The 56748-nt window shown below is 72.1% G+C and carries 49 protein-coding genes (2 of these 49 cut by a window edge); 22 read left to right on the top strand and 27 right to left on the bottom strand.

Annotated features, from left to right (window positions below; all coding sequences use genetic code 11):
- Window positions 1-320 carry the 3' portion of a GNAT family N-acetyltransferase gene (locus BMY97_RS10645; protein WP_091616089.1) on the top strand. Its footprint begins 235 nt before the window's first position, so 320 of the gene's 555 nt are visible here — the last part of the coding sequence; the start codon falls outside the window, past its left edge; its stop codon occupies window positions 318-320.
- Between the two features lie 6 nt (window positions 321-326).
- On the opposite strand, the gene BMY97_RS10640 is transcribed toward BMY97_RS10645, so the two are convergent.
- Genes BMY97_RS10640 through BMY97_RS10630 form a run of 3 tightly spaced genes read right to left on the bottom strand, consistent with a single transcriptional unit; the run spans window position 327 to window position 7499 of the window.
- Complete coding sequence (locus BMY97_RS10640) at window positions 327-1211, bottom strand: cyclase family protein (RefSeq protein ID WP_218156749.1); 885 nt, start codon at window positions 1209-1211, stop codon at window positions 327-329.
- 21 nt (window positions 1212-1232) lie between these two features.
- Window positions 1233-4616 carry a serine/threonine-protein kinase gene (locus BMY97_RS10635; protein WP_091616084.1) on the bottom strand — a complete coding sequence of 1128 codons (3384 nt, stop codon included), beginning with the start codon at window positions 4614-4616 and terminating at the stop codon, window positions 1233-1235.
- Between the two features lie 12 nt (window positions 4617-4628).
- A complete protein-coding gene (locus BMY97_RS10630; RefSeq protein WP_091616081.1) occupies window positions 4629-7499 on the bottom strand; it encodes a hypothetical protein in 2871 nt (956 codons plus the stop codon).
- Between the two features lie 254 nt (window positions 7500-7753).
- Here BMY97_RS10630 and BMY97_RS10625 point away from each other — a divergent pair, with 254 nt between their 5' ends.
- The 7 genes from BMY97_RS10625 to BMY97_RS10595 all read left to right on the top strand — a co-directional run bounded on the left by BMY97_RS10625 (window position 7754) and on the right by BMY97_RS10595 (window position 13854).
- Complete coding sequence (locus tag BMY97_RS10625; protein WP_091616078.1) at window positions 7754-8020, top strand: GlsB/YeaQ/YmgE family stress response membrane protein; 267 nt, start codon at window positions 7754-7756, stop codon at window positions 8018-8020.
- 243 nt (window positions 8021-8263) lie between these two features.
- A complete protein-coding gene (locus BMY97_RS10620; RefSeq protein ID WP_177231264.1) occupies window positions 8264-8866 on the top strand; it encodes a TetR/AcrR family transcriptional regulator in 603 nt (200 codons plus the stop codon).
- Window positions 8863-9525, top strand: coding sequence for a VC0807 family protein (locus BMY97_RS10615; protein ID WP_091616073.1), 663 nt, complete (start codon window positions 8863-8865; stop codon window positions 9523-9525). Before BMY97_RS10620 ends, BMY97_RS10615 begins: the two co-directional genes overlap by 4 nt.
- On the top strand, window positions 9518-10879 hold the full coding sequence (locus tag BMY97_RS10610) for an FAD-dependent oxidoreductase (RefSeq protein WP_091616070.1): 1362 nt from the start codon (window positions 9518-9520) through the stop codon (window positions 10877-10879). Before BMY97_RS10615 ends, BMY97_RS10610 begins: the two co-directional genes overlap by 8 nt.
- 269 nt (window positions 10880-11148) lie before the next feature.
- Window positions 11149-12015 (top strand): hypothetical protein, encoded by an 867-nt coding sequence (locus BMY97_RS10605; protein WP_091616068.1) that lies wholly within the window; start codon window positions 11149-11151, stop codon window positions 12013-12015.
- Complete coding sequence (locus tag BMY97_RS10600; protein WP_091616065.1) at window positions 11949-12824, top strand: molybdopterin-binding protein; 876 nt, start codon at window positions 11949-11951, stop codon at window positions 12822-12824. Before BMY97_RS10605 ends, BMY97_RS10600 begins: the two co-directional genes overlap by 67 nt.
- A 133-nt stretch (window positions 12825-12957) precedes the next feature.
- Window positions 12958-13854, top strand: a complete 897-nt coding sequence (locus BMY97_RS10595; protein WP_091616062.1) for a S8/S53 family peptidase — start codon at window positions 12958-12960, stop codon at window positions 13852-13854.
- Here BMY97_RS10595 and BMY97_RS10590 read toward each other — a convergent pair.
- Window positions 13818-14303 carry a carboxymuconolactone decarboxylase family protein gene (locus BMY97_RS10590; RefSeq protein WP_091616060.1) on the bottom strand — a complete coding sequence of 162 codons (486 nt, stop codon included), beginning with the start codon at window positions 14301-14303 and terminating at the stop codon, window positions 13818-13820. The genes BMY97_RS10595 and BMY97_RS10590 overlap by 37 nt on opposite strands.
- 172 nt (window positions 14304-14475) lie before the next feature.
- On the opposite strand from BMY97_RS10590, the gene BMY97_RS10585 reads away from it, so the two are divergent.
- The 7 genes from BMY97_RS10585 (at window position 14476) to BMY97_RS10555 (ending at window position 21728) form a co-directional block, all read left to right on the top strand.
- On the top strand, window positions 14476-15363 hold the full coding sequence (locus BMY97_RS10585; RefSeq protein ID WP_091616057.1) for an RNA polymerase sigma-70 factor: 888 nt from the start codon (window positions 14476-14478) through the stop codon (window positions 15361-15363).
- A gap of 230 nt (window positions 15364-15593) precedes the next feature.
- Window positions 15594-17009, top strand: a complete 1416-nt coding sequence (locus BMY97_RS10580; RefSeq protein WP_091616055.1) for a lamin tail domain-containing protein — start codon at window positions 15594-15596, stop codon at window positions 17007-17009.
- A 41-nt stretch (window positions 17010-17050) separates the two neighbouring features.
- On the top strand, window positions 17051-17572 hold the full coding sequence (locus BMY97_RS10575; RefSeq protein ID WP_143086174.1) for an AAA family ATPase: 522 nt from the start codon (window positions 17051-17053) through the stop codon (window positions 17570-17572).
- Window positions 17573-17871: 299 nt separating this feature from the next.
- Complete coding sequence (locus tag BMY97_RS10570) at window positions 17872-20313, top strand: sensor histidine kinase (protein ID WP_091616333.1); 2442 nt, start codon at window positions 17872-17874, stop codon at window positions 20311-20313.
- Window positions 20314-20363: 50 nt separating this feature from the next.
- Window positions 20364-20789, top strand: coding sequence for a roadblock/LC7 domain-containing protein (locus BMY97_RS10565; protein WP_091616049.1), 426 nt, complete (start codon window positions 20364-20366; stop codon window positions 20787-20789).
- On the top strand, window positions 20786-21157 hold the full coding sequence (locus tag BMY97_RS10560) for a DUF742 domain-containing protein (RefSeq protein ID WP_091616047.1): 372 nt from the start codon (window positions 20786-20788) through the stop codon (window positions 21155-21157). Before BMY97_RS10565 ends, BMY97_RS10560 begins: the two co-directional genes overlap by 4 nt.
- Complete coding sequence (locus tag BMY97_RS10555) at window positions 21138-21728, top strand: GTP-binding protein (protein WP_177231263.1); 591 nt, start codon at window positions 21138-21140, stop codon at window positions 21726-21728. Before BMY97_RS10560 ends, BMY97_RS10555 begins: the two co-directional genes overlap by 20 nt.
- Before the next feature lie 46 nt (window positions 21729-21774).
- Here the strand turns inward: BMY97_RS10555 and BMY97_RS10550 are convergent, their stop codons facing one another.
- The 13 genes from BMY97_RS10550 to BMY97_RS10490 all read right to left on the bottom strand — a co-directional run bounded on the left by BMY97_RS10550 (window position 21775) and on the right by BMY97_RS10490 (window position 38763).
- Entirely contained in the window at window positions 21775-23148 is a 1374-nt protein-coding gene (locus BMY97_RS10550) for a tryptophanase (RefSeq protein ID WP_091616044.1), read from the bottom strand.
- A 44-nt stretch (window positions 23149-23192) separates the two neighbouring features.
- The gene (locus tag BMY97_RS10545) at window positions 23193-24290 is read right to left on the bottom strand and encodes a tryptophan dimethylallyltransferase family protein (protein ID WP_245787249.1); all 1098 of its coding nucleotides are present in this window, start codon (window positions 24288-24290) and stop codon (window positions 23193-23195) included.
- A 289-nt stretch (window positions 24291-24579) separates the two neighbouring features.
- Window positions 24580-27699, bottom strand: coding sequence for a TIM-barrel domain-containing protein (locus BMY97_RS10540; protein ID WP_091616041.1), 3120 nt, complete (start codon window positions 27697-27699; stop codon window positions 24580-24582).
- A gap of 186 nt (window positions 27700-27885) precedes the next feature.
- A complete protein-coding gene (locus tag BMY97_RS10535; protein ID WP_091616038.1) occupies window positions 27886-28671 on the bottom strand; it encodes a DeoR/GlpR family DNA-binding transcription regulator in 786 nt (261 codons plus the stop codon).
- 133 nt (window positions 28672-28804) lie between these two features.
- Window positions 28805-30673, bottom strand: coding sequence for a DUF5107 domain-containing protein (locus BMY97_RS10530; protein WP_091616035.1), 1869 nt, complete (start codon window positions 30671-30673; stop codon window positions 28805-28807).
- The gene (locus BMY97_RS10525; RefSeq protein WP_091616032.1) at window positions 30670-31740 is read right to left on the bottom strand and encodes an ABC transporter ATP-binding protein; all 1071 of its coding nucleotides are present in this window, start codon (window positions 31738-31740) and stop codon (window positions 30670-30672) included. The genes BMY97_RS10530 and BMY97_RS10525 overlap by 4 nt, the downstream gene beginning before the upstream one ends.
- A gap of 7 nt (window positions 31741-31747) precedes the next feature.
- Window positions 31748-32677: a carbohydrate ABC transporter permease gene (locus BMY97_RS10520; RefSeq protein WP_091616030.1), complete on the bottom strand. Its 930-nt coding sequence runs from the start codon at window positions 32675-32677 to the stop codon at window positions 31748-31750.
- Window positions 32678-32687: 10 nt separating this feature from the next.
- Complete coding sequence (locus BMY97_RS10515; RefSeq protein ID WP_091616027.1) at window positions 32688-33638, bottom strand: carbohydrate ABC transporter permease; 951 nt, start codon at window positions 33636-33638, stop codon at window positions 32688-32690.
- Window positions 33638-35020 (bottom strand): ABC transporter substrate-binding protein, encoded by a 1383-nt coding sequence (locus BMY97_RS10510; protein ID WP_425425254.1) that lies wholly within the window; start codon window positions 35018-35020, stop codon window positions 33638-33640. Before BMY97_RS10510 ends, BMY97_RS10515 begins: the two co-directional genes overlap by 1 nt.
- 186 nt (window positions 35021-35206) lie before the next feature.
- Window positions 35207-36061 carry a class II fructose-bisphosphate aldolase gene (locus BMY97_RS10505; protein WP_091616022.1) on the bottom strand — a complete coding sequence of 285 codons (855 nt, stop codon included), beginning with the start codon at window positions 36059-36061 and terminating at the stop codon, window positions 35207-35209.
- A 10-nt stretch (window positions 36062-36071) separates the two neighbouring features.
- Window positions 36072-36974, bottom strand: a complete 903-nt coding sequence (locus BMY97_RS10500) for a 1-phosphofructokinase family hexose kinase (protein ID WP_091616020.1) — start codon at window positions 36972-36974, stop codon at window positions 36072-36074.
- Window positions 36971-37870, bottom strand: coding sequence for an ROK family protein (locus BMY97_RS10495; protein WP_091616017.1), 900 nt, complete (start codon window positions 37868-37870; stop codon window positions 36971-36973). Before BMY97_RS10495 ends, BMY97_RS10500 begins: the two co-directional genes overlap by 4 nt.
- Before the next feature lie 2 nt (window positions 37871-37872).
- The gene (locus tag BMY97_RS10490) at window positions 37873-38763 is read right to left on the bottom strand and encodes an SIS domain-containing protein (RefSeq protein ID WP_091616014.1); all 891 of its coding nucleotides are present in this window, start codon (window positions 38761-38763) and stop codon (window positions 37873-37875) included.
- Between the two features lie 307 nt (window positions 38764-39070).
- Between BMY97_RS10490 and BMY97_RS10485 the strand changes: the two genes are divergently transcribed.
- Window positions 39071-40855, top strand: a complete 1785-nt coding sequence (locus BMY97_RS10485) for an RICIN domain-containing protein (RefSeq protein WP_218156748.1) — start codon at window positions 39071-39073, stop codon at window positions 40853-40855.
- Here the strand turns inward: BMY97_RS10485 and BMY97_RS10480 are convergent.
- Window positions 40839-41774, bottom strand: coding sequence for a VC0807 family protein (locus BMY97_RS10480; protein ID WP_143086173.1), 936 nt, complete (start codon window positions 41772-41774; stop codon window positions 40839-40841). The two genes, BMY97_RS10485 and BMY97_RS10480, sit on opposite strands and share 17 nt — an antisense overlap.
- 74 nt (window positions 41775-41848) lie before the next feature.
- Between BMY97_RS10480 and BMY97_RS10475 the strand changes: the two genes are divergently transcribed.
- A complete protein-coding gene (locus tag BMY97_RS10475; RefSeq protein WP_091616009.1) occupies window positions 41849-42325 on the top strand; it encodes a MarR family winged helix-turn-helix transcriptional regulator in 477 nt (158 codons plus the stop codon).
- A gap of 179 nt (window positions 42326-42504) precedes the next feature.
- On the top strand, window positions 42505-42822 hold the full coding sequence (locus BMY97_RS10470; RefSeq protein ID WP_091616006.1) for a hypothetical protein: 318 nt from the start codon (window positions 42505-42507) through the stop codon (window positions 42820-42822).
- A 7-nt stretch (window positions 42823-42829) separates the two neighbouring features.
- On the opposite strand, the gene BMY97_RS10465 is transcribed toward BMY97_RS10470, so the two are convergent.
- Genes BMY97_RS10465 through BMY97_RS10440 form a run of 6 tightly spaced genes read right to left on the bottom strand, consistent with a single transcriptional unit; the run spans window position 42830 to window position 47947 of the window.
- The gene (locus BMY97_RS10465; protein ID WP_091616003.1) at window positions 42830-43588 is read right to left on the bottom strand and encodes an SDR family NAD(P)-dependent oxidoreductase; all 759 of its coding nucleotides are present in this window, start codon (window positions 43586-43588) and stop codon (window positions 42830-42832) included.
- Complete coding sequence (gene kce, locus BMY97_RS10460) at window positions 43585-44520, bottom strand: 3,5-dioxohexanoate:acetyl-CoA acetone transferase (RefSeq protein ID WP_091616001.1); 936 nt, start codon at window positions 44518-44520, stop codon at window positions 43585-43587. Before kce ends, BMY97_RS10465 begins: the two co-directional genes overlap by 4 nt.
- On the bottom strand, window positions 44520-45383 hold the full coding sequence (locus BMY97_RS45905) for an LLM class flavin-dependent oxidoreductase (protein WP_177231262.1): 864 nt from the start codon (window positions 45381-45383) through the stop codon (window positions 44520-44522). The genes kce and BMY97_RS45905 overlap by 1 nt, the downstream gene beginning before the upstream one ends.
- Complete coding sequence (locus tag BMY97_RS10450) at window positions 45380-46168, bottom strand: HpcH/HpaI aldolase family protein (protein ID WP_091615998.1); 789 nt, start codon at window positions 46166-46168, stop codon at window positions 45380-45382. The genes BMY97_RS45905 and BMY97_RS10450 overlap by 4 nt, the downstream gene beginning before the upstream one ends.
- A complete protein-coding gene (locus BMY97_RS10445; protein WP_091615995.1) occupies window positions 46165-47037 on the bottom strand; it encodes a cupin domain-containing protein in 873 nt (290 codons plus the stop codon). Before BMY97_RS10445 ends, BMY97_RS10450 begins: the two co-directional genes overlap by 4 nt.
- A gap of 19 nt (window positions 47038-47056) precedes the next feature.
- Complete coding sequence (locus tag BMY97_RS10440) at window positions 47057-47947, bottom strand: DUF6282 family protein (protein ID WP_091615993.1); 891 nt, start codon at window positions 47945-47947, stop codon at window positions 47057-47059.
- Between the two features lie 196 nt (window positions 47948-48143).
- Between BMY97_RS10440 and BMY97_RS10435 the strand changes: the two genes are divergently transcribed.
- Window positions 48144-49535, top strand: a complete 1392-nt coding sequence (locus BMY97_RS10435) for an MFS transporter (protein WP_091615990.1) — start codon at window positions 48144-48146, stop codon at window positions 49533-49535.
- Window positions 49536-50561, top strand: coding sequence for a hypothetical protein (locus tag BMY97_RS10430; RefSeq protein WP_091615987.1), 1026 nt, complete (start codon window positions 49536-49538; stop codon window positions 50559-50561).
- On the opposite strand, the gene BMY97_RS10425 is transcribed toward BMY97_RS10430, so the two are convergent.
- A complete protein-coding gene (locus BMY97_RS10425; RefSeq protein ID WP_091615984.1) occupies window positions 50534-51331 on the bottom strand; it encodes an IclR family transcriptional regulator in 798 nt (265 codons plus the stop codon). The two genes, BMY97_RS10430 and BMY97_RS10425, sit on opposite strands and share 28 nt — an antisense overlap.
- 69 nt (window positions 51332-51400) lie before the next feature.
- Window positions 51401-52168, bottom strand: a complete 768-nt coding sequence (locus BMY97_RS10420; protein ID WP_218156759.1) for a class I SAM-dependent methyltransferase — start codon at window positions 52166-52168, stop codon at window positions 51401-51403.
- A 109-nt stretch (window positions 52169-52277) separates the two neighbouring features.
- On the opposite strand from BMY97_RS10420, the gene BMY97_RS10415 reads away from it, so the two are divergent.
- Window positions 52278-52883, top strand: coding sequence for a TetR/AcrR family transcriptional regulator (locus tag BMY97_RS10415; protein WP_091615979.1), 606 nt, complete (start codon window positions 52278-52280; stop codon window positions 52881-52883).
- 116 nt (window positions 52884-52999) lie between these two features.
- On the opposite strand, the gene BMY97_RS10410 is transcribed toward BMY97_RS10415, so the two are convergent.
- Complete coding sequence (locus BMY97_RS10410) at window positions 53000-56230, bottom strand: TIM-barrel domain-containing protein (protein ID WP_091615976.1); 3231 nt, start codon at window positions 56228-56230, stop codon at window positions 53000-53002.
- 207 nt (window positions 56231-56437) lie between these two features.
- Here BMY97_RS10410 and BMY97_RS10405 point away from each other — a divergent pair, with 207 nt between their 5' ends.
- A protein-coding gene (locus tag BMY97_RS10405; protein ID WP_091615974.1) for a VOC family protein crosses the window boundary here: on the top strand, window positions 56438-56748 show its 5' portion. 40 nt of this gene lie beyond the right edge of the window; 311 of the gene's 351 nt are visible here — the first part of the coding sequence; its start codon is at window positions 56438-56440; its stop codon lies beyond the right edge, outside the window.

Raw genomic sequence — 56748 nt, 5'->3', positions numbered from 1 at the left:
CCGACGAGGCGCTCGGGACGGCGGGCCTGCACCTCGCGCCGATCGCCGCGGGGCGCGCGACCGCGGGGTACGCCGTCGCGCCCCGCAGTCGCGCGCGAGGGGTGGCGGGGCAGGCGCTCACGGCGTTGACCGGTTTCGCCTGGTCGCTCCCGGAGCTGCACCGGATCGAGCTGTACATCGAGCCCTGGAACGTCGCGTCCCAGCGCGCCGCGGGGCGCGCGGGGTACGAGCGCGAAGGCTTGCTGCGCAGCCATCAGGAGATCAACGGCCGGCGGGTCGACATGATCCTGTACGCCGCGATCAGGCCCGCGCCGGGCTGAACCAGGTCAGAAGATCGCGATCGGGTTGACCGGGACGCCGGTCAGGCCGTGGATGCGCGGCGGGGCGGCGCTGAGCAGGAAGCTGTAGCGGCCGAGTTCGGCGCAGACCGCGGCGAGTTCCTCCACCTGCGCCGCGTCCAGCAGCGGCATGCCCATGCGCGCCAAGGCAACCGTGTGCAGGGGCGACGGCGCGCCCGGCACCTGCGGCGGGTGGGCGTCGCCGATATCGCCGACGTACAGCGAAACCCCGCGGCGGTGCATCCACCGGACGCTGTCCACCGACAAGCCCGGGATGGGCTGGTTGAGCCGCAGCAGCTGACCGCCGCGGATGACCATGGCGTCGCCGGACTCCAGGCGGACGCCCTCGCGCTCCTCCGCCGCTTCGAGGTCTTCCGGTGACACCACGTGGTCGGTGGGCAGCGGGCCGTCGGCGGCGAGGTCCAGCAGCACGCCCCGTGTGACGATGCCGGACGCGAAGCCGGCCGTGGACCCGAACCGGACGCCGATCGGCGTCACGCACTCCGCCAGCGGGCGGCCCGGGTAGGCCTTGCCCTCGAAAGTCTGGTGCGCCAACGCGTCCAGGTGCGTGGAGCGCGGGTGGTGGTTGGTCACCAGCATCAAGTCAGCGCTCGCCTGCACGGTGCCGGTGTGGGAGATCATCTGGAAGACCGGCGACCCCTCGGTCGTCTCCGGCGCGAACGGGCCGCCGAGCAGCGTCACCGGTTCGATCGGCTGCGCCAGTGACACGGACTGTCCGGTTCGGACCTCCGCGGCGGCCCGCGCGCGGACTTCGCCGGTGATCAGGTTGAGTGTGCCGCGTTCGTCATCGTCGCCCCAGCGGCCCCAGTTGCTGGGCAGATCGGTGGGCATGGAGGCATCTTCTTGTCCCATGATCCCAACCTACTCCCGGCGTCAGAACTCGTAGTCCCAGTCGACTTCCCAGAGCAGCACGGAACCGTCCGACATGCCGGAGACCACGTGGTGCCCGCTCGGGGTCATCGCCGCCGAAGCGACGTACGTGGTCTTCACCTGGTGCAGGCAGCGGCCCTCGGCCAGGTCCCACCAGCGCAACGTCGTGTCCTCGCCGCCGGACAGCGCGTGGCGGCCGTCCGCGGTGATCGCGACCGAGTTGAGCTGAGCCGTGTGCCGCCCCGGCAGCTCCCGGCCCTCGCCGGTGGCCAGGTCCCAGGCGAAGACCGCGCCGGTGGTGCTGCCGGACACGGCGTGCCGGCCGTCCGGGGTCACCGCGACCGCGTTCACCCCGCCACTGTCCGGAGTGGACGTACGCAGGCACTGCCCGGTGGTCAGGTCCCAGTACCGCAGGGTGTGGTCCGCGCCGCCGGACAACGCGTGCCGGCCGTCGGCGGTGACGGCCACGGCGTTGAGGTGGGCTTCGTGGCCGGCCAGAGTGCGCACGCAGCGGCCGCCGGCCAGGTCCCACCAGCGCAGGAGACGGTCCGTGCCCGCGGACACGGCCCGGCGGCCGTCGGGGGTGATGGCCACCGCGAAGGTCATCCCCTCCTCGGTGCCGAGCGGCAGCGCGGCCCGGCGTTTCCCGCTGTTCAGGTCCCACCAGTGCACCTTCCGGTCGCTGACGGAGACCGCGTGCCTGCCGTCGGGGGTCACCGCGGCGGTGAACGCGAAGCCGTCGCCGGCGTCGAGGGTGTGCAGGCAGTCGCCGGTGGTCAGGTCCCACCAGCGCAGGCGGGTGTCCGCGGTCGAGCTCAAGGCGCGCCGTCCGTTGGCGGTGATGCCCACCGCCTTCGCGAGGTGGGCGGGCGTTTCGAGCCGGCGGGTCTGGCGGCTGCCGATGACGGCCGTGCGCCGTCCACTGTGGCCGGCCCGGCGCCACAGCTCGCCCAGCTCCGCGTCGTTCTCGAACCCGGCGACCGCCCGCGCCTCACGAAGTTCCCGCGCCGCGGCCCGCGCGTCACCCCGGTCGAGCAACGTCCGCGCGGCGTCGATCCGGCCGTGGAAGCGCCCGGCCAGCGCGCCGAGGTCCACTGTGGACCGTGGACGGCTGTAGCTCCACGGTGCCGCGGGGCCGGGCGCCAGGTCCCACCACCGCACGGTCTGGTCGAAACCGCCCGACAGCGCGGTCTTGCCGTCGGCGGCGACCATCAGCGAGTTGAGCGTGCCGCCGACGTCGACGGTCCACACGCAACGGCCGGTGCTCAGCTCCCACCAGGTCAGCTCGCCGTACTTGTTGCCGACGATCGCGGTGCGCCCGTCCGGGCCGGCGGCGACCGCGAAGACCGTCGTGGCGAGCACATCGAGCACCCGGTGGGGGTAGCTGAGCACCCGCAGGCAACGGCCGGTGGCCAGCTCCCAGTACCGCACCGCGCCGTCGCGCCCGGCCGAGAGGAACCGCGTGCCGCCGGGCAGCGGGGTGAGCACGTAGACCGCGTCGCGATGCCCGGTGAACGTGCGCACCTGCTCGCCGGTGGTGAGGTCCCAGTACCGCACGGTGCCGTCTTCGCCCGCCGAAAGGGCACGGCCGTCGGGCAGCACGACAACGCTGTCGACCCCGCCCTCGTGCCCGCTCAGCTTCCGCAGGCACTGCCCGGTGGTGAGGTCCCACCACCACACGCTGCCCTCCGCGTCACCGGCGAGGGCATTCCGGCCGTCGCCGGAGAGAGCGACGCAGAAGAACGGCACGTCACCGCTGAGCGCGTGCAGGCCGGTCCCCTCGACCAGGTCCCACCAGCGCACCGTGCCGTCCATGGCGCCGGAAAGGGCGAACCGGCCGTCTTCGGACAACGCCACTCCGCAGACCAGGTCGGTGTGGCCGGGCAGGATCCGCAGGCACCGGCCGGTCACCAGGTCCCACCAGCGGACGGTCCGGTCCTCGCCGCCGGAGACGGCGTACCGGCCGTTGGGCCCGATCGCCAGCGGGCAGGTCTTGCCCTCCTGCGCGGGCAGCTCCAGTGTCCGCAGCTTGACGGGCTCGGCGCGGTCGACTGCCTCGAGGGCAGCGGCGACATCGGGGTCGCCGGGCGCGGCTTCGCCGAGTTGCGCCTTGGCCGCCGCGAGGTCACGGCGCTCCAGGTGCACCACGCCGAGCGCGTACGCCAGGCGGTCGCGGGCGGGGTCGGATTCGGGCAGGGAGAAGCGAAACCGCTCCAGCTGCTCGACCAGCTGGAGGTCGGTCAGCTCGCCTTCGCGCCATTGGCCGAGCTTGCTGTTGACCGTGGCGTCCAGGTGCCGCGGGTCGGCTTCCAGCGCTTGGCCCCAGAACCGCCTCGCCTGATCGGTCCGGCCGAGGTCCAGCATGGACAGTGCCTTGTTGTTGAACCCGTCGGCGCGCACGGCCATCGGGCTGGTGGCCGCCCGCGGGTACGGGCGTCCGACGTGCGTGGCGTACGCGGCGGCCAGGCGATTCGCCAGCGCGCCGAGGTCGGCCGGGCGCGCGGCCGGGTCGGGGGTGAAGCACTCCCGGAGCAGGACCGCGACCTCCGCCGGCATCACCGCGGCCCCGCGGGCGAGGTAGTCCTCCAGCGCGGCGCCGGCGAACGCGCCGAGCGTCCAGGTCACCTCGCCGGTGAACAGCTCCAGCACGGTGACCGCCCACGACCAGACATCACCAGGCCGTCCGGCCCGTTGCCCGCGGTACTGCTCAGGCGACGCGTACGCGGGGGTGAGGCCGCGGTGCGTCACCAGGATCGACTCCGGCTCCGCCGCGGCTTCGGCGCCCTCGGACCGCTGCTGGGCCCGGGCCAGCCCGAAGTCGGTGATCTTCACCAGCCCGTCGGCCGTCAGCAAAGCGTTGCCGGGCTTGACATCCTGGTGCACGACTCCGGCCTCGTGCGCGGCCCGCAGTCCCCACGCCAGCTGGATCGCGACGTCGAGGATGCCATCGAGGTCCCGCAGCCGTCCGGCCTCCAGCGCCTCCGCGACCGTGCCGCCGTCGACGAACTCGGCGAAGATCCTCGGCACCCCGCCGAGCACCCGCACGTAGTGGCAGGTGCACACGTGCGGGTGCGGCGGCAGGCCGACCCACACCTCGGCCTCGTCGACGAACGCCTGCACACCGGACAGCCACATCCGCGGCAGCGGGCTCTTCACCGCCAGGTCCAGCCCCCAGTCCAGGTGCCGGACCCGGTGCACCACGCCCATGCCGCCCGCGCCGAGCTTCTCCTCGATCCGGTACGTGCCGAGCACGGTTTCGCCGACGCCCCAGCGGACCCGGCCGGATTCGCCGGAGGGCCGCTCGTCGGGTCCGGTCAGGGTCGGTTCGGCCCGCACGCCGGGACGCGGCGATACCGGGTTGTTCTTTCGCTGCCAGGGCAGGCGCATCCTCGGGTCACCTCACTCGCGGGGTTCGTGGTTCCAGTCGAGCGCCCAGCCGAGCACCGTGCCGTCCCGGCTGCCGGTGACCGCGGACCAGCCGTCCGCGGCGAGGGCGACCACGCAGACCTCGTCTTCGTGCCCGGTCACCACGCGCAGGTTCCGGCCGGACCACAGCTCCCGCACGCGCAGTTCGCGGTCCGCGCCCACGGTGAGGACGTGCTCGCCGTCGGTGGTGACGGCGAGGCCGAGCATCGGTCCCTGGTGGCCCGTCAGTGATTCGATCCCACGGCCCTTCGGCAGCTCCCACCGGGAAAGGTTTCCGCAGTCCTCACCGGACACCACGAGGCCGCCGTCCGGCGTCACGCCGACCGCCCGTGAGCCGCATTTGTGGCTGTGCAAGGATTTGAGGCACTTGCCCGTGCCGAGGTCCCACCACCGCACGGTGGCGTCGGCGCCGCCCGAAACCGCGTGGCGGCCGTCCGGGGCGAGCGCGATCGAGCTGACCGCGCCGGTGTGTCCGGAAAGGACTCGCCGGCACTCCCCCGTGCGCGGGTCCCACCAGCGCAGCGTCTGGTCGGCGCCCGCCGACAGCACCTGGCCCGACGCGGCCACCGCGACCGCGGTCACCTCGTCGGCGTGCCCGGACAGCACCCGTACGCAGGCACCCGTGTTCAGGTCCCAGACGCGCAGGGTGTGCTCGGCACTCGCCGACACCGCCGTGCTCCCGTCCGGCGCGAAGGCGATCGAAGTGACCGTGTCCTGGTGACCGATCAGTTCCTGAAGGCACTCCCCCGTTTCGAAGTCCCACAGGCGAAGCGTGTAGTCCCAGCCCGCGGCCAGCGCCCGCCGGCCGTCCGGGGCGAGCGCGAGCGCGGTGAGCCCCGCCGGGTTCTCGATCGTGCGGACGCGGCGGATGTCCATGAACGCGGTGCGCCGCCGGGCCCGGCCCGTTTCGCGCCACAGCTCCAGCGCCTCGGGGTGCCGCGCGTACCCGGGGATGTCCCGGGCCCGCAGCAGCCGCTCGGTCGCGGCCGGGACCGCCGCGTTCGCCAGCAGGTAACGGATCTGGCTCACCTCGGACCGGAACTCCCGGGCCCGCGATTCGAGTTCGCGCGCGCTGCCGGTGGGGCTGTGGCTCCACGGCGCGGCCACGGCGGCGGCTTGGTCCCAGACCCGGAGCTTGCGGTCGGTGGCGGTGGAGACCACGCGCCGGCCGTCGGCGGACATGGCCGCGCCGAGGACGAGGTACCCGTGCTCGATCGTGCGCAAGCAACGGCCGGTGGCGAGATCCCAGCGACGCACCGTGCGGTCCATGCTCCCGCTGACGCCGAGGCGCCCGTCGGCCGAGATGGCCACCGAGGTGATCGTCGCGACGTGGCCGGTGATCGTGCGCAGGCACTCGCCGGTGCGCAGGTCCCACCAGCGCACCTCACGCCCGCCGTCCGACGAGAGGGCGTACCGGCCGTCGGGGGTGACGGCGACCGAGTAGACGTCGTCGGAGTGGCCGGCGAGCGTGTGCAGCAGACGGCCGGACCGGACCTCACGCCACTGCAGCGAGCCGTGGTTGCCGGCCACCGCGACGTACCGGCTGTCCGAGGTCATCGCGACCGAGATGAGGCCGGTCTTCCCCTCGGTGATCGTGCCCGTCTGCTTACCGCCGGCCAGGTCCCAGCGCAGCACCCGGCCGTCCTCCGCGCAGGAGACGCCGAACCGGCCGTCCGGGCTGATCGCGACGCCGCGCACCCGCTGCCGGTGTCCATTGAGGACTCGAAGGCAGCGCCTGGTGGTCAGGTCCCAGTAGCGCAGGGTGTTGTCGGCGGCGCCGGACAGGGCGAACCGGCCGTCCGGGGTCACCGCGACCGCCCAGATCCCCTCGGTGTGGCCGGTGAGCTTCACGACTTCGCCGCCGTCGAAGTTCCACCAGAGCACCGTGCCGTCCTCCGCGCCCCAGACGGCGTGCCGCCCGTCCGGGGTGAGTGCCACCGCGTACAGCCAGCCGGCCTTGCACCGGGCCGTCAAGGGCGGGTCGGCATCCGGCTCGGACCGCGGCCCGCCGCGCTCGGCGTCGACCAGCCCGGCCAGCCGCGCCACGCGGTCGTCCGGCTGGTGCGCACTGGCCTGGCCCGCCGCGTCCAGCCGGCGCATCAGTTCGTCGTCGGTGATGCGGGCCGTCCGCCACAGCAGGAGCCCGAGGTTGAACGTCGCGTCCGGATGCCGCGGATCGTCGCGCAGGGCCCGTTCCCAGTACTGCTCGGCCTCGGCGTGCTCGCCCGCCAGCGCCAGCGACGCGGCGCGGTTGTTCCACTCGTTCGCCAACGGCTCCGCGGGCCGCGGGGCCTCGCGGGGATACGGGCTGCCGGTCGCCTCGGGGCAGAGCGCGATGAGGCGGTCCGCGAACTCACGGGCGGTCGGCGGGCAGTCGCGGAGCAGGGCCGCGACCGTTTCGGGCATCACCAGGCCGTCGAACAGCTCGGTCACCACGGCGGTCAGCGCGCGCAGGTCCCCACTGTCCTTTGTGGAGGCAAGCGGGCCGGAGACGGTGAGCCGCACGACGCCGTCCTCGGCGCGCACGGCCGTGGCCGTCCGGACGTCGCCGTGGGACCGGCCGGCCTCGTGCACCGCCTGGAGCGCCCAGGCGAGCTGGACGGCCGCGTCGATAACCTCACCCGGGGTGCCGAGCCGCCCGGCCCGCGCCGCCGTCGCGAGGTCCTCGCCAGGGACGTCCTCGGCGACGACCTGCGGGTGACCGTCCACCAGGCGCAGGTAGTACGCGGCACGCAGGTGCGGGTGCGGCGGCAGGTCCAGCCAGGCCCGCGCCCGCGTCAGCAGGGCACGGGCCTCGGCTACGGCTTCCGCGGTGGTCTCGGCTTCGGCCGGCCAGGCGTTCACCGGAGCAGCGCCGGTTTCAGCGCTTTCATCCGGATTACGCGCCGGGCCCCGGCTCTTTCGCCCGAACAGCCGCCAGTCCCTGGACACCCCGGTCCTCCTCACGCTCACCGGCCGGCGCGGCCCGCTCCGCCGCGCGCCCGTCGCCAGACTGCCACTCCCGGGCCGGAGGGGTCCCGGCCCGGCTGGTAGAAGACGCAACCAGGCGTCACCGCGGCGCGTCTACCGATTGGCAGTATCCGGACGAGAGGAAGTACATGGGCGTCATCGCTTGGATCGTGCTGGGCCTGGTGGCCGGCGTGATCGCCAAGGCCCTGATGCCGGGCAAGGACCCCGGCGGCTGCATCATCACCATCCTGCTGGGCATCGGCGGCGCGTTCGTCGGCGGCTGGGTCGGCAAGACCCTGTTCCACGTGCAGCTCGGCACCTTCTTCGACCTGCGGACGTGGGGCCTGGCGGTGCTCGGGGCGCTGATCATCCTGATCGTCTACCGGCTGGCGTTCCACCGGGACCGCCGCCACTGAGCCGAACCTGATCGAGGGGTCCGCCGTCGCGAGGCGCGCCGGCGGACCCCCGGTTTCGACCTCCTCGACGGGCCGGTCCGGCGCGCCAACGGCTACACGCAGTACAGCGTCGCCCACCGGACCGCTCGCTCCTCGTTGCCCTGACCGGGCCGCCCTGCTCGGCGCGGCGCCCGATCTCGCCTGAACCACCTCTCCCAACACAAGTGACTTGCGGTTATTGCTCGACTGAGCTAACTTTTGCTCATGCGAGCAAAAACGTTCACCGAGTCGGGCCGCCGGGCCCAGATCGTGACGGCGGCGATCGAGGTGATCGCCGAGGCCGGGTACGCCAAGGCGTCGTTCAGCCGGATCGCGAAGCACGCCGGGCTGTCCAGCACCGGCATGATCAGCTACCACTTCGCCGGCAAGGACGACCTGCTCGCGGCCTGCGTCGCCGAGATCGAGCAGGTCGCCGGGGCGTTCATGAACCCGCGTGTCGACGCCGCGGTCGGGCACGTCGCGCAGCTGCGGGCCTTCGTCGAGGCGAACGTCGCGCTCGTCGGCGAGCACCCGGCCGCGGTGCGGGCGCTGATCGACCTGGTGAAGAACGCCGGCTCGCGAAGTGAGTCCGTCGACGGGCGGCTCGCCCTGTTCGAGGAGCACTTCCGCACGGGGCAGGCCGCGGGTGCCTTCGGCGCCTTCGACGCCCGCACCGCGGCGCTCGCCCTCACTTCCGGCCTCGACGCCGTCGTCGCCACCGCGACCGCCGACGTTCCCGAACCCGCCGAGCTCACGCGCATCGGCCGTGAGCTCGCCGACCTGTACGTGCGGGCGACCGCACCCGTTCCTGAGGGGGAAAAACCATGATGATCGACGAGAAACCCACGGCCGACGCCGGTCTGCGCCGGGTGGTCCGGGCCAACGTGATCGCCGTCGTGTTCGAAGTGGTCGTGCCGATGGTGCTGTTCTACGGGCTGCGCGCCGCGGGCGTGAGCCAGTGGTGGGCGCTGATGTCGGGGGTGCTGGTGGCCGGTCCCTACGTGGTCTGGACCATCTGGCGCAACCGCCGGGTCGACCTCGTCGCGCTGGTCACGCTGAGCGTCCTGGTGCTGTCGGTGGTGCTCGGCCTGCTGTCGGACGACCCGCGCACGCTGGTGATCCGGGAGGGCTGGACGGCGGCGCTCGGCGGCCTGTTCGGCGCGTGGATGCTGGTCACGGTCTTCCTCGGCCGGCCGGCCCAGCTGACCCTGGGCCGCACGATCGCCGAAGTCAAGCGCGGGGCCGAGGGCGCGGCCGCGTGGGCGGGCCGCTGGGACACCGACGCCCGGTTCCGGCGCGGCCTGCGCGTCAACACCGCCGCCTGGGGCGCGGTGCTGCTGGCCGGCGCCGTGGTGCACGTCGTGCTCGTCTACGCGCTGCCGATCGACCTCATCTCCGTGGTCACCACCGTGGTCTGGTTCGCCTCGCTGGCCGGGCTGATCGCCTGGCACGTCTGGTACCTCAAGAAGGAGAACCTCGATGCCTGACGTGCTGGTGGCGGGCGGCGGCCCGACCGGGCTGCTGGCGGCGTTCGAGCTGGAGCGCGCCGGGCTCGACGTGCTGGTGCTGGAGCGCGACGCCCGGCCCGCCACGCAGTCGAAGGCACTCGGCCTGCAGCCGCGATCGGTCGAGGTGCTGGCCGACCGCGGCCTGCTCGCCGCGATCGAGCCGCACGTCGAAGCGCGGCTGCCGGGCGGGCACTTCTCCGGCATCCCGATCGATTACTCCGACCTGCCGACGCCGTTTCCGTTTCAGCTCGGCGTCGAGCAGGCGTACGTGGCGGCGGCGATCGAAGCGCGGCTGCGCACTCCGGTGCGGCGCGACGCGGCCGTCACCGCGGTCGAGCAGGACGCCGACGGGGTCACCGTCACGGCAGGCGGGCACGACTACCGGGCGGGCTGGCTGGTCGCGGCCGACGGCGGGCACAGCACGGTCCGGACGTTGCTGGGCGCCGCGTTTCCCGGTACGCCGGCCCGGTTTTCGCTCCTCGTCGCCGACGTCACGCTCGCGCGCAAACCCGCCGGGCTGGGCGAGGACTGGCAGCTGCCGTCGGCCGGACCGGGGTTCCTGCTGCCGCTTTCGGGCGGGCGCCACCGCGTGGTCGTCGCCGGTGAGGAGCAGCAGCGGCTCGGCCGGGACGCACCCGTCACGGCCGGGGAGCTGCAACGGGCGCTGACCGCCGCGCACGGGCCGGGAATCGAGGTGGGCCAGGTGCTCTGGGCCTCGCGATTCGGTGACGCGGCACGGCAGGTGGAGCGCTACCGCCACGGCCGCGTGCTGTACGCCGGCGACGCCGCGCACGTCCACCTCCCGATCGGCGGCCAGGGGCTCAACCTGGGCCTGCAGGACGCGGTGAACCTCGGCTGGAAGCTGGCCGCGCAGGTCCGCGGGCACGCCCCCGGCGGGCTGCTCGACAGCTACCACGACGAGCGGCACCCGGTCGCCGCGCGGGTCCTGCTCAGCACGCGCGCGCAGGGCGTGCTCGGCATCCCCGACCCGGACGCCATGGCCGTCCGGGAAATCATCACCGGCCTGCTCGCCACCGCGGACGCCCGGCGCGCCACCGCGTTGGAGCTGTCCGGCCTCGGCATCGGCTACCCGGCCACTTTCGGCCGCGCCACCGACGTTCCGGCCTCGCCCGACGGCCGTGCCGTGCTGGTCGGCGCGCCGCTGCCCGAGGGCTGGGCCGACCGCGTCGAGACCCGCGACGGCCCGCGGCCACGGCTCGTCCGCCCGGACGGCTACGTCGCCTGGGCCGGCGGGCCGGGCTTGGACACGGCGCTGGAGCAGTGGTTCGGGCCGCCGGTCGAGTCCTTGGTGGACACTGCCGGGGCTGCCTGACGACAAAATCCCCGATGGACGGAAGACGCGTTTTCCATTGACGCGGTAAATGGTCCAGTCCAGCATCGGGCGCGCCGCTGGAATGGAGCATCGAGCATGCACAGCCGGGGATCCGGCCCACGGAAAGCGCGCCGTAACGTCACAGTTGTCTTGCTGGCCGCCGGTGTTTCCGGCGCGACCAGGTCACCGTTTCCCCTGGGCCGGACGGCGGTGACCGTTACGTCATTCCGGCCGATGCCGCGCCCTATCTCGGCCAGCTGGACCGGTCGTTGTTCGACGTCACGGCGCTCGCGAAGGCCGGTGCCGGAAAGACCGGGAGAATCCCGCTCGAACTGTCCTTCCCCGCCGGCGCTTTCGGGGCCGCGCTGCACCGGCGCATCGCCGAAGACGTCGCGGCCGGGCGCCCGGCGGGCAGCACCGCCCTGCCCGTCACGATCAAGCTGGCCGGAGCGGCCGCGGAACAGCCCGCCCAGCCGGACTATCCACTGCACTTCCTGGAGATCGGCCTCACCGATCTGGCCGGACGCCCGGTCAACGGCAGCGTGAGCCTGGTCGACACGGACTCGGCGGCGAAGCTGGACCGGAGCGTCGAGGTCGACGGCCGCACCCGGATCGCCGTGCCCGCCGGCCACTACGCGGCGTACTCGACGTTCGCCGACCGTGACGCCGGCGGGACCGTGACCGCCACGAGAACCGCTGCGGTGGAAGACTTCACCGTCCCCGGCTCCCCGGTGACCAGCATCCTCACCGTCGACGAGCGGACCGCCACCTCGCTGGTCGAGGTGACCTCGCCGAAGCCCGTCACCGAAGACCTGATCCGGGTGAACGTCTACCGCGAGGACCCGGCCGGCCGCGGGTTCGCCTTCACGATCGCGGGGTACCGCCTCGCCCAGTACGTGACGCCGGTCCCGAAGCCGTCGGCCGGGCGGCTGCGCTACGTCGTGCAATGGGGCGGCGCGGCGCCGAAGCCCGAGGACCGCTACCGCGTCGACCTCTCGTTCGCCGCCGAGGGCATCACCGCCGACCAGTCGTTCTCCACCAAGGAAACGAGCTCGCCACGGTCCGCGACGTGCTGCACGCCGACCCGGCCGACACGATGCCCGTCGCGATCGACAACGGCCCGCTGGACCCGGTGATCCTGGCGCACGGCCTGGGCGGGGTGGGCTTCTACGTCCCGGCGCCCGGCGTGCTCACCGACTGGTCGCGCGGACCGCTGTCGGCCGGGCTCGGGCAGTGGAACGGCAAGCAGCTCTGCGACGCCTGCTCCGCGGGCGGCACGGTCTCACTGGCGATCCCGGCGGTGCGGGACAGCGAGCCGGACCACACCGCGATCCCGCTGTTTTTCGTCCCCCGGACGCACTATTCGCTGTACCGGGACGGCAAGCAGGTGTTCGACCACGACGGCGCCTACGGGGCCGTGGTCGAGGTGCCCACGACCCCGGCGACTTTCCGGGGCGTGCTGGACGTCGACCGGACCGCGATCCCCGGCGTCGGGCAGGCGGGCAAGCTGCGGACCGAGCTGACCGTGAAGTACGACCCGGGCGCGAAACCCGCCCCGCTGCCCGGTCCGCACACCTGCACGGCCGCCGATCCCGCGCAGCAGTGCCGGATCCTCGGCGCGCTCACCGTGGACTACGACCTCACCACCACCTCGGCCGCGCCGGTCCAGGTACTCGGGCTGCACGTCGGCCACGTGGCCTACAGCGGGGCGGGCTCGCGCTCGCCGACGACGGCGGTGACCGTCTCGGTGTCGTTCGACGACGGCGTCACCTGGCAGCCGGCGCCGGTCGCCGGAGCGCTGGGCGAATACGCCGCGGTGTGGCGGAATCCGGCCACGGCGGCGGGGACCTCGCCGTCGCCGAAAGTGACCGCGCGGGACGAGGCCGGCAACGCGATCAGCCAGACGATCACCAACGCCTGCGCCGTCGCGAAGGCCGGAAAATGACTGCGGGGAGCCGAAAGCCGCGCCTGTTCGCCGTGCTGGCTGCCGCTTTCGTGATCACCGCGCTGGTCCCGGCCGGGCCCGCGGGCGCTGAGCCACGGGAAGCCTGCGGCCCCGCCGCCGCAGGCGCCGCAAGGTGTTTCGCCCGAGTGGACAACCGGCCGTCCGACGGGCGCGGCTGCCGGAAACCGGCGGGGCGGGCGAGACCATCGCCATCGTCGACGCCGGGGACTCCCCCACTGCCGAGGCGGATCTGGCCGTATACCGGCAAACCTACGGGCTGACGCCGTGCACCACGGCGAACGGCTGCTTCCGCAAGGTCAACCAGCACGGCGCCGCCGCCCCGCTGCCGCCGGTGAGCGGCACCTGGCCGGTGGAGATCGCGCTCGACCTCGACCTGGCGTCGGCCGCCTGCGGGCAGTGCCGGATCCTGCTGGTCCTGGGCGACGACGCGTCGTTCGACTCACTCGGCACCGCCGTGGACACCGCGGTGGCACTCGGCGCCACCGTGGTGTCCACCAGCTACGGCGCCCCGGAAAGCCGGGTGAGCGGCGATGAAGGGTTCACCGTGCCCAACGCGCCGGCGGTGTACGGGAACGTCGTCGCGGTCGGCGGCACGTCGCTGACCCGGTCCGCCAACGCGCGGGGCTGGACCGAATCGGCCTGGCGGAAGGCGGCCAGCGGCTGCTCGGCCCGGGTGGCGAAACCGGCCTGGCAGGCCGGCCCGAACTGCCCCGGCCGCACCGTCGCCGACGTGTCCGCGGTGGCCGACCCGGAAACCGGCCCGGCCGTCTACGAGACGACGGTCGAGCCGGGCTGGGCGGTGATCGGCGGGACGAGCGCGTCCTCGCGAATGCCGCGTCGCTCAACGACACCGTCGGCGGCAGCAACGCCCAGGGCGAGGAATGCGGCGGCGACTACCTCTGCGCCGCCGTCCCCGGTTACGACGGGCCTACCGGCAACGGCACCCCGGACGGCCTGGCCGCCTTCTGACGCTCACTGCACGAACTCGGCGAACATGCCCGGCTCGTAGGAGCCGGCCGGGGTACGCGTGATGACGTTCATCCGGTTGGCCGCGTTGATCATCGCGACCAGGGAGACCAGCGCGGCGAGCTGGTCGTCGTCGTAGTGCTTGCGGGCTTGGGCCCAGGTCTCGTCCGAAACGCCGTGGTGGGCGTCGGCGATCCTGGTCCCCTCCTCGGCCAGCGCCAGCGCGGCGCGTTCGGCCTCGGTGAACACGGTGGCCTCGCGCCACGCGGCGACCAGGTGGAGCCGCGTCGCGGTTTCGCCCGCGGCCGTGGCGTCCTTGGTGTGCATGTCGGTGCAGAAGCCGCAGCCGTTGATCTGGCTGGCCCGGATCTTGACCAGCTCCTGGGTGGGCTTCGGCAGCGCCGACTGGTCGAGCAGCAGCGCGGCCCCGGCGAACCGCTTGCCGAACTTCATCGCGAACTCGTTGGCGGACATGGGGAATCGGGCTTCCATGACGGTGTCCTCACTCGGGTTTCCATGGTGCGTTTGACGACCATGGGATGCCGGTGCCCCGGCGCTTGTGACAGCACCGGGCAGTGACGCACGCCACAGGCCGCGGGCTGTCACAAAACGGCGGGGCCCGGTGTCCGATGGGGGACCCAGTCGTGCGCAAGAAGGAGCCACCATGACCGCGCCCGCCGAGAGCCCGGACGCCGCCACCGAGGCGTTCCTCGCCCACCGCAACCTGCTGTTCACGGTGGCCTACGAGATGCTCGGCTCGGCCGCCGACGCCGAGGACGTCCTCCAGGAGACCTGGCTGCGGTGGGCGGCGGTGGATCTCGCCGCGGTCGAGCACCCGCGGGCGTACCTGGTCCGGATCACCACCCGCCAGGCGCTCGGCCGGCTGCGGACGCTGGGGCGGCGCAAGGAGTCCTACGTCGGCCCGTGGCTGCCGGAGCCGCTGCTGACCACGGCCGATGTGGCCGAGGACGTCGAACTGGCCGACAGCGTCTCGATGGCGATGCTGCTGGTCCTCGAGACCCTCACCCCGACCGAGCGGGCGGTGTTCGTGCTGCGCGAGGTGTTCGACCTGGGCTACGAGGAGATCGCGGACGCCGTCGGCAAGAACCCGGCCGCGGTCCGCCAGATCGCGCACCGGGCCCGCTCGCACGTCGCCGCGCGCCGGCCGCGTGGCCCAGTCTCCCGGGACGAGACCCGCGACGCGCTCGCCGCGTTCCAGCGCGCGGTCGAAACGGGTGATCTCCAAAGCCTGCTGGACATCCTCGCCCCGGACGTCGTCCTGCTCGGCGACGGCGGCGGGATCGTGCAAGCGGTGCTCAAGCCCCTCGTGGGCGCCGGCCGGGTGGCCCGGGCGCTGACCCGGATCCGGGCCGAGGCCTCGCTGGAGCCGGCCCAGGTCAACGGTCACCCGGCGCTGGTCCTCCGGCTCGGCGGCGAGCTCGACACCGTGCTGGCCGCGCGCATCGACGACGGGCTGATCACCGGGCTGTACGCGGTGCGCAATCCCGAGAAGCTGTCACGGATGGCGCAGGAGACCGCGCTGCGCCGCTGAAACCGTTGCCGCACCGGGGAAAGCCCAGCCGGGTAAGCACGTCGGCAGCGCGAAATCAAGGTCCGATCGGAGGTCGGCCTGACTGTTAGGGTGTCTTTCACCACTGCGCGCTCCAGTTCGTTCACCGTTCACGCCGCGCTCACCCCGGGGAAGGCGGCCGTTCGGTCCGGGCCGGGAATGTCGGGTGGCTGGCCCGATCCCCTGCCCGACCGACCCCAGGACGGAACCCCGTGCCCGAAACCCGCCGGTGGCCGAGCCGCCTCCGCCGCTGCATCGTCGTCGCCACCGGACCCGCGCTGGTCTTCGGAGCCCTGGTCGCGCCGTCGGCCCACGCCGCCCCGGCCGACGACGTCCGCATCAACGAGGTGGTGACGACCGGAGCCGTCAACGACTCCATCGAGCTGTCCAACCAGGGCACCGCCGCCGTCGACGTGTCGGGCTGGATCCTCAAGGACGACAAGGACAGCTCCGAGTACCGGATCGCCGCCGGGACCGAGCTGGCGCCGGGCGGGTTCAAGGCCTTCGACGTGCACGGCCAGTTCGGCCTCGGCTCCGCGGACCAGGCGCGCCTCTACCGCGCGGACGGCAGCACCCTGGTCGACAGCTACAGCTGGACGACGCACTCGAGCCCGTCCTGGTCGCGCTGCCCCGACGGGACCGGCAGCTTCGTCCAGGCCCCGCTGACCCTGGGCGCGGCCAACAGCTGTGGCGGGAGGACGGACCCGACCCCGGCGAAGTGGCCGGGCGGCGGCTCCGTCACGACCGCGGACGGCTCCAACGTCTTCGGCGAGGACCTGAGCGGCCTCTACCAGGAGGGCGGGGTGATGTGGGCGGCGCAGAACTCCGGGAAGATCTGGCGGCTGATCCCCGACGGCTCCGGCGGCTGGAAGCCCGACACCGCCGGCGGCTGGGGCTCCGGCAAGAAGGTCCACTACCCGGACGGCTCCGGCACTCCGGACGACGAGGGCATCACGCTGACCGGCGCCGGTTCTTCGGGCGGCGTCTACACCTCGAACGAGCGCGACGGCGACAACTCCGGCACCAGCCGCCTGTCCGTGCTGCGCTACGACGTGAGCGGCTCGGGCACCGGCCTGTCCGCGGCGAAGGAGTGGGACCTGACCGGCGACCTGCCGCCGGTCGGCGCCAACCTCGGCCTCGAGGGCGTCACCTGGATCCCCGACGCGAGCCTCACTTCCGCCGGGTTCAAGGACTCCTCGACCGGCGCGGCCTACGACCCCGGCCACTACGCCGCGCACACGGGCGGCGTGTTCTTCGTCGGCGTGGAGGGCACCGGCACGGTTTACGGTTACGTGCTGCAGGATTCGGGCGCCTTCACCCGCGTCGCGACGATCAGCAGCGGGATGTCCGGGGTGATGGAGCTGCAGTGGGAGCCGCAGGCCTCGCGCCTGTGGGTCGTCTGCGACGACACCTGCGCCGGCCAGCACCGGACCATGCGGGTCGACGCCTCGGGCGCGTTCGCCACCACCGCGGTCTACCAGCGCCCGAGCGGGATGCCCGACTACAACAACGAGGGCTTCTCCTTGGCGGCCGCCGCGGAGTGCTCCGGCGGCACCAAGCCCGTGTACTGGTCCGACGACAGCAACGACGGCGGTCACGCTCTGAGGAAGGGCAGCATCAGCTGCTGACCTCCGGCCGGGGCCGCCGGGTCCTGTGCGATGCTCGTCCGGTGCCAGTGGTGTGGGTGACCGGCAGCTCCGGGACCGGCAAGTCGACGGTGTGCGCGTTCCTCAAGAGCCGGGGCGAGCCGGCGTTCGACGCCGACTGGGACGGCTACAACCACTGGGTGGACCGGACCACCGGGCAGGCCGTGGCCGACCCTCCCGACCCGGTGCCGGCCGGCTGGCTCGACCGCTTCGGCTGGCAGATCAGCCGCGCGAAGGTCGAGGCGCTCGTGGCCGGGATGCGCGGCCGGACCGCGTTCCTCTGTGGATTGGCCGAGAACGAAGCCGAGGTGCGGGACCTGTTCGACCTCGTCGTCTGCCTGATGGTGGACAACCGGACGCTGCGGGACCGGCTGCTGGCCCGCACGACGAACTCCTTCGGCAAGCACCCGGAGGAACTGGCCGCGGCACTCGAGTACAACGACCGCGCGAAGTCCGCCTACCGGCGCCTCGGCGCGACGATCGTCGACGGCACCCGGCCCCCGGCCGAGGTGACCGACGCGGTCCTGGCCGCCACAGCCCGCTGAGCTGCGCCGGAGACAGTCCTTTTCGGACACACCCCGCCCGGCCCCGTTCGCCTCGGCCCGGCCACCGATGTCGGCGCCGTCACACCCGCCTCCCCTTGCCCTGCCTCTTCGTACCGGCACCGCTGCCCGTCCGTTTCCGCCATTCGGCCTAGTGATCCACCGCGTGATCCACAACCGGCTCCCGGCGCGCAGGCCCAGCCCCCCATGAGGCCCTGGTTCGTGGTAAAAAACTGACCCGATCGGTTCCGCGGCCACACCGACTTCGTTCGCCGTCTGTCACTCAGGAGCTTGTGAACCCCGTGTCGAAAAAAGACGACAAAGAAGAGCCCGACAGGCCGTACGACAAGTCGATCCGCAAGCGGCTGACCAGGACCGTCCTGATCCCCAGCGTCACCCTGCTGGTGCTCTGGATCGCGGTGTCGTCGTACTTCTTCGTCAACGGCCTGTACGTGCGCCTGGTCGCCGTGTCGGTTCGCGATGTGTCGATCCCCGCGGTCACCGCGCTGTCGGCGCTCCAGCAGGAGCGCCAGGCCGCGCTCCAGTTCCTCGACAGCCCGGGCACCGGGGCCGACCAGCTGCAACAGCAGCGCGCCAGCACCGACGACAAGCTCAAGGGCTTGCAGGACGCCTTCGCTTCGACGATCTCCAGCGCGCCCGACGCGATCGCGGCCAAGGTCACCGCGCTGAAGGGCCAGCTCGACCAGCTGCCGGTGCTGCGTTCGCAGGTCGGCTTCCGCAGCATCGACCGCGCGCAGGTCAACAGCTTCTACAACGGCGTGCTCGACTCGGCGGCGGACCTGTTCGACACCCAAGCGCGCGTCGTCCCCGACGCCACGGCCGTGCAGGGCGCGATCGGCGCGACCTCGCTGTTCCGCACGAGCGACCTGATGTCGAGGGAAACCTCGCTGGTGTCCACGGCGCTGGCGAGCGGCTCCTTCGGCCCGGACGAATTCGTGCAGTTCACGCGGCTGTCCGGCTTCTATCGCACGCAGCTCAGCCAGATCGCGCCGTTCCTCGAGCCGCAGGTGCGCGAGAACTACCAGGCGCTGATCTCGAGCCCCGGCTGGAAGCAGCTGACCGACGCGGAAGCCGCCATCGTCAAGCACGGCCCGTGGACCTCGGGCCAGCAGGACACCGTGCCGGTCTCCGAGGCCGACTGGCGCACGCTCACCGGCCAGGTCTCCGGCGGCCTCAACGCCTTGACGATCGCCCAGGCGGACAAGGTTTCCGCCGCCGCGATCGACTCGGGCGACGCCCAGCTGCGCAACGCGATCATCGGCAGCATCGTCGCGCTGCTCGCTTCGCTGGCGGCGATCATCGTCGCGGTGCGAGTGTCCCGCTCGCTCGTCGACCGCGCGCTGATGACCCGCCTCGCGCGGCTGCGTGACGACTCGCTCGACCTCGCGCGCCACCGCCTGCCGGGCATCGTGTCCCGGCTGAAGAACGGCGATCCGGTCAACGTGGCCGAGGAACTGCCCCGGCTGGACCACGGCCGGGACGAGATCGGGCAGGTGGCCGAGGCGTTCAACCTCGCCCAGCTGACCGCGGTCAACGCCGCGGCGAGCGAGGCCAAGGCCCGCAGCGGCGTGCACAACGTGTTCCTCGGCATCGCGCACCGCAACCAGGTGCTGGTCCACCAGCAGCTGCAGATCCTCGACGAGCTGGAGCGCCGCGAGGAGAACTCGACCCAGCTGGCGTCGCTGTTCCAGCTCGACCACCTCGCCGCCCGGGCGCGGCGCACCACCGAGAACCTGATCATCCTCGGCGGCAAGCAGCCCGGCCGCCGCTGGCGCAAGCCGGTGCCGCTGCTGGAAGTCCTGCGCGCCGCGGTCTCGGAGACCGAGCAGTACGCGCGGGTCCAGGTCGAGCAGGTCGCCGACGTCGCGATCACCGGCGCCGCCGTGGCCGACACCGTCCACCTCGTCGCCGAGCTGGTGGACAACGCGACTTCCTTCTCCCCGCCCGGCTCCCCGGTCGAGGTGACCAGCCGCACGGTCGCCCGCGGCGTGGTGGTCGACGTGTCGGACCAGGGGCTCGGTATGAAGGAAGGCGTGCGGCAGTGGGCGAACGGGATGATGGCCGAGGCGCCGGAATTCGATGCCATGGCCCTGCGCGCCGACTCCAGCCTCGGCCTGTTCGTGGTCGCCCGGCTGGCGGCGAAGCTCGGCATCACCGTCACCTTCGACCCGTCCCGCTACGGCGGCCTCCGCGCCACCGTGCTCATCCCGGCCCAGCACCTCGCCGGTGAGCCGCGGCCGGGCGAGGCGGACGACACCGGGTCCGTCCCGCCGGAGGACACCGCGGTCTTCGCGCCGGTGGGCGCGCCCCCGCTTCGCGGAGAGGAGAGCGCGCGGCCCGCGATGGACACGTCCAGCTCGTTCACCGGTCAGATTCCGATGCGGCGGGAGGCCCACACCCCGATGAGCCGAGACGTGGAGCCGAGGCCGTACCCGGCCCGGTCCCTGGCCCAGCTCGACCCGGCGCCCGTCGCCGAGCCCGGCCCGCCACCGGCCGCTGCGCCCCCGGTGCCCGCTGTCGAAACGAAAGCCGAGCCCACGCGGGCGGACGACCGGCCGCGGCTGCCGCGGCGGGAACCACAGCAGAACCTCGTCACCCAGCTGGAAGACGAGCCGGAGGACGACGCCGCACGCGAAGTGGCCCCGGGTGAAGGCACCGCGCGCACGCTCGCGGCCTTCCACAAGGGCACCCGCCGGGCCCGCGACGGGGCCGACGATTCCTAGCCTGAGACCATCCGCCCAGTCCACACAGGAAAGTCAAGGTTTCTCCGAGTATGAACGAGTACGGGAACGCGAAACCCGATCTCAACTGGCTGCTCGACGACGTGGTGCACCGCGTCGTCGGCGCGCAGAACGCCATCGTGCTGTCCGCCGACGGCCTGCTGCTGGGCAAGTCGGCCGGCATGAGCAAGGACGACTCGGACCAGCTCTCGGCCATCGCGTCGAGCCTGCAGAGCCTGGCCAAGGGGGTGAGCAGGCAGTTCCACCGCGGCCAGGTGCTGCAGAACATGATCGAGATGGAGCGCGGTTACCTGTTCGTCTCGGCCGCGGGCCAGGGCGCCTGCCTCGCGGTGCTGGCGGCCGACAGCGTGGACGTCGAGATGATCGCCTACGAGATGAACCGCCTGGTCAACCGCGTCGGGGACTACCTCGCGTCCGCGCCGCGCGACGCCGCACGCCTGTTACGGGAGGCCACATGAGCGGGGACGACAGCTGGTACGACGAGGCCGCCGGGCCGCTCGTGCGGCCCTACACGATCACCAGCGGCCGCACGCCCGGCGAGGCCGCGCGGCTCGACCTGGCGACGCAGGTGATGACCCTGCGGACCGAGCAGGAGCCCACCGGGCTGGGCCCGGAGCACCGGGCGATCGTGCAGCTGTGCCGCCGCCCGGTGTCCGTGGCCGAGATCGGCGTCTACGTGAAAGTCCCGCTCGGGGTGGTGCGGGTGCTGTGCGGCGACCTGATCGAACGCGGCCTCGTGATCACCCGCTCCCCCAGCCCTTCTCCGGCGAGCGCGCCGGACCTCGAAACTCTCCAGGCGGTTCTCGATGGCCTTCTCAAGTACTGACGGATCCGGGGCGGACCTGGTCCCGGCCCCGGTCAAGATCATCGTCGCCGGCGGGTTCGGCGCCGGGAAGACCACGCTGGTCGGCTCGGTCAGCGAGATCCCGCCGCTGACCACCGAGGAGGTGCTGACCGAGGCCGGTACCGAGGTGGACGACCTGTCCGGCGTGGAGCGGAAGAAGACCACCACGGTCGCGCTCGACTTCGGCCGGATCACGCTCTCGCGGCGGCACGTGCTGTACCTGTTCGGCACCCCGGGCCAGGCGCGCTTCTGGTTCATGTGGAACGACCTGGCCCGCGGCGCGATCGGCACCGTCGTGCTCGTGGACACCCGCCGCCTCGAGACCAGCTTCGCCGCGGTCGACTTCTTCGAGCGCCGCAAGATCCCGTTTGTCGTCGCGGTGAACTGCTTCGACGACGCGCCGCGGTACGACGCCGCGGAGATCCGCGAAGCACTGGTCGTCCCGGACCGGGTGCCGATCGTCATGTGTGACGCGCGCGACCGCGAGTCCAGCAAACTGGCCTTGATCCGGCTGGTCAAGCACGCGATGAGCATGGCGCCGGCGCCGGCCTGACGTCCGGCGCGGCCCGGTGCCTGTCCTCTGTGGACAGGCACCGGGGTCAGGACACCGGGGCCATCCTCAGGTTGAAGTGGCGCAGGATCTTCGGCGCGTCGACGATGCGGTAGCCCGGCACCCGGTCCGGGTTCTTCGCGATGTCGCCGAGGACCTCGGCCACGTACTCGTAGTGGCCCTGGGAGTACACCCGGCGCGGCAAGGCGATGCGGACGAGCTCGAACGGCGCCGGGGTCACCAGCTCGTTGTTCTCGTCGAGGGTGCCGAGGTAGAGCGAACCCAGCTCCACACAACGGATCCCGCCCTCGAGGTACAGCTCGCACGCGAGCGAGTGGCCCGGGAAGCGGCTCGCCGGCAGGTGCGGCAGCAGGCGCCCGGCGTTGAGGTAGAGGGCGTGGATCCCCGGCGGCTGCACGATGTCGACGCCGGCGTCGTTCGCGGCCTGCGCCAGCCTCGCGGCCTCGTCGGCGCGCGCCTCGAGGTAGTGCGGGTCCAGCACCTCGTGCAGGCCCTTCGCCACGCGGTCGAGGTCGTGGGCGCCCAGGCCGCCGTAGGTCCGGAAGCCCTCGGTGGCGATCAGGTTCGTCTCGCACCGCTGGGCGAGCTCCGGATCGGTCAGGCCGATGAACGCGCCCATCGGCGAGATGCCGTCCTTCTTCAGGCTCGCCACGGCGCCGTCGACGAGCCCGAACGCCTCCTCGGCCACCGCACGGGGTGTCTTGCCCGCGTAGCCCTCCTCACGCTGCACCACGAGCCAGGCGTTCTCCGCGAACCGCGCGGCGTCGAGGAAGATCGGCACCCCGTGGGCCCGCGCCAGCCGGCTCGCGGCCGCCAGGTTGGCCATCGACACCGGCTGGCCACCGCCGCCGTTGTTGGTGATCGTGACGAGGACCATGCCGACGCGGTCCGCCTCCGGCCCGGTGAGCAGCTGCTCCAGCCGGTCGAGGTTGATGTTGCCCTTGAACGGTTCCAGGCTGTCGAGGTCGCCGAACTCCGCGCACGGCAGGTCGCGGGCTTCGGCGCCGAGCAGTTCGACATTGGCGCGCGTGGTGTCGAAGTGCGTGTTGCTCACCGAGATCTGGCCGGCGCGCAAGACGCTGGTGAACAGCACGCGCTCGGCCGCGCGGCCCTGGTGCACCGGCAGGATGTGCGGGTAGTGCGTGAGCTCGCTCAACGCCTCGCGGAACCGGAAGAACGAGTCGGAGCCGGCATAAGAGCGGTCCGCGGCGGCGGCCGCCGCCTCCTGCGCCGTGGAGACCGCCCCGGTCCCCGAGTCCGTGAGCAGGTCGATCGTGACCATCCGGGCCGGCAGGTTGAACGCGTTGTACCCCGCGGCCGCGAGCGCGCGCTCACGCTCGGCCCGCGTGGTCACCGGGATCTCGGCGACGACCTGGGCTCGATACGGTGGGAAGCTCCGCATGTGTTTCCTCCACTACAAAAGGCGATCGTCAGAAATTACCGCGGTCACGAAAACAGGCCGAGCACCGGTCGCTTGTGGGGAGGCATGACCCGATAAGCTTCGGAGGACAGATAAACGGTGATTCCCGAGCCGAATTCACCCATTCTCAGCGCGACGTGCGAGATCAGCCCGACACCGTCGTGCAGCGGCCGCCGCGACACCGCTGCCAGGGCTTTGTCCATTCTTGTCCGGTCGAAGCCGTACTGCGCGAGAACGGCGTGCACGCGGGCGCGGGCCACATCGTCGTCGGGCACATAGCTGCGAATGGGAAGATAGACGCTGTAGTTGGCCGGCCGTTCCCCGGAGCCTTCCACGAAAGAATAACTGGAGACCAGCGGCCGGCCGTCGAACGGGCCTTTCCGGCCACCCAGCACGGCGAGGAATTCGCGGATCAGCAGCGGGTCGGTGCCGGCCACCAGCTCCGCCGCGCGTTCGGCGTCCGCCGAGTCCGCGGCGTCGTGCGACACGTACACCTTCACCCGCGAGAGCGGGTCGTCGTCGAGGTCGAGCGCGAAGAACGAGAAGTTGTCCCGCTCGCCGCGGCCCAGCGCGTGCTCGATCATGGGATCGAACGCCCCCGCGATGTTCAACCGGCGCAACCCCTCGCTGACCAGGGAATCGGCCATCGTCGGGCCGCTGATCTGCGGGTTGAGGTAGACCTTGATCTTCGGTTCGCGGCCCGGCCGGAAGATCAGCGAATACCACAGCGTGAACGGGCCCTGCCGCTCCTCGTGCGGCAGGAAGAGGTCGGCGACGGCGTCGAGCCGGTCGGTGACCAGCCCGTACTCGCCGGCGACGCGGTCGAGGAACTCCCGCGGGGACCCGGCCCCGACCGTCTCCCCGAGGACCCGCACCACACATTCACCGGTGGCGTCGAATGCCACCGAGAACTCAATGGGAGATGTGTCGTCCGCCACATTCGAGAGGAAAGACGGCCGCTCCGAAATGCTCTTATCCCCGTGGCGGCCCAGCAATCCCCGGAGAAGATCCAGGTGACGGCCCCGGGCATCGTCGAAACCGACCATTCGGCAAAGCCGGTCGAGTTGTCCGCTGGTATGGGTGAACATTGACAAATCAGCCATCGACACACTCACTTCGACCATGGCGCAGCATTCACCGTTCATTCGTGCGTTCGGTCCAACCGCGCCGTCCCTTTGGCGGACGGACAAGAGAACCGTCGAACACGATAGCCGGACAAATGCTGCACCGCTAGCTCTGCCGGGTGATCCGGACTCCAGCAGTGCCTGAATACGCTCGTGGTTCGAAGAGTTCACCTGAACACCGTCTCGACACAGCGAGGCGCTCCTGGTAGCGGCGAGACAAGGGAGCAGCGGTGCACCCCACCTGCGTGGAGGGCACCGCTGCTCCCGAGGGACGGCGACTGCCGGTGACTCAGCCGACGGCGGCCGCGAACACGTGCATCGCGGAGTTCGACGGCAGGGTGAACGCGGTGACCTCCTTGCCGGGGGTCAGCGGGACCGTCGCGGCGAAGACGCGGTACGGCACCGTCGGGTAGGCCGGGCCCGCCGGGGTGTTCTTGCCCAGCACGCTCGCCACCGTGGTCGCGCCGCCGGCGTCGGCGCAGCACCAGTTCGGGAAGGACACGTCGGCCTGCCCGGTGCTGCCGTCCGCGTAGTGGACGACCACCGCACCCTTCGCGGTGCCCGTGCCGGTGCCGGCCAGCACCAGCTTGCTCCCGCTGCCCGTCGCGGCGATCGTCTGGCCGGCCGCGACCACGTTGTCCGGCTTGCCCGTGCCCGCGTCCGGCCAGGTCAGCGCCACGCCGTCCGCGGTGAACTGCGCACCGGGGCTCAGCCCGGCCTGGGCCAGCCCGTCGGCGCGGAAGCTGCTCCCGCCGCCGTCGAGGTTCCCGGCGGCCAGGTGCGCGGCATCGGTCACGCCGACGTTCCCCGCGGCCTCGGCCACAGAGGCGTGCGGCACCGTCACCGTCGCGGAATCCGTGACCTGGTGCGGAATCAGCCGCGCGCGGTAGCTCGCCGAAGCGGTGAGCTGGTAGTCGTCCGGTTTCAGCCCGGCCGACGGGGTCAGCGTCACCGGCACCGTGACCTTCTGGCCCGGCCACACCAGGCCGCCGGGCACCCGTCCGACGTCGGCGCGCAGCCCGGCCGGGGCCTGCACCGAGAGCGCGACGTCGCCGACCGGCAGCGGGGTGCCGTTGGTGAAGCTCACCGACGCCTTCGCGGGCGTGCCCGGGGCGAGGAAGCCGGGCGCGGCCAGCGCGACCACCCCGTTCTGGTCCGCGGGGAAGACCCCGCCGACCGCGCTCGTCCCGAGCAGCCGGACGTCCTGCCGGTCACCGGCCGCGATCGGCGCGGTCTTCACCCGCACCACGGAGCCGTCGTAGAACCAGCCGCTGGCCGCCTGGTCCAGCTCGGCGCGGGTGCCGTACTGGCGCAGCAGCCCGTTCCCGGCCTGGACGACCGCCGGTTTCGATCCCGTGTGGACGGTCAGCTGGTACTTCCGCGAGGCCGGCTTCCCGTCGTACGAGCCGGTGCTCGCCCCGATCCCGACGGTCACCGTGCCGGGACCCGACTTCGGCGCGTCCACGGTGAACCGCTGGGTGGCCTGAGCGCCCTGCTGGTTCGCCCGCGTGACCCCGTCGTCCTCGGTCAGGGTGAACCCGCCCTGGCTCTGCGGGTACACGTCCAGGTCCAATTCGGACTTGTTCCGCGTCTGCCACGAGGTCGTGCCCTCCGGCCACATCGGCACGACGGCACCGCCCCGGACGAACAGCGGCAGCTTGTCCAGCGGCGCGTCGTAATTGTCCACAGTGGTCGGACCGGTGTAGGTCTTCCCGCTCCAGTAGTCGACCCAGGTGCCCTTCGGCAGGTAGATCCCGTTGCGCACGTTGGAGTTCTCGTACACCGGCGCGACCAGGAAGTCGGTGCCGGAGAGGAACTCGTACTTCGCCTTGTCCGTCCAGACGTTCGGGTCGTCCGGGTACTCCAGCGCGAGCGGGCGCACCTGGCCGACGCCGGTCTTGTTGGCCTGCACCGAATAGCTGTACGTGTACGGCAGCAGCCGCTCCTTGAGCAGCAGGTACTGGCGGTTGATGGAGGTGTAGGGCTCCCCCTGCTGCCATGGCTGCTTGTCGGACGAGGCCCAGCCGTCCATGGTCATCGCGACCGGCAGGAAGGTCTTCCACTGCAGGTCGCGGACGTAGGTCTGCGGGCTGCCGCCGAAGATGCCGTCGATGTCGCCGGTGCTGTAGGCGATGCCCGAGGTGGTGGCCCCGGCGTAGGTCGGGATCTGCCAGCGGATGTAGTCGTAGGAACCGGACTGGTCCCCGCTCCACAGCACGCCGCAGCGCTGCGCCCCGGCCCAGCTGACCGGCTGCCAGACGAAGCCGCGCGCGTCGCTGTTGGCCTCGATGCCCTGGTGCGCGGTGTCGCACGCGTCCAGCGCGAACTGGTACCCGGGGCCGACCCAGGCGACGTCGAGCTTGCGCACCCGCACGCCGGCCTTGACCTCGTCACCCTGGTTCGGCAGGCCGTTCTCGGTCCACAGGCCCAGCTGCATGTTGTCCTTGCGCAGGCCCTCGCCGGTCTGCGGCAGGTTCTCGTACCCGCAGCCGTAGCCGTCGTTGACGAGCATCCAGCCGTTCGGCATGCCGTGCTGGGCATAGCCGTCGGCGACCTTCAGCGCGTCGAGGGTGTGGCGTTCGCCGCGGTTGGCGTTGTGCAGGTAGCAGTCGGAGTCACCGGTCTCGAGGCCGTAGATCGGTGGCACAAAAGGCTTGCCGACGAGGTCGGTGTAGCCGGAGATGACGTCCTTGAGGCTGTCCCCCACCACGTACGTGGCGTCGAAGCGGCGCTCGTCCTGCGTGGTCTTCACCGGGTCGGTGAACGAGTACGAGCCCGGCGAGAAGGTGTTGCGCAGCACGCCGTAACCCGCCGTGGAAGCGTAGAACGGCTGGGAGTTCGGGGCGCCGCCGTCGTTCCAGTTGTCGTCGGCGAAGATCTTGATGGTCTGGTCGCGGTGGCTGAACCGGCCGTTCTGCTCCCCGCCGCCGACGAACTGCTCGGCGGCGCCGCGCAGGAGCGTCTGCGTGGTCGTGGTCCCGGTCCACGAAAGCGGCTCCGCCTCTTCCCACCGGCGCTGGGTGTCCGCGCCGTCGTAGAGGGCGAAACGCAACGGGCTCTTGTACGCGCGCAGGGTCGCCTTCGGCGTGGAAATGGCCCAGTAGGCGCCTTTGTCGACCTCGCGCGGTGTCACGCCGGGGCCGCGCGGCAGGACGATCTTGCTGCCCGCCGGGTCGGCGAAGGTGCCGTCCGGGGCGAGCCAGACGCGGACCGCGGCCGCGTCCGGGAAGCTCACGCGCACGGCGGCGGCGCCCGAATTCAGCGTGACCACCGGCCCGTCCGCGGAAATACCGGTGAGGGCGCCCAGCTGCCCGGACGGCGGGGACGGGTCGGCGGACGCGGCCGCCGGCGCCAGCCCCAGCACGGCTACTGCAACCAGCACACCTAGCTTCTGCGCAACTCTGCTCATTATTGGCACCTTTCACGCATGAACGCGCATGATGTGCTCTGTATAGCCGACGGCATCGCGCTTGTCAGCGTCCGTACCGGTTAATCCCTACTTCCGTCGCATCGCGGCGCAGGGGCGGGCGCACGACCGGGCGCACAACAAAAGGGGCGCGGGAAACTCCCGCGCCCCATGGGTTCCGGCCGGCCGTCAGACGGCGCGGACCTCGATCCCGGCGGCCTCGAAGGCCTTCACCGCGGCCGGGTCCGCGTCGACGTCGGTCACGAGCACGTCGACCTCGCCCACCTGGCAGATCCGGGCGAACGCGCGACGGCCCAGCTTCGAGCCGTCGGCCACCGCCACCACCCGCTCGGCGCGCTCGACCATCAGCCGGTTGATGCTCGCTTCGCCTTCGTGGTGGGCGAAAGCGCCCGCCTCCGGGTCGAACGCGTCGACGCCGAGGAACAGCAGGTCGATGGTCAGCTCGCTGAGCACCCGCGTGGCGAGCGGGCCGCTCAGCTCGAACGACTGCGGGCGCGCGACCCCGCCGGTCACCACGATCTTGACGTTCGGCCGCACGGCCAGCTCGTGCGCGATGTTCAGCGCGTTCGTCACCACGGTCAGCCCCGAGGCGTCCCCGCGCCCGGACAGGTCCGAGCGGATCGCCAACGCGCGCGCGACGCCGGCGGTGGTGGTGCCGCCGTTGAGCCCCACCGCCATCCCGCGTTCGACGAGCGCCGCCGCGGCCGCGCTGATGCGTTGTTTCTCCGGCACGTGCCGGGCGGTCTTGTAGCGCAACGGCAGGTCGTACGCGAGGTCGTTCGCCACCGCGCCGCCGCGGGTGCGGGTGAGCAGCTGCTGCTCGGCCAGGTGGTCCAGATCGCGCCGGATCGTGGCGGCCGAGACGTCCAGCTCCTCGGCCACGTCCTCGACGTCGATCTTCTCCCGCTGCCCGAGCATGTCCAGCAGGGTGCTCAACCGTTCGTGCCGGGCCATCGGCGGTACTCCCTAGCTGCTCGCGGGACCGCTTCAATCAAGTGGATGCGTCCAAGGCCCCTGATTCGAGCAGTATGCTGCATTCGGCGGCAGCTTCGCACGCGACATGCCCGAACGGCCCGCGGCCACGTGCTCACGGTGGCGCCATCCGGAAGTCGTACCGGGCGGGCAACGGTGTCGTGGCCACCGCCGCCCAGGTGTCCGAAAGGGACGTCTCGCCTTCACGGATGTTGGGCACCTCGAAGCCCGCCTCGAAAATCGCGCGGGCGCCCGCCGTGTCGCCCAAGGCAAGACGGGTGCGCGCGGTGAGGAAGAGCAGGCGTCCCGAAAGCTCGCCTTGCCATGCCTCCAGCAACGCCGCGGCGCGTTCCGGCAGGTCCGCGTCCAGCTGCGCGGTGATGGCCTCGACGGCCAGCGGCAGCAGGTCCGGCACCAGCCGCAACGCGCGTTCGGACAGCTCCGCCGCCGCACGCCGGTCGGCCGACGCGACGGCCAGGTTCCGCAGCGCCCACGGGTTTTCCGCCGCCGCCAGCGAAGCGTGCCAAGCCGACCGCGCGCCACCGTGGTCACCGGCCGCCCACCGGGCGACACCGCGGTGGTACCAGGTCAGCCAGTTCTCCGGCGCGTGCTCCAGCAGGTCCGCCCACGCCGCGCCGACGAGCGTCGGCGGGGGCACCTCCGAGGGCGAGCCGGACGGCGGCCGGCCGTCCAGCAAGGCGCGCCACTGTTCCTGCTCCGGGCCCATCGCCGCGGCCGGGAACGGCGTGCCCGGCAGCACCGCCATCGTGCGGTGCACCTCCAGCGCGCCCCATCCGGAACCCTGGTGCAGCAAGGACTCCGGCGGCAGGTCGGCCACCTTCAGCCACTCCCGGTGCGGCTCGTCGAGCACCGGCACGGCCGACTGGACCGAGCCGGTGGCCGCGGCCCAGTCGGGCCCGTGCACCACGGCGGGGTCGGCCGAAACCGGGCCGTACGCCTCCAGCCAGTCCCAGGATTCCCCGGCGTCGAGGCGCAGGTGTTCCAGCTGGGTCCGCGCGAGCCCGGCCTGGATCTCCAGGTAGCCCGGCGCGCCCGGCGCCAGCCACTCCTGCCAGCGCCGCCCGCCCGCGGACTCGCCCCAGACGAACAGCTTCCGCCCGCGCAGCCGCCGGGTCGAGGCCTGGAGGAGCCCGTCCCCGCGCCCGTCGACCGCGGCGATCCAGCGCGGGGTATCGCCGGTCAGCTCGAAGAAGTAGTCCGCCGCGGCCTCCGCGCGGGCCGGGTAGGTCAGCTCGCCGGGCACCGCGACGCGGTCGAGCCGCCCGCCGTAGCCGTAATGCCAGGCCTCGGCCGCGGGCGCGAGCACCCGGGTTTCCGGCTCCCGCGTCACGGCGATGTTCGACCACCAGTACACCGGCACCGCGTGCGCGTGCGGATTGCGCACGCGCACGCCCACCAGCAGGAAATCCGAGCCCTCGGGCAGCGAGAAGTCCAGCTGGTAGGGCAGGTCCCGGGTGCGCTCCCACTCCCACAGCCGCAGCACCGGCGTGCCGCCCGGCCCCTCGACCCGGCCGGCGAACATCGGCGCGCAGGTCTGCGCGGTGTGCCCGGTGCTGCCCAGGTTCCACTCGACGCCCCCGGCGAACCACGCGTCGCGCAGCGCCAGGTTCGCGGGCTGGAACACCGGGTTCCGGTAGAGCAGCTCGCGCCCGGACGCCTTGTGCCACAAGGAGTACAGCCGCCCGCCGAGCGAGGGCAGCACGGTCGCGCGCAGGCGGTCGTTCTCCAGCACCAGCGCGGGCAGCTCGGTCTCGGTGCGCGAGCGGGTGTAGCCGTCCTGCAGCCGGTACGGCAGCACCGTGTCGAGCCGCCCGTACGACAGCCCCTCGGCCAGGTCCGCGGGCAGCTCCGCGAGGTTCGCCACCTGCTGCACCGGCGCGGGCTTCACCAGCGGTGGCAACGGGTTCTCCGGGCCCGGGTCCGCCGCGGGCAGGACCAGCGTGGTCACGCTCAGGCTGGTCATGCGTCCGGCAGCCGCTCGCCGGTGGCCTCGTCGAACAGGTGCACCGCACCCGGCTTCGGCGTCAGGCCGATCTTCTCCCCGCGTTGCCACGGCGCCATCCCGGGCGTGCGGACGGTCAGCACCCCGGCGGTCTCGCTGCGGCAGTACAGGTACTGGTCGCTGCCCAGCTCCTCGACCACCTCGACCACGGCCGCCAGCCCCTCCGCGCCGGTCTCCCAGCCCTCCGGCCGGATGCCGACGACGATGCCGGGCCCGGTCAGCGCCGCGCGCTGCGCCGGGGTCAGCTTCAGCCGGGTGCCGCCGACCAGCGCGCCCTCACCGTCCACCGTGGTGGTGAGCAGGTTCATCGCGGGCGAGCCGATGAACCCGGCGACGAACACGTTCACCGGCCGCGAGAACAGCCCGACCGGGGTGTCGCACTGCTGCAGCAGGCCGTCCTTGAGCACCGCCACCCGGTCGCCCATGGTCATGGCCTCGACCTGGTCGTGCGTGACGTACAGCGTGGTGATGCCCAGGCGCCGCTGCAGCGAGGCGATCTGCGTGCGCGTCTGCACCCGCAGTTTGGCGTCCAGATTGGACAGTGGCTCGTCCATCAGGAACACGCTCGGCTCACGGACGATGGCCCGGCCCATCGCGACCCGCTGGCGCTGGCCGCCGGACAGCTTCGCCGGCTTGCGGTCCAGGTACTCGGTGAGGTCGAGCAGCTCGGCCGCCTCGCGGACGCGGCGGTCCCGCTCGGCCTTCGCCATCTTGGCGATCTTCAGGTGGAAGCCGATGTTGTCGCCCACGCTCATGTGCGGGTAGAGCGCGTAGTTCTGGAACACCATAGCGATGTCCCGGTCCTTGGGCGGCAAGTCGGTCACGTCGCGCTCGCCGATGTGGATCGAGCCGTCGTCGACGCCCTCCAGGCCGGCCAGCATCCGCAGGGTGGTCGACTTGCCGCAGCCCGACGGCCCGACCAGGACGAGGAACTCGCCGTCGTCGATCTCCAGGTCGAGCCCGTCGACGGCGGGCCGCTCGACCCCGGCGTAGTAGCGCGTGGTGTCGGTGAAGCTCACGGTGGCCATGGGGTCCTTACTTTCCGGCGCCGAGGGTGAGTCCGGTGATGATCCGGCGGGCGAGCACGAGGTAGAGCACGAGCATCGGCAGCACCACGATGGCGACGCCGGCGATCAGGCCGCCGTACTCCGACTGGTAGCTGGCCGCGCCGTAGAAGGTGAACAGCGCGCGCGAAAGCGTGAAGTGCGCCTGGTCCTTGAGGAACACGATCGCGAGCAGGGTCTCGTTCCACAGCCCGATCGCGTTGAGCGTCAGCGCGGTGATCAGCCCGCCGCGCGCCAGCGGCAGCATCACCGAGAAGAACGTGCGCAGCGGGGACGCGCCGTCGATCGCCGCGGCCTCCTCCAGCTCGTCCGGCAGCGAGCGGAAGAAGCCGGTCAGCAGGAACACGGTGAACGGGATGGACAGCGCCACGTAGACCAGGAACAGGCCGTACTCGTTGTCCAGGTGGATCTTGCTCATGACCACGAACAGCGGGATGATCACGGTCTGGAACGGCACGCCCATGCCGATCGCCACCACGTTGGTCAGCGGCCCGGAGCCGCGCACGCCGAGCCGGGTCAGCGCGTACGCCGCCGGGGCCGACACCGCGACCGTGACGACGGTGGCGAGCCCGACCAGCACCACGGTGGTGACCACGGCGTTGCCGAACCCGGCGTTGTTCCAGGCGTAGACGAAGTTCCGGAACGGCTTGCCGAGGTGGAACCACTGGTACGGCAGGGCGAACGGCTTGGTGAAGATCTCCACCGGCGTCTTGAACGAGGCCGACAGCAGCCAGTACAGCACCAGCACGTTGCCGGCGGTGAACAGCCACACGATGGCCGAGCCGAGCAGCCGCAGCGGGCTCAGCCGCCGGGAGCCGGGCGCGGGCTTGGGCCGGCGCGGCGGCTTGCGCGCCGGTTTCGCCGCGCGGGCGGCGGGCGCGGGCGCGTCCGTGACGGACATGGTCTCCCCCTCAGAACTGGATGGCGTCACGGCGCATCAACCGGCGCAGCAGGACCACGAGCACCGACACGAGCGCGATCATCGCGACCGCGCAGGCACAGGCGGCGCCGAAGTCCGGGGTGCCGTTGGAGCCGAAGGTCCGGTCGAACACGTAGATGCCGAGCGTCCACGCCTGGTTCGGCGGCGCGTAGGTGCCCGGCCCGGCCAGCACGAAGACCAGCTCGAAGATCTTCAGCGCGTTGATCGTCCACAGCACCCCGGCGACCCCGACCACGTCCCAGGTCATCGGCAGCGTGATGTTGCGGAACTTCTGCCACGGCGACGCCCCGGCCAGGTCCGAGTCCTCGTACAGGTACGGCGGGATCCGGTCGACCGCGGCCATCAGGATGGTGATGTAGAAGCCCGAGCTGGCCCAGATCAGCGAAGCGGTCACCACCCCCGTCACGTTGGCCGGGGCGAGGAACTTGGCCGCGTCCGCGCCGACGTGCTCCAGCACGTAGTTCGCCAGGCCCTGCTTGCCCGGCTGGTACTTGAACACGAAGCCGAGGAACATGCCCAGTGCCACCGGCGCGACGATGTTCGGGAAGAACAGGATCGCCCGGATCACCTTGCCGCCGCGCATGTCCCGCAGCACCATGGTGAACAGGAACGCGATCGCGAACGTGCCGATGCCGCCCAGGAAGACGTACACCAGCGTGTTGCGGAAGGCGTACTGGAACGAGTCGCTCTGCCACATCTGCACGTAGTTGGTCACGCCGTCGGGCTCGGGGGTGTCGCCGGCCCCGGCCCAGTGGGTGAAGCTCAGCACCACCGTCGCGATCGTCGGCAGCACCAGGAAAGCCAGGTACAGCACCAAAGCCGGGACCGCGAACGGCCAGAACAGCCGGCGCTTGCGGCCTAGGTGCGCCCCGCGGGTGGCGCGGGCGGCCGGGGCCCGCACCACCCGAGTCGCGGCCGTCATCAGCCCTGGGTCTTCCAGAACGCGGCGCTCTTGGCCGAAAGCTGCGCGACGAACTGCTGCGGGTTCAGCTGGCCCTTGAGCAGCGCCAGGTCCGCCGGGTCGAACACGTCGGTCTGCCACTTGCCGCCGGCGATGCCGTCGATCCCGTCGTACTGCAGCACGTGCTCCTTCTTCGGGTCGTCCATCGCGGACTTGACCTGCTTGAGGTCGTCCGGCACGGCGAGGTCGGCGCGGGGCACCAGGTTGTCCGCCACGGCCGGGATGCCGGAAAGGATGTCCTTGTTGAGGAAGTAGGCGATGAACGCCTTGGCCGCCTCGGCGTTCTTGGCCTTCTTCGGCACCGCGAAGCCGATGGACATCTGCTCGACGGTGTCGTGCGTGGCGCCCGGCGGCATCGGGAACTGGAAGGAGCCGTACGCGATCTTCGTGCCGGCGCCCTCCTTGTCGAGGTACTCGCGGGTCTCGCTCGGCGCCCAGGTGCCGACGTAGAGGAATCGCGAGTCACCGTCCGCCCAGCGCTGCTGCACCTGCGGGAACTTCGCCGCGTCCCAGCCGTCGATGAAGTACTTCGGCAGCTTCGCGGTCTCGGTGGCGGCCTTGAGGAAACCGGGGTCGGACGTCCAGGCCGCGCCGGTGGGGTCGGTGGCCGCCTTGTACAGGCCGCCGGAGCCGACGTAGCGCTCGGCGAGCTGGGTGAAGAAGTACATGTTGTAGAACGGGATGTCCCCGTCCAGGCTGATCGCCGCCTTGCCGTCGGACTTCGCCTTGTCGAACAGGGCGGTCAGCTCGTCCATCGTCTTCGGCTGCGCCACGGCGCCGGCGGTGTCCTTGTCGAACCACCAGGCACTCGACTGGACGGTGTACGGGACCATGAAGTTGTGGCCCTCGTGGTCCTTGTTCTGTGGGAAGTCGTACGAGCTGGGCGAAAGCACGTCCTTGACCGTCTTGTCGCCCTCACCGACCTTCATCCCGTAGACGTCGTCGAGGCTCTGCGTGCCGCCCGGGGTCATGATCGCGGCGCCGACCTTGCTGACGTCCTGGTCGAACAGGTCCGGCACGGTGTCGGTGTTCAGCGCGGGCACCAGGTTCTGCGTGTAGGCCTTGCGGCCGAGCCACTGGACGTCGACGTGCACGCCGGTCTTGTCCTGGAAGCACTTGAACGCCTTCTGCAGCACCTTGCCCTGCGGCTCGTCGGCGGTCCACATCGACCAGTAGGCGACCGTCTTGCCGGTGGCGGGCTTGACGCCGGGCTCGGGACACGGCGCGTTGAGGTACTGGTCGACGCCGGGCAGCGCGTTCTCACCGGTGCCGCCCGCGGCGGTGTCCCCGCCGCCGCAGCCGGCGAGCAGCAGCGCGGCCCCGGCCGTGAGAGCCACCGCCAGCTTTGTCCTCGAGGTCCCGGCGAGCCGGTCCCCGGGCCTTTCCGAACGCTTGCCTCGTGCTACCCGCATAGCCACCACAGCCACCACCCGATCTAGGAAATAACGCCGGTTTCTGCGCATTAGCGCGCAGTTTTCTGCGACTTCACGCATCTGTCAACAAGTTCGCTCGGTAAATCTGCACAATCGTCACCTGGCGGTTTCCGCGTGTCCCAGCATGAGCACACCCAGCAACCGCCGCACCTCGACCGCCACCGCCGCCCGGCCCGCGCCGAGGTACCGGCGGGGGTCCACGCGCTCGGGGTGCTCGCGCCAGTCGTCCGTCGCGGCGGCGGTGAACACTTTGTTGAGCTGGGTGGCGATGTTGACCTTCGTCATGCCGGCGGCCACGGCGCCGGCCAGGCCCTCGTCGGACACCCCCGAAGAACCGTGCAGCACCAACGGCACCGGCACGGCGGCGTGCAACGCGGCGATCAGCTCGAAGTCGAGCGCGGCGTCGCGCGTCAGCATCGCGTGGGAGCTGCCGACCGCCACGGCCAGCGCGTCCACGCCGGTGTTCGCGACGAACTTCGCGGCCTCGCCGGGATCGGTGCGGGCGCCGGGCGCGTGCACGCCGTCCTTCCCGCCGACCTCGCCCAGCTCGGCCTCCACCCAGACGCCGTGGTCGTGGCAGTACTTCGCGACCTCGCGCGTCGCCCGCACGTTCGCCTCGTAGTCCAATGTGGACCCATCGAACATCACCGAGCCGAACCCGAGGTCCACGGCCTCGCGCACCAGCTCCCGCGATTCGGCGTGGTCCAGGTGCACGGCCACGGGCACGCCCGCCGCCCGCGCCTCGGCGAGCGCGGCGCCGCCGACCGGGGCGAGCGCGCCGTGGTAGCGCACCGCGTTCTGGCTCAGCTGCAGGATCACCGGCGCGTCGGCGGCCTCCGCCCCGTCCACGATCGCGGTCAGGTGCTCCAGCTGGATGGCGTTGAACGCCCCGCAGCCGCGGCGCCGCGCCACGGCGCCGCCGACGATGTCCCCCGTGGACACCAATGGCATGTGGCCCTCCTCAGCTCGCCCGGGCGCGCACGGCGACCCGGTGGTGTTCTCGGTGGTAGTGCGGGAGGTCGACGTCGCCGGCCAGCGGCCCGAGCACGGCCGCGCCGGACAGCGCGACGGCCCGGCGCAGCACCTGCGGCCACGGCTCGTGCCGGCAGATCCCGAGCGCGATCCCGGCGACGGCCGCGTCACCGGCCCCGGTGGCGTTGCCGCTCAGCTCCGCGGGCGGCGCCGCGTGCCAGGTGCCGGCCGCGGTGACGGCGAGCAGGCCGTCGCGGCCGAGCGACACGACAACCGCGCCCGCGCCCGCCTTCCGCAGCTCGGCCGCGGCCGCCTCGACGTCGCGGATTCCGGTGGCCTCGAACAGTTCCCGGGCGTTCGGCTTGACCACGGCCGGCCGTCCGGCCAGCCCGGCCAGCAACGCGTCGCCGGAAGTGTCGAGCACGGTCGGGATCCCGGCCGAGGCGAGCTGGGCGTACGCGTCCGGCGGCGCGCCGGGCGGCAGGCTGCCGGAGCAGACCAGTACTTCCGGCCGGTGCCGGGCGGCCGCGGCGGCCAGCGCCGCCCACTCCCCCGCCGTGATCACCGGGCCGGGCTCGTTGAACAGGGTGACCGCGTGGTCGTCGGAGGAGAGCACGGTGGTGGTCCGGCGGGTCTCCCCGGCGATCGGGACCAGCTCGGCGGGCACGCCGGAAGCCGCCAGCTCCTGCGCGACGGCGCTGCCGGTGGCACCGCCGGCCAGCGCGACCGCCCGGGTGTCGGCGCCCAGCGCGTACAGCACGCGGGCGACGTTGATCCCCTTGCCGCCGGCGCGCTGCCGCACGGCCGAGACGCGGTGCACCTCGTCCGGCACCAGACTGTCCACTGTGTACGTCACGTCGAGCGCGGCGTTGGGGGTCACGGTGAGGATCACGGCGCCACCACCCGTTCCAGCAGCTCCGCGGCCAGCAGGCCCGCGCCCAGGCAACCGGCTTCGTCACCCAGCTCCGCACGGCGCAGCACCGGGCGCCGCTGGAAGACGAGCGACCCGGCCAGCCGCCGGTCGACGCGTTCCAGCAGCCCGCCCGCCTCGAACAGCCCGCCGCCGAGCACCACGACTTCGGGCGCGATCAGCGTGACCAGCAGCCTCAGCCCGGTGGCCAGCGCCGTCACGGCTTCCTCGACGACCTCGCGTGCCACGTCGTCGTCCGCCTCGAGCACTTCGCGCGCACCGGCGACGGCCCGGCCGGACCGTTCCGTGTAACGGCGGGCGATCGCGCCCGCGGACGCGACCACCTCCAGGCAGCCGGTGGCGCCGCACCCGCAGCGGTGACCGTGGCCGACGTCGACGTGGCCCAGCTCGCCGGCCTGCCCGGCCGCGCGATGCGGACGGCCGCCGATCAGCAGCGCCGCCGCGATCCCGGTGCCGACCGGGACGAACGCGGCGTCGGCGAACCCGCGGGCCGCACCGAAGCGGTGCTCGGCCAGCCCGCCCGCCGTGACGTCGTGCCCGAAGGCGACCGGCATCGGCAGGCGTTCGGCCAGCAGCTCGCGCACCGGCGCGTCCCGCCAGCCGAGGTTCGCCGCGAACCGCGCGACGCCCGCGGCCTCGTCGACCACCCCGGGCACCACGACCCCGGCCGCGGCGATCGGGCCGGCGTGCTGCAGCTGCCCGATCAGGGTCCGGACCTGGTCCGCCACGGCCTTCGCCGGATCCGCGCCACGGGCGGTGGGACGGCGCAGCTCGGCCCGCTTCGTCCAGCGGCCCGGCTCGTACACCGCGGCCTTGACCGTGGTGCCGCCGACGTCGACCGCCGCGAGGAGCGTCATGCTCAGCTCAGCACGACGGAGCGCGTGAGGCTCCGCGGGTTGTCCGGGTCCAGCCCCTTGCGCTCCGCGATCGCGCCGGCGACGCGCTGGGCGCGCACCAGGTCGGCCATCGGGTCCAGCCCGGTCTCGACGAACACGCCGCCGGCCCGGCGGACGTCCTCGGCCAGCCCGTCCGGCGAAGCGCCGAACATCCAGGTGACGCGGCCGGGCTCGCTGATGCTGATCGGCCCGTGCCGGTAGTCCCAGGCCGGGTAGGACTCCGTCCACAGGAGACAGGCTTCGCGGAACTTCAGCGCGGCCTCGTTGGCCAGGCCCACCGACCAGCCGGTGCCGAGGAAGCTGAACTGCCCCGCCTCGACCAGCTCGGCCGGCAGCGGCTCGGCCAGCACCCGCTCGGCCTGCGCGATCACCGGGGCGAGGTCTTCGCCGAGGTGCGCGCGGAGCATGGCCAGCGCCGAGGTGGCGAACCGGGTCTGCACGACCGAGCGCTCGTCCACAGAGGACAGGTCGACCACGGTGCCCGCGGCGCCGGCGATCTCGGCCGGGACCCCGGTGATGGCCGTGGTCGGCAGGGTCGGCGCGGTCTCACGCAGCCGGGCCAGCAGGGTGTGCACCTCGGTGGTGGTGCCCGACCGGGTCAGCGCCACGACCTGGTCGTAGGCCCGCCCGACGGGGAACTCCGAAGCGGCGAACGCGTCGGTCTCCCCGAGCCCGGCGGTTTCGCGCAACACGGCATACGCCTGCGCGATGAACCACGACGTGCCGCAGCCGACCACCGCGACCCGGGCGCCCGGCGCCGGCAGCAGCCGCGCGTTGGCCGCGGCCAGGTTCGCCGCGTCCCGCCAGCACTCCGGCTGGCTCGCGATCTCCGCCGCCATGAAAGTCCCGCTCATCGACTCCCCATCCGTGCCAGGTGTGAGCAACAGCTGTCACCGTAGATGCAGGTTTGTGCATCGTCAATGCTGTCTTTTTGCATCTTCGAGCATCGATGGCGCAGCCAAGCGAGCAGAACCGTGCAGACGGCCGCCGTATAGGGCGTTATACGACCGTCGATCGTTGACAGTGAAATACCTCGGAGTGCATCATCACTGCACACCAAATGTGATCGATCTTGTTTGTTCTGTCTAGTTTTCCGACATCAATGCTCATCCAGGTCCCCCGCAGCCGCGTCGGTCGGCGTCCGGAAGGAATGAGGAGCCCATGCCCGTCTCGTATCCCAGGTCCCGTGGAACCGGCCGGAGAGCCGCCGTCGCGCTCGCCGGCGTGGCGTTGTGCGTCGGCGGCCTGGTCCCGGCCTCCGCGTCGGCGGCGCCGTCCGGCGGCTTCACCGTGACGGTCAACGGCACCGGCACGTACGCCTATCCGACCGACACCCCGGCGAGCGGCTATATCGACAAGGACGGCACCTACTACTTCCAGCAGTCCGCCGCCGACTACGGCGCGACCGCCCCGCGGGAGTGGGAGTTCTACTCCGGCAAGGACTTCGACTCCGCGACGAAGTCGAGCGCGCTGAGCAACGCGGTGAACCCCGCCGAGCCCCGCGACAAGAACAACGACACGACCTGGCGGTGCAACACCAGCCCCACCGGCCGGGAGGCCACCGCCCCGCCGGCCGGCTCCGGCTACTCGCAGAAGAACTTCTGCGACCTGTCCGGCGTGTGGGTCGACCCGGACACCGGCGACTGGTACGGCTTGGTGCACAACGAGTTCACCCCGCAGCCCTTCGGCGACGGCCTCCACTACGACGCCATCGACTACGCGGTTTCGACCGACGGCGGGCACACCTGGGCCATCAAGGCGCACGTGATCACGTCGCCGTACAGCACCAAACGCGGGGACACCGGCGCCTTCCCGCAGCAGACCTACTACTACGGCGACGGCGACCAGCGGCTGCTGACGGACACCGCCTCGGGCTACTTCTACCTGTACTACGGCTCGCGCGTGGTGGACAAGAACGGCGGCTGGAAGGCGTTCTACGAGCACGTCGCCCGCGCGCCGATCGCCGGCAAGATGGCTCCGGGCAGCTGGCAGAAGTGGTACGACGGCAAATGGTCCGAGCCGGGCGTCGGCGGCCGCGAAAGCAACATGGTGCCGGTCGACGGCGCGAGCAGCACCGGCTACACGCCTGCGTCCAAGGAGTACAACCCGGCCAACGCCGGGACCACCACCGAGCAGGTCGCGGCGGGCAAGACCCCGCCGACGTCACCGCTGTTCGTCATGGACGTCGCCTACAACGCCTACCTCGGGCTGTACATCGGCGAACCGCAGGCGGTCGACCAGAGCGGCAAGGCGCCGCAGCAGTTCTACGTCACCGACGACCTGGCCACGCAGAAGTGGCGGCTGGCCGGCGACACCGGCAACCACACCGACGCCTCCTGGTACCGCTGGTTCCTCGACAGCGCCGGCAAAACCAGCTCGTCGATCGTCGGGAAGGACTTCCGGTCGTACTGCGCGTTCGGCTGCCCGGGCGACGCGTCCGGCACGTACTTCGACCTGACCGTCGAAGGCGCCCGCCCGGCCACGTCGCTGTTCGACCCGGCCAAGGCGTACCGGATCGCCAGCGGTGACGGCCGCGTCCTCGCGCAGGTCCCGGGCCGCTCCGCCACCACCTCGCAGTTCGCCCGGGCGGGTGCCACGGCGTGGTCCTTCGCGGCCAACGGCGACGGCTCGTACCGGATCGTGAACCGGGCGACCGGCGGGCTGCTCGGCGTCGGCACCTCGTCCCCGGCGACCCGGGCGTGGGGCACCGCGCCGACGGTCACCCCGGCCGGGCCCGGCGGCCCGAGCGTCGGCCAGCAGTGGTTCGTGCTCCGCTCCGGTCACGGCTACCGGCTGGTCAACCGCTACAGCGGACTGGTGCTGGGCCTCTCCGGCCGGGCCGCGGAAACCACCCCGGCCCGGTACTGGACCGACCGGACGGGCAACCCGGTCGGCGGCGGGCGCACCGCGTCCCAGCAGACGCTTTCGATCACCGCGGTTTCGTAGCCGCGGGGACTGGAGGTTCCGGGCCGGCGGGCGCCCTCGCCAGCTCGGCCTCCAGGATCCGCTCGGCGCGCGGCACCGCGAGGCCGCGGCCCGCCGCGAACCACCCGGCGATCAGCACCACCAGAGGGAGCTGCGAGGTGAGCGAGGATTCGACGACGGCGCCCGCGGGCTGGCTGTAGATGATCACCGCCCGCAGGACGGCGTCGACGATCAGCACCCCGCCCAGCCCGGCCGTCATGGCCCGGTAGAGCGCGCGGAACTTGCGCGAATTCACCCAGGCTCGCTCGAATGCCTCCTCGCGAGCGGGTTCTCCTTTGGCCGCAACGGGTTTGAGAGCCGTGCGCATCAACGGCCGCTCGGCCCACGCCGACGCCAGGATCACCAGCCCGCCGATGGCCAGGTACAGCGACACCCGCGCCAGCACGAACCGGGCATCGCCGCTGATCGAGGTGAGCACCACGCCCGCCAGCACCTCTACCAGCACGACCAGCGCGAACACGTCGACCCCTCCCTCGGAGCGGCCAGGGCGACGCCCGAGCCCCACGTCGGCGCCTCCCCCAGTGCGGGCACGGCGGCGCCCCAGCCCCACGTCGGCGAGCACGATCACCCCCAGTACGACCGAGCCCGCCACCATGCTGGGCACGTCGCCGAGGCCCGCGGCGTGGCACCCGAGGATCGCCGCCGTGGGCGCCAGGCCGGCGAGCAGCGCCAGCCGCCAGCGGAACCGCCCGTAGCCGGTCTGGCCGCCGATGGCCTTGCCCGCCAGCAGGGTTCCGCCGATGGACAGCAGCACCGCGGCGGACAGCCCGGTCGGCGCGAGCGCGACCAGCACCACCGTCGGCAGCAGCAGGTCGACCGCGGCGTTCACGATCATCAAGCCCACCCGCACCGCTTTACGACCCGCACCGACCTCAGGCATCGCGCTCCCCCAATCCCTGCACACATCATTATTTTGTCTGCTAAGAGAGTGCAAGGGTAAGGTAGCATCGGCCCATGACGCAAGCCGACCCCGCCGACCAGGTGGCGAACGCCCAGGTGCTGGGCCGCGAGTTCGCCACCGCGATCGTCGTGTTCCACGAGGCCGTCGGCCGGCTGCTGGGGTTGAGCGCGGTCGAGCGCAAGTGCCTGGACCTGCTGCAGCGCCTCGGCCCGGTGACGGCGGGGGCAGTCGGCGAGCACACCGGGCTCACCACCGGCGCGGTCACCCGGATGCTCGACCGGCTGGCCAAGGCCGGTTACGTGCGGCGCGCACCCGATCCGCACGACCGCCGCAAGGTCGTCGTGCACCTGCTGCCGAACGAGCGGATGGACGCGCTGATGGCCATGGCGTTCGGCCCGTTCGTCGATGACCTGGGCACGATCATGACCCACTACGACGAAAAAGAGACCCGCGCGATCCTCGACTGGGCGAGCCGGACCACCGGCGCGCTGATCACCAGCACGCGGCGGATCTCCGGCCTGGACGCCTGAAGCCCTCGCCTCGCCGCCCCCGGGCGCCTGAAGCTCCCGCCGGCGGGACCGGACCCAGGCGGCCGCGCGCCGGACCGCTGCGCCCCCGCGTCACCGGGTTTCATGATCGGGACCGGTCCCCGGCACCCGGCCTTACCGTGCGGGCCGGAGCACATCCGTCCGCAAGGGAAGGCAGACCCATGATCAAGACCCGTTCGCTCACCCGCCCGCTCGCCGGCCTCGCCGTGGTCGCGCTGGCCGGTCTGGGGCTGGCCGGCACCGCTTCGGCCGCGACGGACGCCGCCGCGCCGTCCTGCATCGAGGTCGCTTCGCAGGGCGGCTCGGTCGGCACCACGCTGTTCGTCACGGTCGCGAACAACTGCTCGCGCGAGTACCGCGTCACCGTGGTGGTGAACCGCGCGCCGGACAGCAGCTGCTTCAGCATCGCCCCCGGTGACCGTCAGGGCCTCAAGTTCGCCGGCGCGGAGCCGACGGTCGCGTCGGTCGACCTCTGCTGAGCCCCGGTCAGGCGAGGAAGCCCCCGTCGACCGGCAGCACCACCCCGCTGAGGTGGGACGCCCGGTCGCTCAGCAGAAACGCCGCGGTGGCCCCGGCTTCCGCCCCGGTGCCCGCCTTGCGCAGCGGGGTGGCGGCGATCCGCGCCGCCACCCCGCCGGGGATCGTCCGGCGCAGCTCGTCGAGCATCGGCGTCTCGGTCGGGCCGGGCGCGATCACGTTCACGCGGATGCCGAGCGGCCCGAAGTCGTGGGCCGCGGTGCGGGTCAGCCCGATGACCGCGTGTTTGCTCGCCTGGTAGGCGCCCATGCCGGAGCTGCCGCGCAGGCCGCCGATGCTGCTCACGTTGACGATCGAGCCCGAGCCCCGCGGCTCCATCACCCGCACTTCTTCGCGCAGGCACAGCCAGGTCCCCTTCACGTTGACCGCCATGATCCGGTCGAAGTCCACTTCGGACACCGCGTCGAGGCGGCCGCCCTGGCCCATGGCCGCGTTGTTGTACGCCCCGTCGAGCCGGCCGAAGCGGGCGACGGTGGCGTCGACAAAGGCCGTGACACTCGCCGCGTCCGTGACGTCGCCGATCGTGTAAGCCACATCGTGACCCGCTGCGGTGAGTTCTTCGGTCAGCGCGGCCAATGGCTCTTCGGTGCGGGCGACCAGCATCAGGGACGCGCCGTCTTCGGCGAAGACGCGCGCGGCGTCGGCGCCGATCCCGGTGCTCGCGCCGACGACGAGGACGACCTTGCCCTCCAGTGGCGGGGTGCTCATGAAGCGTTGTCCTCCTTGGGTTTTCCGCGCAGCGCGAGCATCTCGCGGGCGTCGGCCGGGGTGGCGACCTCCTTGCCGAGGTCCTCGACCACGGCCCGGATCTTCGTGACCTGCTCGGCGTTGCTCAGCGCCAGCCGGCCCTTGCCGAGCCAGAGGCTGTCCTCCAGGCCGACCCGCACGTGGCCGCCGAGCCACGCGCTGTGGGTGCCGAACTGCATCTGGTCGCGGCCCCCGGCGAAGGCCGAGAACGCGTAATCGTCCCCGAACAGCTTGTCCGCGATCCGCACCATGTGCTCCAGGTTCGCGTGGTCGGCGCCGATCCCGCCGAGCACGCCGAACACGCCCTGGATCAGCAGCGGCGGCTCGGCCAAGCCCTTCTCGGCGAAGTACGCGAGCGAGTACAGGTGGCCGATGTCGTAACACTCGTACTCGAACCGGGTGCCGGCCTCGCCGAGCGTGCGCAGGGTGTGCTCGATCTTGTCGAAGGTGTTGACGAACGGGTGCGCGTAGGTGTTGAGCACGTAGGGCTTTTCCCAGTCGTGCCGCCATTCGGTCACCTTGCCGGCGATGCCCGAGTAGACGAAGTTCATCGAGCCCATGTTCATCGACGCCAGCTCCGGCCGCAGCCGCGTCGCCGCCGCCAGCCGCTGGTCCATCGTCATCGACGACGCCCCGCCGGTGGTGATGTTGATGACGGCGTCGGTCTCCGCGGTGATCGGCGCGATGATCTCCTCGAACAGCTCCGGTTCGAACGCGGGCCGCCCGTCCGGGTGCCGGGCGTGCAGGTGCACGATGGCGGAGCCGGCCTCGATCGCCTCCAGCGCCGCCTTCGCCACCTCCGCGGTGGACAACGGCAGGTGCGGGCTCTGCGAAGGCACGTTCACCGAACCGGTGATCGCGGTGGTGATGATGACTTTTTCCGCTGCCCGCATCAGTTCTCCTGTTCGCCGAGCGCCCGGTAGGCGTCGAGTTTCGCTTCGTCGAGCGGGCCTACCAGGCTGACGGCCACCTGCGTGGCCCCCGCGTCGTACTGCTGCCGCAACGCTTCCCGCACCTGGTCCGGGGTGCCGCAGGCGACGAGGGCGTCGACCAGCCGGTCGGACCCCGGCGGGGCGAGGTCGGCGTCGGTGAAGCCGAGCCGGGTCAGCTTGGCCAGCTGGTGCGGCAGGGTCAGGTAGTAGGCGAGCCGCCGCCGGGCCACGTCGCGGGCCGAAGCCCGGTCCCGGCCCACCACCGCCCACTGGACGACCGAGAGGAACAGGTCCGGCCCGATCGTCTCGCGCGCCCAGCGGGTGTGCTCGGGCGTGACCAGGAACGTGAGCAGGCCGTCCGCGCGCTCCGCGGCCAGGCGCGTGATCCCGGCCGAGTACGCGCCGAGCACTCGCGGCACCTCGGGGCCGCCCCGTCGCCGGATCACCGCGTCGACGCCGTCGAGGTAGTCGCGCAGGAACGGCAGCGGGCCGGTCCCGCGCTCCCGGGCCGCGCCGCTGACCCCGAGGCCCAGCACGTACCGTCCCGGGTACCCGGCGGCGAGGTCCTGCGCCGCCGACGCGGCCGACTTCGGCACGCGTTCGAGCGCGCGGGCGACGCCGTTGCCGACGATCATCCGCTCGGTCGCGCCGAGCACCAGCGCCGCGGTCGTGAACGCCTCGCGCCCGTTGACCTCGGGGATCCAGACCATCCGGTGGCCGCTCCGCTCGAGCGCGCGGACGAAGCGCACCACCCCGTCGTGGTCGAGCTCGTCCAGCTCGGCGATCGACAAGGCGTTGCGGGGCAAGGAAAGCGAGAGGTTCACGGGCGCCCTTCGGCTTCCCGGAACGCCGCGACCAGCCCGCGCGCGGCCTCCGCCAGCATCGAGGTGTCGTTGCTGAGCAGGACGAAGTCGCAGCCGTCGCGCACCGCCTGCGCGGCCCGCTCGGGCACGCCGCCGAACGCCAGCCCGCAGCGCTTCCCGGCGGCGTGCGCGGCGTCGAGCGCCGAGGCGATCGACTCCAGGACCTCCGGCGAGGCCGGTGTGGTGCCCATCGACATCGACAGGTCCGCGGCGCCGACGAACACCGCGTCGACGGCGTCGAGCGCGAGCATTTCCGGCGCGGCCTTGATCGCCTCGGCGCTTTCGAGCTGCGGGATGCAGAGCACGTCGTCGTTGCCGGTGGCGAGGTATTCGGCGTTCGGGCGCAGGCCCCAGGCCCCGGCGCGGCTGGTCCCGCCGGCGCCGCGGATCCCGTGCGGCGGGAACCGGCACGCCGCGCCGACCGCGGCCGCCTGCTCGACCGTGTCGACGTGCGGCACCAGGATGCCCATGGCGCCCGCGTCGAGGATCTTCTGGATCGTCGACGCCGTCTTGTCCGGCACCCGGACCAGCGGCACCACGCCCAGCGCGGCGGCGGAGTTGATCAGCCGGTACGCGATCGCCAGGTCGAGCGGCGCGTGCTCCAGGTCGATCACGACGAAGTCGAACCCGGCGTACGCCATGATCTCGACCGGCTCCCCCGCGGTGATCTTCAGCCAGGTGCCGAGCGGGGCCGTCACCCGGCCGGGCGCGAACAGCCCGGCACCCGTGCGTCGGGGCGCGGTCACGGCATCGGGTAGTCGTCGGCGTTGAGGACCCAGCCCGGTTTCCCGGAGAAGTCCGCCCGCGGCGGGCTGAAGATGTCGATCAGCTGGTTCACCCCGGGGTCGCTCGCCGCCGAGGTGTGCACGGCGGGCGGCGGGATGACCGCCACCGACGGGCTGCCGAGCCGGACGTGCTCGTCCTCGCGCCACCCGGTGCTGTCGTTCAGCCACGGGGTGCGGATGTGGTGCACGTACTCTCCTTGCACGGCAAGGGAAAGCTGCTCGAAGTCCGCGTGCGAGTGCGGCGAGAGCCGGCGCGGGTCGCGCGGGCCGTCCTGCTCGGGCAGGAAGTTGACCATGAACGCGCGGGTGCGGAAGATGCGGCCGAACCGCGCCGGGTCCGCCGGCACGTCGGCCAGCGGGTAGAACCGGACCGCCGCCCCTCCCCCGGGTTCCGGCCAGCGCTGCAGCAGCGCGACCCGCGGGTGGTCTTCGGTGTAGGCACCGGCGTTCGCCGCGCGCTCGCGCCACGCGGGTTCGGTGGCCTCGACGAGCCGGACCAGCGGCCCGTCGCCGTGCACGCTGATCCGCGAAGCGCCAGGCGGGACCACGACCAGCCCGGGCTGCTCGATCCTGGTGGCGCCGTGGTCGGTGAGCACGGTGAAGGCCGGTGAGGCGCCGGTGACGACGATCGCGAGTTCGCCTTCCAGTGTCCCGTTGTCGAGGTCGTCGCCGGCTCGCGCGGCGGTGTGGATCAGCGCGACGTTCTGCGCGCGCACGATCGGGGTGGCCTGCAGGTCGAAGTACTGCGCGGCCGCGATCGCGGCGCCGCTGTCCGGTCCCGGCGCGGGCGCTGTCGCGAGTGCGGAACGCGGATCGTCCTTGGCGTACAAGGTTTCGGTGTCCTTTCGCTCAGGCGTCGAGGTTGAGCAGGTACGTCGGGTTGTCGCGCACCATCCGCCGCAGGTCCTTCTCCGGCAGGCCGAGGTCGAGCAGCGCTTCGGCGACCCGCAGCCACGCGTCGACCGGCTTCGGGTTGGCCTTCTGGCCGAAGTCCGAGGCCAGCACGATGTGCTCCGGCCCGAGCGCCTCGATCCAGGTCAGCAGCTGCTTCGGGTCCCACTTCTGCGTGCCCTCGGGGTCGTACATGCCGACCTCGTGCTCGACGAACGCGCCGAGCCCGATCAGCTCGCGGCACAGCTCCGGCTCGGCGCCGATGACGAAGTCCGGGTGGCTGACGACCATCCGCGTGATGCCCCGCTCCTTGGCGGCCTCGAACAGCGTGCGGATGTACTCGGGGTACATGTGCCCGCCGTTGACGACGGCCTCCTGCGCCTTGATCTCGTCGAGGATCTCGCCGGCTTCGGGCTTGAGCGCGCCGGTCCCGTCGACGATGTCGATGCGCTCCAGCGTCAGCGGCACGGTGGTGGTCGGGAACGCGCCGTCCTCCGGGTGGCAGTCGATGTGCCGGCCCGAGGAGATGGTCGGGAACCAGACGACCTTGCCGCCCATGCGCAGGCACATGCGCACGGCGTGGACGTTCAGGCCGCCGACCGTGCTGTTCAGCGCGATGCCGCCGTAGGCCTGCGCGGCGACGCCGGCGAAGCGCCCCTTCATCGCGAGGACGTCCATCTGGGTGTTGTGGTGATGGGACTTCGCGACCATCGCCCGCATGCCGATCCGGGCGCCGTCCTCGGCGGCCTCGACGTGGTCGAAGCGGCGGGGGAACGGGCTGGGCCCGGAGTGGACGTGCATGTCGACCAGGCCGTCCAGGACGGTGGCGATGGCGGGGCGCCGGCTCATAGAGTCACCTTCGTTCGCATTGTGAATACCCAGTTCACTATAAGACCGTCTGTCAACCCCAAGGGCCCTCTTGTGCAACGCGGGACTCCTGTTTACGGTATCTAGCGTTCACTTTGTGAACTTTAAGTTCGAAAATGCACCGGTTGTGGTCACTCGTGAGCTGCGGGTAGCCGGCAGCAGACCTTGGAGGACGACGATGTCCGCACCGCCCCCCGCCACACCCTCCCCCGCCGCGCAGCCGCGTCCGGCGGTCCCGGAGCCCCGGACCGGCGCCCCGCACAGTCCCGACCTCGCCAAGGTGCGCGCCGCGGTGCGCGGCGGGACGCTCGCCTACTTCGTCGACCAGTTCGACATCTACCTGCCGATCGTGGTGCTGGCGCCGGCGACGGCCTACTTCCAGGCGGCGAACCTGAGCCTGAGCACCACCGCCCTGCTCTCGTCGCTGGTGTTCGCCTCGACCCTCATCGGCCGCCCGCTCGGCGCGGTGATCTTCGGCCACTTCGCCGACACCGTCGGGCGCAAGCGCACGACGCTGGTCGCGGTCGGCGGCTTCGGCGTGATCACCCTGGTCACCGCCTGCCTGCCGGGCCAGGAGACGATCGGCATGTGGTCGGTCGGCCTGCTGATCGCGTTGCGGTTCGTCGACGGGATCTTCCTCGGCGGCGAGTACACGACCGCGGTGCCGTTGGCGATGGAGTGGAGCCCGAAGCACAAACGCGGCCTGTACGCCTCGATCATCACCTCGACCTCCCCCGCCGCGTACGCGGTGATCGCCGCGATCACGCTGGCGCTGCTGGCATTCATGCCGTCGGCCGGGCTCCACAGCGCGTACGTGCAGTGGGGCTGGCGGGTGCCGTTCCTGGCCGGCGCGGTGCTGGCGGCCGTGCTGTTCCGCTACTACCTCAAGCAGGTGCACGAGCCGCCGTCCGAGCTGACCGGCGAGAAGCACAAGCTGCCGCTGGTCCGCCTGGTCTCGCGGTACCCGAAGGCGCTGGCGCAGGTCTTCGTGCTGATGACCGGCACCTGGCTGGCGACCAACATGGAAGCCGCCGTGACCCCGGCGCAGCTGAAGTCGCACCTGCTGCTGTCCAGCTCGCAGGTCACGCTGACCATGCTGGTGATCAACGCCGCCGCCGCGCTGTCCTACCCGCTGCTCGGCATCCTGTCGCAGCGCATCGGGCGAAGGCGCTTCTACATCGGCTACGGCCTGGCGGTCGCGGTGATCGGCGCGGGCTCGTACACGCTGCTGATGGTGTCCCGCGGCGGATTCGGCGCGGCGCTCGGCTGGGGGGTGCTGATCGGCGTCTTCACCGTCGGCACCTTCGGCCCGATCGCGGCGTACCTGACCGAGCGGTTCCCGGCGAGCATCCGGTCCACCGGCTACGGCGTCGGCTACAGCCTCGCGCTGATCGCGCCCGCCTTCTACCAGTTCTACCTCCAGCAGTTCGACGGCGTCATGCCCGCGCACCTCGCCCCCGGCGTGCTGATCGTGCTGGCCGGCGTGCTGATCTGCGTCGGCGGCTTCCTCGGCCCGGAGACCAAGGACGTCGACATGGACGACGACAGCACGATCCCGGCACTGTCCTGAATGGACGGACGCACGGAGGTCGGCGGCCTCGTCACCGCCAACCCGGTGTGGGTCGGCTCGTCCGAGCTGACCATGACCCGCGAAGGCCTGATCGCCTGCGTGGACGCGGGCGCCGGGGCGGTGGTGGCGAAGTCGGTGAACGAGAGCGCCGCCGCCCGGCGCCAGCTGGACATCGCGGACTACGCCTTCGTCTCCGGCGACGGGCGGGTCCGGCCCGCGGGCTCGGCGCGGCCCGGCGACGGCCTGCTGAACCGCTCCGGGCTGGCGCAGGTGGACCTGGACGACTGGCTCGACATCCTGGCCGCGGGCGCCGGGCACGGCGCGGCCCGCGGCTGCCCGGTGATCGGCAGCATCACCCTCGCCGACGCGGGCGCGGCCGCCCGCATCGGACGGGCGATGGCGGAAGTCGTGCCCGCCGTCGAGCTCAACATCGGCGCCCCGCACGGCCGTGAGGCGAGCGCGGTGCGGCAACTGACCGAAGTGGACGCGGTCCACGACGCGGTGCGGACCGTGCGGGCCGCCGTCGACGTGCCGTTGTTCGTCAAGCTGCCCGGGCAGGCGTCCGACGTCGTCGCGCTGGCCCGGGCCGCGCGGTCGGCCGGCGCGGACGCGGTCGGGCTGGTCGGCCGTTACCCGGGTTTCCTGCCCGACCTCGAGGGCGGCGCGGCGCTCGGGTCCTGGGGCGCCTGGAGCTCACCGGGCTGCCTGCCGATGAGCCTGTACTGGGTCGGCAAAACCTATGCGGCACTGGACGTTCCGCTGATCGGCACCAACGGCGCGCGCACCGTGACCGACGTGCTGCGGTTCCTCGCCGCGGGCGCCCGCGCCGTCGAGGTCGTCACCGCATTGTGGATCGGCGGGCCCGCGGTGCTCACGGGACTGGTCGCCGGGGTGAGGGCCTATCTCGGTGGTGGCGCGGAAGAATTCGTCGGCAGCGCGCTCGCCAGGACCCGCTCGTACGCGGACGTCCCGCCGGTGCGGCCGCCCGCGTGGCTGCCCTACACCGCGCGCTGGTCGGGCCGGTAGTACCCGCCCAGCTCCTCGGTGAGCTCGCGCGCGGCGCCCACGACCACGCGCAGTTCCGGGGCGTCGTCGGACATCGACAGCGTGTTGTCCGGGCCGACAATGGCGATGGTGGCGCAGATGCCGTACTCGTCGAACACCGGCGCGGCCACCGCGACGACGCCGGGGGTGCTCATCGCGGAGCAGTGGCCGACGGCGCGGACCCGCTCGACGTCGGCGCGCAGCTCGTCCCGGGCCGGGCCGGAAAGGTTGGCCATCAGGCGCTCCATGGACAGCTGGTCGGCGTGGTAGGCGAGGAAGACCTTGCTCTGCGCGGTGTCCAGCGGCAGGTGGCTGCCGACCCGCACGGACACCACCACGATGGTGGAGACGTTTTCCTCGACCCGGGAGACCACCGGGCCGGTGAGGCCCCAGAGGCTGAGAACCACGCTGGTCTGCGTGGCGCGGGAAAGCGCTTGCATGTGCCGCGGCGCCAGGCTGATCACGCGCCGGTGGCCGATGGCGAAGGCGCCCAGCTGCAGCAGCAGCCCGCCGGGCACGTAACCGCCCTCGGCGCTGCGCTCGAGCAACCCGGCGGCCACCAGCGAAGTGCAGTAGCGGTAAGCGGTGGTGCGATTGAGCCCGAGCCGCTCGGCGACCGCCGCCGCGGTCACCTCCGGCGTCGCCGGGTCGAACAGCGAAAGGATCTGGCTGACCCGGCTGACGGCCTGGATGTCCGCCTGGTCGCCACGATCCGCGCGGCCCCCCTCCGGCGCCCGCGTCGACTTGGTCACGGGACTCTCCCTTCGGGTGTTGCTCCTGGGCTTGAAGACGATGTTCACTTCGTGAACGCGCCTGTCAGGCTACCCGACGGCACTGCTGCGCACGGCCGTGGCGGCCAAGGTGGTGTACGGCAGGGTGAAACCGCCGCCGAGTCCGTCGATGGCGGCGCCGACCACGTGCAGCACCTCGGCCAGCCGGTCCGGCGGCAGGCGGGTGAGGACGCCGGTGGTCGGCAGGTGGTCGAGCCACTCGTCGCGGGTGTAGGACTGCTCCCAGTCGAACCGCCACTGCTCCGGTTCGCCGAAGCCGCCCGCCTCGCGGAAACCGTCGGCCGCGTGGGCGAACATCGCCTGGTAGGTCTCCAGCGGGGTCCGGGACGGCGCGGAGTTCAGCGGCGAGTCCGGCACCAGCCGCCGGTAGACCTCGGCGAAGGCCGCCTGGACCTCGGGCGGGGCGGCGAACACGTGGCCGAACACCGCCAGCCGGCCGCCGGGCCGCAGGACGCGGGCCGCCTTGGCCGCGCCCGCGACCGGGTCCACCCAGTGCCAGGACTGCCCGGCGACCACCGCGTCGAACACCCGCCCGGCCGGCTCCCAGGTTTCGAACTTCGCCACCTCGGCCTCGACCCCGGTCCCCCGCGCGAACTCCGCCATCCGCGCGTCCGGGTCGACGCCCAGCACCGCGCACCCCGCCGCCTGGAACTGGCGGGCGCCGATGCCGGTGCCGCAGCCGACGTCGAGGACGTCACGCCCGGGACTGGCGCTGACGATCCGCTGCACCAGCGCGTCCGGATAACGGGGCCGGGCCCGGTCGTACCGCGCGGGATCCACGCCGAACGACTCGGCCATGCCGCGGTGCTGGTGCGACTCGGCGGGCGGCGGGGTCGGCTCCGGTAAAGTGGGCATGCGCCCACCATAGTGGGCACGTGCCCACTCAAACAAGGCGGAGGCCAGACCAGTGCCGACCGGGATCCACATCCGCGACGCTCGCCAGCAGCTTTTCGTTGCCGCGCAACGGGTTTTGCTGCGCGACGGGCCGGAGGCGCTGACCAGCCGCGCGGTGACGGCCGAGGCCGGGGTCGCCAAGGGCGTCCTGCACCGGCACTTCCCCGACTTCGACGCCTTCCTCGCCGAACTCGTGCGCGACCGCGTCGCCCGGGTCGAGGACCAGGCCGCGCTCCTGCGGGCGTCGGCCGGGATCGGCAGCGTCGCCGGCAACGTCGCCAACGCGTTGACGGAGTTGTTCGACCCGCTCGTCGTGGCCATCGTCAGCCTCGTCATCTTCCGCGACGAGCTGCGTGCCCGGCTGCGCGAAACCGGCCCGGCCCAAGGCATCCCGGTCCTCGTCGAAGCGAGCGCCATGCTCGCCGCCTACCTCACCGGCGAGCGCGAACTGGGCCGCATCGCCGCCGACGCCGACACCGCGTCACTGGCCCTCTCGCTGACCGGCGCCGGGCATCTCCTGTTCGCCGCCGGAGACCGGCTGGACAGCGCCCAGCCGGAAGACGTCGGCAAGGTCGTGACCGCAGTCCTCGCCGACGTCCTCCAGCGACGCCTCCGCTGAGATCACTCCCGGGCCGAAGAGCCCCGCTGTGGCGTTTGAGGGCGGTGGTGACCGGCCACGTTCTGGAAGCCCCGTCGCCGCCAGGACATCGCCAAGACCCAGCGGTTCACCAAGCGTCAGTAAGTCACTGTCACCGGCGCATGGACGTCACGCCGGGGCAGCTCCACTGTCAGCTTGTGCGCCGCGGCGTCCCAGTGCCAGGCGGACGACGGCAGCTTCCGCCCGTCCGCGGTCACCTGCGCCGGGGCCGTGGCCCCCAGGATCGACACCGTCCACACGCGACTCTTCGGCTGTCCCGCGAACGATCCCCTGGCCCCGTCGATCCGGACGCTGTGCCCGCTCGCGTGGACCGCCGTGGTCGAGTTCTGCTTCGCGTTGGTGCCATTGTCCTCGTACAGGCTGAACGTGCCGGGCGCGCCGGCCGCCACGGTCAGGGTGACGCGGTCGAGCGGGTTCTGGACGTCGTTGGCGACATGATTGGTCCGCGTCGCCACGATCCCGCCCGCGCGGACGAACACCGGCATCGAGCCGAGGCCGGTGGTCACGTCCTGCGTGGTGCCGCCCGCGTAGGTCCGGCCGGTGAAGTAGTCGGTCCACTGCCCCGGCGGGAACCAGACCGAGGTGGTCGCCGACGAGCCCGGGGTGGTCACCGGCGCGACCAGCATGTCCGGGCCGTAGAGGTACTCACTGCCCGCGGTCGCGTAGGCGTTCTCCTCCTCCGGGTACTGGAGGTAGGCCGGGCGGACGACGGGGACGCCGGTCGCGGCCGCCTGCTGGGCCAGCGTGTAGGTGTAGGGCACGAGGTCTTCGCGCAGCACCAGGAACTTCTCCGCCGACGCCTTCGCCTCGGCCCCGTACTGCCAGGGCAGCCGGTCGCTGTGGTTGCTGTGCAGGCGGTCCACCGGCTGGAAGGTGCCGAGCTGCACCCAGCGCGCGTACATGTCGTCGGGCAGCTTGGTGCTCTGGTGCGTCTGCCCGCCGCTGACGTAGGTCTCGGAGCCCGGCAGGCCGGTGGTGTCCACGTGGCCGCCGATGTCGTGGCTGATCGCGGACATCCCGGTGGCCACCGCCTCCCCTGGCGTGTAGCCGACCTCGGCCTTCAGCGTGCCCCAGGTCGACGCGGTGTCCCCGGTGAAGTGGATGGTGCTGCGCTTGTCCGCCCACGGCCCGGTCGGCAGGGCGCCCGGGTTGCCGTAACCGCCGGCCTGCAGCGAGCCGTACGCGCGGGAGATGACGAACCCGCGGCCGACGGTCTTGTCGGCGTCGGTGGCGTACTGCTGGTTGATCCACGCGTCGGGGGTGACGCCGTCCAAAGAGGACTGCGAGTTGTCACAGCACCAGTCGAGCCACCAGAAGTCGTTGCCCTGGGCCTCCATCTCCTGGTGCAGGTCCAGGTACGCCTTGAGCTGGTCCGGGTCGCCCCAGTCGAAGGCGTGGCAGTCGCCACCGCAGCCGGCCAGCTTGCCCTTCGCGGTGGCCTGCGCCTGCGCGAACTTCGGGTCGGAGCTCTTGATGCTGGGGTGGATGTTGAGCGTGTTGTGCAGCCCCTGTGACGCCGACCAGTCGAAGAAGCCCTTGGGGTCGGGGAACTTCGTGCGGTCCATCGACCAGCCGTCCCAGGTGTCGGGTGCCTTGAAGTCGGTGTCGGTGACCAGCACGTCCAGCGGCACGTTTTCGGCGCGGAAGCGCGGCAGGATGGTGTCGCGGTAGTCGGCCGCGGTGCGGTCGAAGTACTCGGAGTACCAGACGCCGTACGCCCAGCGCGGCAGCAGCTCCGGCGGTCCGGTCAGGGTGGCGAGGTCGCCGAGGCCCTGCTGGTAGTCGTGGCCGTAGCCGAACAGGTAACCGTCCTGATAGGACTGCCCGCCGTGCCCGGGCCGCGGGGTGACCTGGCGGGTGGCCGGGTCGTACAGCGCTGAAGCGGTGTCGTCCAGCAGGTACCAGCCGTCGCGGTTCAGCAGGCCCGGCGTGGTGCCCGGGGCGCCGTTGTCACCGTTGTAGCCGTCGAGCCCGCGACGGTAGCCGCCGAGCGCCAGGTGCGGCGCCGGAGCGGGCGCGCCGGCCGCCGTCACGGCGACCGTGTCGAGGTTGACGTGGCAGGAGACGGCGTCCGGGCAGCCGAACACGAGGTCGTTCGCGCCGGCCTTGAGCGGGACCGTCACCGAGGCGGTGGCCCAGGTGTCCCAGTCCTTCGTGGCGGGCAAGGTCAGCTGCTGTGTCGCACCGCCGGCCGAGACGGTCGCGGTCCGGTCCTGGTGGAGGCCGTCGCCGCCGAGGCCGTTGGCGTAGCGGACCTGCACCGCGTACGTGCCGTCCGCGGGCACGTTCACCACCGGCTCGGTCAGGCCCGCGCCCTGGTTCAGCCCGGCGAGGAAACCGTTGCCGGAGAAGCCCTGGTGGTCGGTCGCACGGCTGGCCGACCCGGCCGGGCGCCCCACCTCGGCCTCGCAGGAGGTCCCGAAAGGACAGTCGGTGACCGCCCGCGCGGCGGCGGACGGGTACGGCGCGTCCGGGGCCACCAGCGCGACGCTGTCGACGTTCACGTTGCCGGAGTCGGCGGCCGTGCGGGTCAGCGTGATCGTGTGGCGGCCGGCGGCGAGCGAGAGCTTCGCGGCGACGAGCGCCCAGGTGTCCCAGGTGTCGGTGGGCGGCAGGCTCACCGTCCGGTTCGCCCCGCCGTCGACCGAAAGCGAGAGCGTGCGCGTCGTGTGCTGGCCGTCCCCGGCGACGGCGTTCGCGTACCGCAGGTCGAACTGGTACGTGCCCGCGGTCGCGACGTCGACGTCCGCGGAGGCCCGGCTCCCCTGGCCCTGGAACCCGGCCAGGAAGCCGCTGCCCCCGTAGCCGGAGTGGTCGGTCGCGACGCTGACCCCGCCGTACGCCAGGTCCTCCGCCTCGCACAGCGCGCCGGCCGCGCAGATCAAGTGCTGCCACGGCGCCGCGGTCACCGGCTGCGCGCCGGCTTTGAGCCGCACGCTCAGGTTCTTCGCGGAGAACGGGCCGGAGCCCTTCTCGTAGGTCAGGGTCATCGCGCTGGTGCTGACGGTGAGCAGATCGCCGGAAACGCGGGTGGTGAACGGCGTCCGCCGGAAGGAGGAGCGGCCGATGGCGTTGAACGTCGCCTGATCGGTGAACTTGCCGTCGCCGGCGTACTCGGTCCGGATCAGCGTCGGGGAAAGGACGATGAACCGCGCGTCCCCGGCCGATACGGTCGCCGCCGCGAGCTGCGCGGCCGGGTCCGCCAGCGCGACGGCCGGCGCAGCTGTCACGGCGACCGCCACCGCGGCGGCCACCGCGATCTTTCTCCGAAGGGACCGGGCCAGCCGACGCACGGTGCGCGTTTTCACCGTTTGACTCCATCCCGGGGGCAGCCCCCGCGCTTTTACAACGTTGGAAATCCGCACCCAGAATCGCAGCGGGGGTCGGGCGCTGTCCAGCGCCGCCGGGGAAGCTGTCCGCCGTCCTGACAAACGATCAGGAATCGAGAAGCGCCGCCCCCGGGCCCCGCCTAGCGTTGGCGACCACAGAACCGACCACGAATCCAGGAGCCACTCATGGACGCCACCCCCGGCATCAAGACCGTGCTGCACCCCGTTTCCGACCTGGAGAAGGCCAAGGCCGTGTACACCGTGCTGCTCGGTGTCGAGCCGAGCGCCGACTCGCCCTACTACGTCGGGTTCGAGGCCGGCGGCCAGCACATCGGGCTCGTGCCCAAGGGCGGCCCGCAGGCCATGACCTCGCCGGTGGCCTACTGGGAGGTGGCCGACATCGAGGCGAAGCTGGCCGAGCTGACCGCCGCGGGCGCCACCGTGCAGGACGCCGCGCGCGAGGTCGGGCCCGGCCGCCGCGTGGCCACCGTCACCGA

This window comes from Amycolatopsis saalfeldensis (assembly GCF_900110575.1).
Taxonomy (GTDB): domain Bacteria; phylum Actinomycetota; class Actinomycetes; order Mycobacteriales; family Pseudonocardiaceae; genus Amycolatopsis; species Amycolatopsis saalfeldensis.
The sequence above is the reverse complement of the archived record's forward strand: the minus strand, read 5'-3'. Positions and strand labels throughout refer to the sequence as shown.

Excerpts from the sequence above, each read along its gene's own strand:
- BMY97_RS10640 (WP_218156749.1), bottom strand. The coding sequence starts at position 1,211 with ATGGGACAAGAAGATGCCTCCATGCCCACCGATCTGCCCAGCAACTGG.
- BMY97_RS10635 (WP_091616084.1), bottom strand. The coding sequence starts at position 4,616 with ATGCGCCTGCCCTGGCAGCGAAAGAACAACCCGGTATCGCCGCGTCCC.
- BMY97_RS10625 (WP_091616078.1), top strand. The coding sequence starts at position 7,754 with ATGGGCGTCATCGCTTGGATCGTGCTGGGCCTGGTGGCCGGCGTGATC.
- BMY97_RS10620 (WP_177231264.1), top strand. The coding sequence starts at position 8,264 with ATGCGAGCAAAAACGTTCACCGAGTCGGGCCGCCGGGCCCAGATCGTG.
- BMY97_RS10615 (WP_091616073.1), top strand. The coding sequence starts at position 8,863 with ATGATGATCGACGAGAAACCCACGGCCGACGCCGGTCTGCGCCGGGTG.
- BMY97_RS10610 (WP_091616070.1), top strand. The coding sequence starts at position 9,518 with ATGCCTGACGTGCTGGTGGCGGGCGGCGGCCCGACCGGGCTGCTGGCG.
- BMY97_RS10590 (WP_091616060.1), bottom strand. The coding sequence starts at position 14,303 with ATGGAAGCCCGATTCCCCATGTCCGCCAACGAGTTCGCGATGAAGTTC.
- BMY97_RS10585 (WP_091616057.1), top strand. The coding sequence starts at position 14,476 with ATGACCGCGCCCGCCGAGAGCCCGGACGCCGCCACCGAGGCGTTCCTC.
- BMY97_RS10565 (WP_091616049.1), top strand. The coding sequence starts at position 20,364 with ATGAACGAGTACGGGAACGCGAAACCCGATCTCAACTGGCTGCTCGAC.
- BMY97_RS10560 (WP_091616047.1), top strand. The coding sequence starts at position 20,786 with ATGAGCGGGGACGACAGCTGGTACGACGAGGCCGCCGGGCCGCTCGTG.
- BMY97_RS10555 (WP_177231263.1), top strand. The coding sequence starts at position 21,138 with ATGGCCTTCTCAAGTACTGACGGATCCGGGGCGGACCTGGTCCCGGCC.
- BMY97_RS10550 (WP_091616044.1), bottom strand. The coding sequence starts at position 23,148 with ATGCGGAGCTTCCCACCGTATCGAGCCCAGGTCGTCGCCGAGATCCCG.
- BMY97_RS10545 (WP_245787249.1), bottom strand. The coding sequence starts at position 24,290 with ATGGTCGAAGTGAGTGTGTCGATGGCTGATTTGTCAATGTTCACCCAT.
- BMY97_RS10540 (WP_091616041.1), bottom strand. The coding sequence starts at position 27,699 with ATGAGCAGAGTTGCGCAGAAGCTAGGTGTGCTGGTTGCAGTAGCCGTG.
- BMY97_RS10535 (WP_091616038.1), bottom strand. The coding sequence starts at position 28,671 with ATGGCCCGGCACGAACGGTTGAGCACCCTGCTGGACATGCTCGGGCAG.
- BMY97_RS10530 (WP_091616035.1), bottom strand. The coding sequence starts at position 30,673 with ATGACCAGCCTGAGCGTGACCACGCTGGTCCTGCCCGCGGCGGACCCG.
- BMY97_RS10525 (WP_091616032.1), bottom strand. The coding sequence starts at position 31,740 with ATGGCCACCGTGAGCTTCACCGACACCACGCGCTACTACGCCGGGGTC.
- BMY97_RS10520 (WP_091616030.1), bottom strand. The coding sequence starts at position 32,677 with ATGTCCGTCACGGACGCGCCCGCGCCCGCCGCCCGCGCGGCGAAACCG.
- BMY97_RS10515 (WP_091616027.1), bottom strand. The coding sequence starts at position 33,638 with ATGACGGCCGCGACTCGGGTGGTGCGGGCCCCGGCCGCCCGCGCCACC.
- BMY97_RS10505 (WP_091616022.1), bottom strand. The coding sequence starts at position 36,061 with ATGCCATTGGTGTCCACGGGGGACATCGTCGGCGGCGCCGTGGCGCGG.
- BMY97_RS10495 (WP_091616017.1), bottom strand. The coding sequence starts at position 37,870 with ATGACGCTCCTCGCGGCGGTCGACGTCGGCGGCACCACGGTCAAGGCC.
- BMY97_RS10490 (WP_091616014.1), bottom strand. The coding sequence starts at position 38,763 with ATGAGCGGGACTTTCATGGCGGCGGAGATCGCGAGCCAGCCGGAGTGC.
- BMY97_RS10485 (WP_218156748.1), top strand. The coding sequence starts at position 39,071 with ATGCCCGTCTCGTATCCCAGGTCCCGTGGAACCGGCCGGAGAGCCGCC.
- BMY97_RS10480 (WP_143086173.1), bottom strand. The coding sequence starts at position 41,774 with ATGCCTGAGGTCGGTGCGGGTCGTAAAGCGGTGCGGGTGGGCTTGATG.
- BMY97_RS10475 (WP_091616009.1), top strand. The coding sequence starts at position 41,849 with ATGACGCAAGCCGACCCCGCCGACCAGGTGGCGAACGCCCAGGTGCTG.
- BMY97_RS10470 (WP_091616006.1), top strand. The coding sequence starts at position 42,505 with ATGATCAAGACCCGTTCGCTCACCCGCCCGCTCGCCGGCCTCGCCGTG.
- BMY97_RS10465 (WP_091616003.1), bottom strand. The coding sequence starts at position 43,588 with ATGAGCACCCCGCCACTGGAGGGCAAGGTCGTCCTCGTCGTCGGCGCG.
- kce (WP_091616001.1), bottom strand. The coding sequence starts at position 44,520 with ATGCGGGCAGCGGAAAAAGTCATCATCACCACCGCGATCACCGGTTCG.
- BMY97_RS10440 (WP_091615993.1), bottom strand. The coding sequence starts at position 47,947 with ATGAGCCGGCGCCCCGCCATCGCCACCGTCCTGGACGGCCTGGTCGAC.
- BMY97_RS10435 (WP_091615990.1), top strand. The coding sequence starts at position 48,144 with ATGTCCGCACCGCCCCCCGCCACACCCTCCCCCGCCGCGCAGCCGCGT.
- BMY97_RS10430 (WP_091615987.1), top strand. The coding sequence starts at position 49,536 with ATGGACGGACGCACGGAGGTCGGCGGCCTCGTCACCGCCAACCCGGTG.
- BMY97_RS10420 (WP_218156759.1), bottom strand. The coding sequence starts at position 52,168 with ATGGCCGAGTCGTTCGGCGTGGATCCCGCGCGGTACGACCGGGCCCGG.